This is a genomic window from Nonomuraea sp. NPDC049158 (assembly GCF_040648335.1).
GTDB lineage: Bacteria > Actinomycetota > Actinomycetes > Streptosporangiales > Streptosporangiaceae > Nonomuraea.
Window position 1 is genome coordinate 57,672 of sequence record NZ_JBEZDM010000004.1, and the last position, 53,976, is coordinate 111,647.

The 53,976-nt window shown below is 67.7% G+C and carries 60 protein-coding genes, 1 tRNA gene and 3 pseudogenes (1 of these 64 cut by a window edge); 30 read left to right on the plus strand and 34 right to left on the minus strand.

Annotated elements, in window-relative coordinates:
• Positions 1–88: 88 nt before the first annotated feature.
• From AB0B61_RS10585 to AB0B61_RS10595, 3 genes are all read left to right on the plus strand, one after another.
• Complete coding sequence (locus AB0B61_RS10585) at positions 89–208, plus strand: DLW-39 family protein (protein WP_214635294.1); 120 nt, start codon at positions 89–91, stop codon at positions 206–208.
• Positions 209–224: 16 nt separating this feature from the next.
• Positions 225–953: an HAD-IA family hydrolase gene (locus AB0B61_RS10590; protein ID WP_358430550.1), complete on the plus strand. Its 729-nt coding sequence runs from the start codon at positions 225–227 to the stop codon at positions 951–953.
• A 14-nt stretch (positions 954–967) separates the two neighbouring features.
• Positions 968–1,040: transfer RNA gene (locus AB0B61_RS10595), tRNA-Ala, on the plus strand.
• 424 nt (positions 1,041–1,464) lie between these two features.
• Here AB0B61_RS10595 and AB0B61_RS10600 read toward each other — a convergent pair.
• The 10 genes and pseudogenes from AB0B61_RS10600 to AB0B61_RS10645 all read right to left on the minus strand — a co-directional run bounded on the left by AB0B61_RS10600 (position 1,465) and on the right by AB0B61_RS10645 (position 9,286).
• Positions 1,465–1,728: a hypothetical protein gene (locus AB0B61_RS10600; RefSeq protein WP_358430552.1), complete on the minus strand. Its 264-nt coding sequence runs from the start codon at positions 1,726–1,728 to the stop codon at positions 1,465–1,467.
• Positions 1,721–2,074: a DUF6247 family protein gene (locus tag AB0B61_RS10605; protein ID WP_358430554.1), complete on the minus strand. Its 354-nt coding sequence runs from the start codon at positions 2,072–2,074 to the stop codon at positions 1,721–1,723. Before AB0B61_RS10605 ends, AB0B61_RS10600 begins: the two co-directional genes overlap by 8 nt.
• Before the next feature lie 233 nt (positions 2,075–2,307).
• Positions 2,308–2,436, minus strand: a pseudogene (locus AB0B61_RS10610) (IS630 family transposase); the annotation flags it as partial.
• Positions 2,437–2,514: 78 nt separating this feature from the next.
• Positions 2,515–3,663: an FAD-dependent oxidoreductase gene (locus tag AB0B61_RS10615; protein WP_358430556.1), complete on the minus strand. Its 1,149-nt coding sequence runs from the start codon at positions 3,661–3,663 to the stop codon at positions 2,515–2,517.
• A gap of 228 nt (positions 3,664–3,891) precedes the next feature.
• Entirely contained in the window at positions 3,892–4,209 is a 318-nt protein-coding gene (locus AB0B61_RS10620; protein WP_358430558.1) for a hypothetical protein, read from the minus strand.
• A 2-nt stretch (positions 4,210–4,211) separates the two neighbouring features.
• Positions 4,212–4,436 (minus strand): SDR family NAD(P)-dependent oxidoreductase, encoded by a 225-nt coding sequence (locus AB0B61_RS10625; protein ID WP_358430560.1) that lies wholly within the window; start codon positions 4,434–4,436, stop codon positions 4,212–4,214.
• Entirely contained in the window at positions 4,420–5,274 is an 855-nt protein-coding gene (locus tag AB0B61_RS10630) for an NAD(P)H-binding protein (RefSeq protein ID WP_358430562.1), read from the minus strand. Before AB0B61_RS10630 ends, AB0B61_RS10625 begins: the two co-directional genes overlap by 17 nt.
• Positions 5,275–5,311: 37 nt before the next feature.
• Positions 5,312–6,151 carry an NAD(P)H-binding protein gene (locus tag AB0B61_RS10635; protein ID WP_358430564.1) on the minus strand — a complete coding sequence of 280 codons (840 nt, stop codon included), beginning with the start codon at positions 6,149–6,151 and terminating at the stop codon, positions 5,312–5,314.
• Between the two features lie 14 nt (positions 6,152–6,165).
• Positions 6,166–7,911 carry an FAD-dependent oxidoreductase gene (locus AB0B61_RS10640; protein ID WP_358430567.1) on the minus strand — a complete coding sequence of 582 codons (1,746 nt, stop codon included), beginning with the start codon at positions 7,909–7,911 and terminating at the stop codon, positions 6,166–6,168.
• Positions 7,895–9,286, minus strand: coding sequence for an FAD-dependent oxidoreductase (locus AB0B61_RS10645; RefSeq protein WP_358430569.1), 1,392 nt, complete (start codon positions 9,284–9,286; stop codon positions 7,895–7,897). Before AB0B61_RS10645 ends, AB0B61_RS10640 begins: the two co-directional genes overlap by 17 nt.
• Positions 9,287–9,405: 119 nt before the next feature.
• Between AB0B61_RS10645 and AB0B61_RS10650 the strand changes: the two genes are divergently transcribed.
• The 4 genes from AB0B61_RS10650 to AB0B61_RS10665 all read left to right on the plus strand — a co-directional run bounded on the left by AB0B61_RS10650 (position 9,406) and on the right by AB0B61_RS10665 (position 12,294).
• Positions 9,406–10,299: a LysR family transcriptional regulator gene (locus tag AB0B61_RS10650; protein WP_358430572.1), complete on the plus strand. Its 894-nt coding sequence runs from the start codon at positions 9,406–9,408 to the stop codon at positions 10,297–10,299.
• Between the two features lie 30 nt (positions 10,300–10,329).
• Positions 10,330–10,497 (plus strand): hypothetical protein, encoded by a 168-nt coding sequence (locus AB0B61_RS10655; protein WP_358430575.1) that lies wholly within the window; start codon positions 10,330–10,332, stop codon positions 10,495–10,497.
• Positions 10,498–10,601: 104 nt separating this feature from the next.
• Positions 10,602–10,880 (plus strand): hypothetical protein, encoded by a 279-nt coding sequence (locus tag AB0B61_RS10660; protein ID WP_358430578.1) that lies wholly within the window; start codon positions 10,602–10,604, stop codon positions 10,878–10,880.
• Between the two features lie 76 nt (positions 10,881–10,956).
• Positions 10,957–12,294 (plus strand): cytochrome b N-terminal domain-containing protein, encoded by a 1,338-nt coding sequence (locus tag AB0B61_RS10665; protein ID WP_358430580.1) that lies wholly within the window; start codon positions 10,957–10,959, stop codon positions 12,292–12,294.
• 206 nt (positions 12,295–12,500) lie between these two features.
• Here AB0B61_RS10665 and AB0B61_RS10670 read toward each other — a convergent pair whose 3' ends face one another.
• Positions 12,501–13,358, minus strand: a complete 858-nt coding sequence (locus AB0B61_RS10670; protein WP_358430582.1) for an aminoglycoside phosphotransferase family protein — start codon at positions 13,356–13,358, stop codon at positions 12,501–12,503.
• A 482-nt stretch (positions 13,359–13,840) separates the two neighbouring features.
• Here AB0B61_RS10670 and AB0B61_RS10675 point away from each other — a divergent pair.
• Positions 13,841–15,109: pseudogene (locus tag AB0B61_RS10675) on the plus strand (BTAD domain-containing putative transcriptional regulator); the annotation flags it as partial.
• Between the two features lie 1,689 nt (positions 15,110–16,798).
• On the opposite strand, the gene AB0B61_RS10680 reads toward AB0B61_RS10675, so the two are convergent.
• The 3 genes from AB0B61_RS10680 to AB0B61_RS10690 form a co-directional block, all read right to left on the minus strand.
• Entirely contained in the window at positions 16,799–17,635 is an 837-nt protein-coding gene (locus AB0B61_RS10680) for an ABC transporter permease (protein WP_358430585.1), read from the minus strand.
• Positions 17,632–18,687 carry an ATP-binding cassette domain-containing protein gene (locus AB0B61_RS10685; protein ID WP_358430587.1) on the minus strand — a complete coding sequence of 352 codons (1,056 nt, stop codon included), beginning with the start codon at positions 18,685–18,687 and terminating at the stop codon, positions 17,632–17,634. The genes AB0B61_RS10680 and AB0B61_RS10685 overlap by 4 nt, the downstream gene beginning before the upstream one ends.
• Positions 18,688–18,960: 273 nt before the next feature.
• A complete protein-coding gene (locus AB0B61_RS10690; protein WP_358430589.1) occupies positions 18,961–19,410 on the minus strand; it encodes a nitroreductase family deazaflavin-dependent oxidoreductase in 450 nt (149 codons plus the stop codon).
• A 754-nt stretch (positions 19,411–20,164) separates the two neighbouring features.
• Between AB0B61_RS10690 and AB0B61_RS10695 the strand changes: the two genes are divergently transcribed.
• On the plus strand, positions 20,165–20,503 hold the full coding sequence (locus tag AB0B61_RS10695; RefSeq protein WP_358430591.1) for a MiAMP1 family antimicrobial peptide: 339 nt from the start codon (positions 20,165–20,167) through the stop codon (positions 20,501–20,503).
• A gap of 148 nt (positions 20,504–20,651) precedes the next feature.
• On the opposite strand, the gene AB0B61_RS10700 is transcribed toward AB0B61_RS10695, so the two are convergent.
• Positions 20,652–21,185, minus strand: a complete 534-nt coding sequence (locus AB0B61_RS10700) for an RICIN domain-containing protein (RefSeq protein ID WP_358430593.1) — start codon at positions 21,183–21,185, stop codon at positions 20,652–20,654.
• A 534-nt stretch (positions 21,186–21,719) separates the two neighbouring features.
• On the opposite strand from AB0B61_RS10700, the gene AB0B61_RS10705 reads away from it, so the two are divergent.
• Positions 21,720–22,031 (plus strand): antibiotic biosynthesis monooxygenase, encoded by a 312-nt coding sequence (locus AB0B61_RS10705; protein WP_358430595.1) that lies wholly within the window; start codon positions 21,720–21,722, stop codon positions 22,029–22,031.
• A 33-nt stretch (positions 22,032–22,064) separates the two neighbouring features.
• Here the strand turns inward: AB0B61_RS10705 and AB0B61_RS10710 are convergent, their stop codons facing one another.
• Positions 22,065–22,529, minus strand: coding sequence for a hypothetical protein (locus AB0B61_RS10710; RefSeq protein ID WP_358430596.1), 465 nt, complete (start codon positions 22,527–22,529; stop codon positions 22,065–22,067).
• Between the two features lie 180 nt (positions 22,530–22,709).
• On the minus strand, positions 22,710–23,405 hold the full coding sequence (locus AB0B61_RS10715) for a WYL domain-containing protein (protein ID WP_358430598.1): 696 nt from the start codon (positions 23,403–23,405) through the stop codon (positions 22,710–22,712).
• A gap of 49 nt (positions 23,406–23,454) precedes the next feature.
• Between AB0B61_RS10715 and AB0B61_RS10720 the strand changes: the two genes are divergently transcribed.
• Positions 23,455–24,138 carry an alpha/beta hydrolase gene (locus AB0B61_RS10720; protein ID WP_358430600.1) on the plus strand — a complete coding sequence of 228 codons (684 nt, stop codon included), beginning with the start codon at positions 23,455–23,457 and terminating at the stop codon, positions 24,136–24,138.
• A 114-nt stretch (positions 24,139–24,252) separates the two neighbouring features.
• On the opposite strand, the gene AB0B61_RS10725 is transcribed toward AB0B61_RS10720, so the two are convergent.
• The 5 genes from AB0B61_RS10725 to AB0B61_RS10745 form a co-directional block, all read right to left on the minus strand.
• The gene (locus AB0B61_RS10725) at positions 24,253–25,080 is read right to left on the minus strand and encodes a hypothetical protein (RefSeq protein WP_358430603.1); all 828 of its coding nucleotides are present in this window, start codon (positions 25,078–25,080) and stop codon (positions 24,253–24,255) included.
• 635 nt (positions 25,081–25,715) lie between these two features.
• Positions 25,716–26,213, minus strand: coding sequence for a hypothetical protein (locus tag AB0B61_RS10730; protein WP_358430605.1), 498 nt, complete (start codon positions 26,211–26,213; stop codon positions 25,716–25,718).
• A gap of 259 nt (positions 26,214–26,472) precedes the next feature.
• Entirely contained in the window at positions 26,473–26,703 is a 231-nt protein-coding gene (locus AB0B61_RS10735) for a hypothetical protein (protein WP_358430608.1), read from the minus strand.
• A 198-nt stretch (positions 26,704–26,901) separates the two neighbouring features.
• Positions 26,902–27,849, minus strand: coding sequence for a prolipoprotein diacylglyceryl transferase (gene lgt / locus AB0B61_RS10740; RefSeq protein WP_358430611.1), 948 nt, complete (start codon positions 27,847–27,849; stop codon positions 26,902–26,904).
• A gap of 478 nt (positions 27,850–28,327) precedes the next feature.
• The gene (locus AB0B61_RS10745) at positions 28,328–29,086 is read right to left on the minus strand and encodes a class I SAM-dependent methyltransferase (RefSeq protein ID WP_358430613.1); all 759 of its coding nucleotides are present in this window, start codon (positions 29,084–29,086) and stop codon (positions 28,328–28,330) included.
• A gap of 280 nt (positions 29,087–29,366) precedes the next feature.
• On the opposite strand from AB0B61_RS10745, the gene AB0B61_RS10750 reads away from it, so the two are divergent.
• The 4 genes from AB0B61_RS10750 (at position 29,367) to AB0B61_RS10765 (ending at position 31,728) form a co-directional block, all read left to right on the plus strand.
• Complete coding sequence (locus AB0B61_RS10750; RefSeq protein WP_358430615.1) at positions 29,367–29,633, plus strand: hypothetical protein; 267 nt, start codon at positions 29,367–29,369, stop codon at positions 29,631–29,633.
• Between the two features lie 75 nt (positions 29,634–29,708).
• Positions 29,709–30,188, plus strand: a complete 480-nt coding sequence (locus AB0B61_RS10755) for a hypothetical protein (RefSeq protein ID WP_358430617.1) — start codon at positions 29,709–29,711, stop codon at positions 30,186–30,188.
• A gap of 291 nt (positions 30,189–30,479) precedes the next feature.
• Complete coding sequence (locus tag AB0B61_RS10760; RefSeq protein ID WP_358430620.1) at positions 30,480–30,788, plus strand: hypothetical protein; 309 nt, start codon at positions 30,480–30,482, stop codon at positions 30,786–30,788.
• A gap of 88 nt (positions 30,789–30,876) precedes the next feature.
• On the plus strand, positions 30,877–31,728 hold the full coding sequence (locus tag AB0B61_RS10765) for an oxidoreductase (protein ID WP_358431378.1): 852 nt from the start codon (positions 30,877–30,879) through the stop codon (positions 31,726–31,728).
• Positions 31,729–31,757: 29 nt separating this feature from the next.
• Here the strand turns inward: AB0B61_RS10765 and AB0B61_RS10770 are convergent, their stop codons facing one another.
• Complete coding sequence (locus tag AB0B61_RS10770; RefSeq protein WP_358430623.1) at positions 31,758–32,582, minus strand: integrase; 825 nt, start codon at positions 32,580–32,582, stop codon at positions 31,758–31,760.
• A 263-nt stretch (positions 32,583–32,845) separates the two neighbouring features.
• Positions 32,846–34,042: a beta-propeller fold lactonase family protein gene (locus AB0B61_RS10775; protein ID WP_358430625.1), complete on the minus strand. Its 1,197-nt coding sequence runs from the start codon at positions 34,040–34,042 to the stop codon at positions 32,846–32,848.
• A gap of 348 nt (positions 34,043–34,390) precedes the next feature.
• On the opposite strand from AB0B61_RS10775, the pseudogene AB0B61_RS10780 reads away from it, so the two are divergent.
• A pseudogene (locus AB0B61_RS10780) lies at positions 34,391–34,684 on the plus strand (dienelactone hydrolase family protein); the annotation flags it as partial.
• Positions 34,685–34,770: 86 nt separating this feature from the next.
• Here AB0B61_RS10780 and AB0B61_RS10785 read toward each other — a convergent pair.
• Positions 34,771–35,670 (minus strand): M23 family metallopeptidase, encoded by a 900-nt coding sequence (locus AB0B61_RS10785; RefSeq protein WP_358430628.1) that lies wholly within the window; start codon positions 35,668–35,670, stop codon positions 34,771–34,773.
• A 455-nt stretch (positions 35,671–36,125) separates the two neighbouring features.
• Between AB0B61_RS10785 and AB0B61_RS10790 the strand changes: the two genes are divergently transcribed.
• Positions 36,126–36,983, plus strand: a complete 858-nt coding sequence (locus AB0B61_RS10790; RefSeq protein WP_358430630.1) for a DUF72 domain-containing protein — start codon at positions 36,126–36,128, stop codon at positions 36,981–36,983.
• 310 nt (positions 36,984–37,293) lie between these two features.
• On the opposite strand, the gene AB0B61_RS10795 is transcribed toward AB0B61_RS10790, so the two are convergent.
• Entirely contained in the window at positions 37,294–37,548 is a 255-nt protein-coding gene (locus tag AB0B61_RS10795; RefSeq protein ID WP_358430632.1) for a hypothetical protein, read from the minus strand.
• Between the two features lie 281 nt (positions 37,549–37,829).
• On the opposite strand from AB0B61_RS10795, the gene AB0B61_RS10800 reads away from it, so the two are divergent.
• Positions 37,830–38,558, plus strand: a complete 729-nt coding sequence (locus AB0B61_RS10800; RefSeq protein WP_358430634.1) for a GNAT family N-acyltransferase — start codon at positions 37,830–37,832, stop codon at positions 38,556–38,558.
• Complete coding sequence (locus tag AB0B61_RS10805; protein ID WP_358430635.1) at positions 38,555–39,514, plus strand: lysophospholipid acyltransferase family protein; 960 nt, start codon at positions 38,555–38,557, stop codon at positions 39,512–39,514. The genes AB0B61_RS10800 and AB0B61_RS10805 overlap by 4 nt, the downstream gene beginning before the upstream one ends.
• Positions 39,515–39,573: 59 nt before the next feature.
• Here the strand turns inward: AB0B61_RS10805 and AB0B61_RS10810 are convergent, their stop codons facing one another.
• Positions 39,574–40,425, minus strand: a complete 852-nt coding sequence (locus AB0B61_RS10810) for a glycerophosphodiester phosphodiesterase family protein (protein WP_358430637.1) — start codon at positions 40,423–40,425, stop codon at positions 39,574–39,576.
• A gap of 357 nt (positions 40,426–40,782) precedes the next feature.
• Here AB0B61_RS10810 and AB0B61_RS10815 point away from each other — a divergent pair, with 357 nt between their 5' ends.
• The 5 genes from AB0B61_RS10815 to AB0B61_RS10835 all read left to right on the plus strand — a co-directional run bounded on the left by AB0B61_RS10815 (position 40,783) and on the right by AB0B61_RS10835 (position 44,133).
• Complete coding sequence (locus AB0B61_RS10815) at positions 40,783–41,589, plus strand: MBL fold metallo-hydrolase (protein WP_358430639.1); 807 nt, start codon at positions 40,783–40,785, stop codon at positions 41,587–41,589.
• A gap of 72 nt (positions 41,590–41,661) precedes the next feature.
• The gene (locus tag AB0B61_RS10820) at positions 41,662–42,261 is read left to right on the plus strand and encodes a PadR family transcriptional regulator (protein ID WP_358430641.1); all 600 of its coding nucleotides are present in this window, start codon (positions 41,662–41,664) and stop codon (positions 42,259–42,261) included.
• Between the two features lie 111 nt (positions 42,262–42,372).
• Positions 42,373–42,750: an SgcJ/EcaC family oxidoreductase gene (locus AB0B61_RS10825; protein WP_358430643.1), complete on the plus strand. Its 378-nt coding sequence runs from the start codon at positions 42,373–42,375 to the stop codon at positions 42,748–42,750.
• Entirely contained in the window at positions 42,747–43,157 is a 411-nt protein-coding gene (locus AB0B61_RS10830; RefSeq protein ID WP_358430645.1) for a hypothetical protein, read from the plus strand. Before AB0B61_RS10825 ends, AB0B61_RS10830 begins: the two co-directional genes overlap by 4 nt.
• A 10-nt stretch (positions 43,158–43,167) precedes the next feature.
• Positions 43,168–44,133 carry a GNAT family N-acetyltransferase gene (locus AB0B61_RS10835; RefSeq protein WP_358430647.1) on the plus strand — a complete coding sequence of 322 codons (966 nt, stop codon included), beginning with the start codon at positions 43,168–43,170 and terminating at the stop codon, positions 44,131–44,133.
• Here the strand turns inward: AB0B61_RS10835 and AB0B61_RS10840 are convergent.
• The 3 genes from AB0B61_RS10840 to AB0B61_RS10850 are packed head-to-tail and all read right to left on the minus strand — an operon-like array spanning position 44,120 to position 46,849.
• Positions 44,120–44,509 carry a Rieske (2Fe-2S) protein gene (locus AB0B61_RS10840; RefSeq protein WP_358430650.1) on the minus strand — a complete coding sequence of 130 codons (390 nt, stop codon included), beginning with the start codon at positions 44,507–44,509 and terminating at the stop codon, positions 44,120–44,122. The two genes, AB0B61_RS10835 and AB0B61_RS10840, sit on opposite strands and share 14 nt — an antisense overlap.
• A 37-nt stretch (positions 44,510–44,546) precedes the next feature.
• Positions 44,547–46,181, minus strand: coding sequence for an ATP-binding protein (locus AB0B61_RS10845; protein ID WP_358430652.1), 1,635 nt, complete (start codon positions 46,179–46,181; stop codon positions 44,547–44,549).
• A complete protein-coding gene (locus AB0B61_RS10850; protein WP_358430654.1) occupies positions 46,178–46,849 on the minus strand; it encodes a response regulator transcription factor in 672 nt (223 codons plus the stop codon). The genes AB0B61_RS10845 and AB0B61_RS10850 overlap by 4 nt, the downstream gene beginning before the upstream one ends.
• Before the next feature lie 122 nt (positions 46,850–46,971).
• Here AB0B61_RS10850 and AB0B61_RS10855 point away from each other — a divergent pair, with 122 nt between their 5' ends.
• Positions 46,972–47,412 carry a hypothetical protein gene (locus AB0B61_RS10855; protein WP_358430656.1) on the plus strand — a complete coding sequence of 147 codons (441 nt, stop codon included), beginning with the start codon at positions 46,972–46,974 and terminating at the stop codon, positions 47,410–47,412.
• A gap of 122 nt (positions 47,413–47,534) precedes the next feature.
• On the opposite strand, the gene AB0B61_RS10860 is transcribed toward AB0B61_RS10855, so the two are convergent.
• Both AB0B61_RS10860 and AB0B61_RS10865 read right to left on the minus strand, forming a co-directional pair.
• Positions 47,535–48,611 (minus strand): hypothetical protein, encoded by a 1,077-nt coding sequence (locus AB0B61_RS10860; protein ID WP_358430657.1) that lies wholly within the window; start codon positions 48,609–48,611, stop codon positions 47,535–47,537.
• A gap of 159 nt (positions 48,612–48,770) precedes the next feature.
• Complete coding sequence (locus AB0B61_RS10865; RefSeq protein WP_358430660.1) at positions 48,771–49,196, minus strand: YtxH domain-containing protein; 426 nt, start codon at positions 49,194–49,196, stop codon at positions 48,771–48,773.
• Positions 49,197–49,450: 254 nt separating this feature from the next.
• Here AB0B61_RS10865 and AB0B61_RS10870 point away from each other — a divergent pair, with 254 nt between their 5' ends.
• Positions 49,451–49,987, plus strand: coding sequence for a peptidylprolyl isomerase (locus AB0B61_RS10870; protein ID WP_358430663.1), 537 nt, complete (start codon positions 49,451–49,453; stop codon positions 49,985–49,987).
• Positions 49,988–50,147: 160 nt separating this feature from the next.
• The gene (locus AB0B61_RS10875) at positions 50,148–51,017 is read left to right on the plus strand and encodes a rhomboid family intramembrane serine protease (RefSeq protein WP_358430666.1); all 870 of its coding nucleotides are present in this window, start codon (positions 50,148–50,150) and stop codon (positions 51,015–51,017) included.
• A gap of 33 nt (positions 51,018–51,050) precedes the next feature.
• Here AB0B61_RS10875 and AB0B61_RS10880 read toward each other — a convergent pair whose 3' ends face one another.
• Entirely contained in the window at positions 51,051–51,296 is a 246-nt protein-coding gene (locus AB0B61_RS10880; protein WP_357938355.1) for a cell division protein CrgA, read from the minus strand.
• A gap of 160 nt (positions 51,297–51,456) precedes the next feature.
• Here AB0B61_RS10880 and AB0B61_RS10885 point away from each other — a divergent pair, with 160 nt between their 5' ends.
• Genes AB0B61_RS10885 through AB0B61_RS10895 form a run of 3 tightly spaced genes read left to right on the plus strand, consistent with a single transcriptional unit; the run spans position 51,457 to position 52,809 of the window.
• The gene (locus AB0B61_RS10885; RefSeq protein WP_358430668.1) at positions 51,457–52,080 is read left to right on the plus strand and encodes a class E sortase; all 624 of its coding nucleotides are present in this window, start codon (positions 51,457–51,459) and stop codon (positions 52,078–52,080) included.
• A gap of 1 nt (position 52,081) precedes the next feature.
• Positions 52,082–52,240 carry a hypothetical protein gene (locus tag AB0B61_RS10890; RefSeq protein WP_358176611.1) on the plus strand — a complete coding sequence of 53 codons (159 nt, stop codon included), beginning with the start codon at positions 52,082–52,084 and terminating at the stop codon, positions 52,238–52,240.
• Entirely contained in the window at positions 52,237–52,809 is a 573-nt protein-coding gene (locus AB0B61_RS10895; protein WP_358430670.1) for a gamma-glutamyl-gamma-aminobutyrate hydrolase family protein, read from the plus strand. Before AB0B61_RS10890 ends, AB0B61_RS10895 begins: the two co-directional genes overlap by 4 nt.
• Positions 52,810–53,011: 202 nt before the next feature.
• Here the strand turns inward: AB0B61_RS10895 and pknB are convergent, their stop codons facing one another.
• Positions 53,012–53,976: the 3' portion of a Stk1 family PASTA domain-containing Ser/Thr kinase gene (gene pknB / locus AB0B61_RS10900; protein ID WP_358430673.1), read on the minus strand. Its footprint extends 901 nt past the window's final position; the window shows 965 of its 1,866 coding nt (coding positions 902–1,866); its start codon lies beyond the right edge, outside the window; its stop codon occupies positions 53,012–53,014.

The following is a 53,976-nucleotide window of genomic DNA, read 5'->3' on the forward strand; positions in this document are numbered from 1 at the left end:
AGGACCGCAGCCATCCCTTGCTAGGCTGCATGTCAACCGTTGGGTCTCACCCCGGCAGGTGAGGCCGTCGAAGAAGTGGGGTCACACCGTGAAGAAGCTTGTCGTTCTGGCGCTGATCGCCCTTGGGGGGCTGCTGGTCTGGCGCAAGGTGCAGGCTGACCGCGCCGAGCTCGATCTCTGGACCGAGGCCACCGGCAGCGAGAACTAACCGACCTGGCGAGGCGATGAATGACGTCGTCCAGATAAAGCTGGCGTGCCTGGACCTGGCCGGCACAACAGTCGGAGACATCGCCATGGTCGAGCGGGCTTTCGCCGAGGCGATAGCCACTCAGGGCATCGTCCCCGGGACCGGCGCGTACGCGCGTGCCATGGTGCACGTGCACCGGTCCCGGGGCTGTCCCAAGATCGATGTCTTCCGAGGGATCTTCCCCGGCAACGAGGCCCAGGCTCAGGCGGCGAACCTGACGTTCGAGCGCTCATACGAGGGTGCGCTCGACCGAGCAGGTCTCGTCCCCATGCCCGGAGTCATCGAGGTCCTCGACAAGCTCCGCGGCTCCGGCCTGAAACTGGCCCTGATCACCGGCTTCAGCCGCGTCACCCTGAGCCGCGTCCTCAGCGTCCTCGGCTGGCACGACAAGATCGACCTCGCCATCTGCCCCGAAGACGCCGGCGGCCGCGGCCGCCCCTGGCCCGACATGGTCCTGCACGCCATACTCCGCCTCGGCATCGAGGACGTACGACAGGTGGCGGTCATCGGCGACTCGGAAAGCGACATGCTCTGCGGCCGCCGAGCCGGCGCCTCGGTCGTGGCCGGCGTGATGACCGGCGTCCACAGCCGGGAGCGACTCCTCAAGGGAGGCGCCACGCACATCCTGGACTCGATCGCCGACTTCCCTGGCTTGATCTTGAGCGAAGACCCGAGTAGGCAGCAGATGGGTGTCGAGGGCCGGTAAGCTATCTTCGTCGAGGGGCCTTAGCTCAGTTGGCAGAGCGCCTGCTTTGCAAGCAGGAAGTCAGGAGTTCGAATCTCCTAGGCTCCACTCTCTTCGTTGTAGGTGGGCTTGTTGCCACCCACCCCTTGCCCATCTGGGTGGTTAACCGTGGAAGCCCGCCCCGAGCGGTCCTCGCTGTCGCTCGGGCTGTTCTTCCTGGGGCGCCTTCGGCGCACAACGGTCTTCTCGATGGGGCGCTTCGCGCTGAGGGGCTCAGGCGCTTCTTCCAGTCGGGCCGAAGCCCCGACCCCTGGAGGACTTCGCTCCGCTCAGACACCTTATTTTCTTGACACGCAGGCTTCGCCTGCGCGTTCAACGTGGTCGTTTATATGGAGTGAACTGGAAGGTGCCTCCTGGCGCTGCGGTCCCAGTTCTAGGAAAGCCAAACTTGGTAGGTCAAGTGACTAGATGACAGTGGTCTAAGGCTGACTGACAGACGCTGCCACTCGTCATCATTTGCCACAATCACGCGTCAATCTATCCAGGTAACGCGAACGATCAGCGCAAGGCGCAGATGCTCCGCGACGATGAAGTGGAGGAACCCGCGGCCGCCGAACAGATCGAGCGTTCGAAGACCTCCCCCATGCAACGGGCCTCTACCGGCGCGGACCGCATCCCTCCCAAGAACTGCGAGTTGGTCAGCAAGCCGCTCAACCTCAAGGACGACTGTCGGCGGGAGCCCGGCAATGACATGCTCGGCGTCGGGGTTGTACTCCCAGGTCCAGGCGTCACTCACCGACGACCTCTCGGCGCGCGGATGCCGTGATCTCATTGATTTCGGCCAAGGCCGAGTCCAACTTGACTCTGTCGGTCGCGGTGGCGACCTCTGTCTCCAACGCGTGCAGGCGGGCCGCTCGGGCGGGATAGCGCTGAATCGCCACGAACTCACCCCATTGCTGCAAGAAGTTCTGCAGAGGTGCCACCGTGCTCTGTCGCGCCGCCTGCTCTGTCGCCTGGTCGAGGTGGTCGACAAACTGGCTGAGGTAGGCCGGAGCGATCTGGGCAACTGCTGCCCTGAGGGCGGCTGTGGTCAGTGGCGGCTGAGGGATCAGCGACTCGCTGTCTTGATGCGGGGTGGACATCGTTGGCCTCCAAGCTGTTACACCTCCACGCTACCGATACAACTGAACCCTTATCGACCTTGGAACCGCAGGTTAAAGGCCCTGTGTCGGGCGTCCGGCGTCCTCGTGTCGCTGGCGGCGTATTCCGGAGCGCGTAATCGTCAGGATAGACCTCTGCTGGATGTCGAGTCCGGTCTTCGGCTCAGGCGACACCACCGTGCCGCCGGACGATCGGCGCCCGGAAGTCATGACTTGTAGGTGACGCCGTGGGCGCGGTGGTAGGTGGCCGGCAGCCGGTCCGGCTCGCCCTGCGCTGCCCAGCCCGTCCCGGCGGTGGGACGAATGCCGAGCGGGCCGAACTCGTCGAAGGCGAAGGTGCGCTCGGGCGCACTGCCGAGGATGCGGTACGCCACGGAGAACTACAGGTTCTGGAGAATGTCCATCGATCCCCTTGGAGGCGATCATGCCATACGGGTCGCACGGCCGCCCTTGAGGGACAGCGGCAGCTGGGCCCAGCGCTTGAGGATCGCAAACTCCTTCCAGGGGCTGCTGCTGACCGTCTCCTTGTAGAAGACCGCCCACTTGCCCTTGAGGTAGAACCGGGCGGGCGTGTCGTCGGCGTGGGTGAACTGGATGACGGCGTCGCGGCGGCCCAGAGACACGGGCTGGTGCACGTAGCGGAAGCGGAACGGCCTGGGCTCCTTGCCCCGCACCTCACGCGCGAGCGAGGCGGCGGCGTGGGTGCCGGTCGGGATGCCGCTCTGGCACGTCCCATGGATCATGCCGTATTTCTGGCGGATCGCCGCGGCGTCGCCGATCGCGTAGATCTCGGGGTGGGAGACCGAACGCAACGCGGCGTCGACCACGATCCGGCCCCGCCCGTCGACCTCGAGCCCGGCCTCGGCGGGCAGCGGCGACACCTTCACACCGGTTGTCCACAGGACCGCGTCAGCGGCGACGAGTTCGCCGCCGTCCAGCTCCACCGCTTCCGGCATCACCTCGGTCACGGACACGCCGGTCCGCACCTCGACGCCGAGCCGGTCGAGCCCGGCCAGCAGGTAGGTACGCGCCTTCGCGCCCATCATCGCTCCGAGCTCGCCTCGGCTGAGCAGGACGACCCGCACGGACGGGTGCTGCTCGGCGATCTCGGCCGCGGCCTCGATCCCGGTCAGGCCGCCCCCGCCGACGACGACGGTCGCGCCCGCCACCAGGCGGGAGGTGAGACGGGCGGCCTGGTCCGCGCTGTTCAGCGTGACCGCGTGTTCGGCCACGCCCGGCACCATGCCGGTGTCGGCGAGGCTGCCGAGCGCGCAGACGAGCTTGTCGTACTCCAGCGAGCGGCCGTCGGCGAGAGTCACCCGGCGGGCGCCGGCGTCGATCGCGGTCACCCGGCCTTGGACGAACTCGACGCCCGTGCCTTTGAGCATCTCCGGGATTCGCAGATCGGCAAGCTCCTGCCCGGTGGCGACCTGGTGCAGCCGCAGCCGCTCGGTGAAGCGGGTGCTCGGGTTCACCAGGGTCACGCGGACGTTCTCGCCGCGGGTGCGGCGCGCGACGGCGGCCACGGCGGTCATTCCGGCGTATCCCGCTCCGAGAATCAGGATGTTCATGGCTGATGTCCTTGTCAGTTGTAGCGGGTCCGCCGGTGCGGCGGACCCGCTGGTTGGTAGCCGTCCGGCGGGTGAGCACTTGTGTGTCCTGGACTTCGAGTCCCGATGAAAGACAGTGCCCCTGCTGGTTGGCCGGGAGAGTTGATCGCTTCGGGGATGTCGTGGCCCGCCGACGGTGTTGGCGTGACCAGCACCCGGTCGACGAAGACCAGAGTCAGATCAGGCTTCTCAGCCGACCCGACCATGCGCCTCCACCGAAAGGTCCTGCCAGTCGTCCCAGGTCTTGAGCCGGTCGGCATAGGCCTGCTGGATCATCGGATAGAAGCCCTGACCGAAGAGCACCCGCAGGGGCGGCTTGTCGGCGTCGACAATCTTGAGGAGTGCTTGGGGTGCGGCGGCCGGGTCGCCGGCGGGCAGCTTGCCCGCGACCCCAGCGAGTGCCCGGAGCAGACCGTCGTAGAGCGGGTTGGGCTTGGTCTTGTAGCCGTTGTTGAGCGGATTCGGGTTCTTGCCGGACCTGGTGGCGAAGCCGCCGGGCTCGACCATGGTCACCTTGATGCCGAAGCCGGCAACAGCTCCTCGATCGCACCGAACTGGGCGTAGCCGGCGTTGTTCACGATGACGTCGAGCCGGCCGAAGTGCTCCTTGGCCCGCTTCATGCTCGCGAAGACGGCGACCTTGTCCGTGACGGCCATCTCGAGTGGGAGGACCGCGTCGCCGTAGGTGGCGACCAGGTCGTCGAAGCCTGCGGTGTACTCATGATGTCTTTCCATTGCTGAAGGCGTATGCGTTGTCGCGTGCCCAGTCGGCGAAGGTGAGTGCGGGTCGGCCCAACAGCTCTTCCACGGTGGCGGTGGTGGGGCCCGGCTGGACGGCGTAGTCGGCCAGGGAGCCGAGCAGGCGGGCCGGGACCTCTTCGGGCAACCCTTGCGCGAGCATGCCCTGCCGTACCTGATCGGGCGGGAGCTCCTGGAACGACAGCGACCGCCCGATGGCGGCGCCGATGAGGCGCACCTTCTCGAACTGGTCGAGTGACTGCGGCCCGGTCAGCGTGTAGACCTTTCCCGCGTGGGCGCTGGTACGGAGCGCTTGTACGGCGACGGCCGCGATGTCGATTTCGTGGATCGGTGAGCTGGCGGCTCGGCCGTACGCGCCTCGCGCCACATCACTGGCCTTCAGCTGGGGCGCCCAGGCCAGGGCGTTGGCGGCGAAGTCGGACAGGCGCAACACCGTCCAGTGCAGGCCAGAGCTCATGACGAGGTCCTCGGCGAGCTTGAACTGGGCGGCGAAGCGGGCTTCCCCGGCTGGATACTCCACGGTGGTGGCCGACAGCAGCACCGCACGCCGCACGCCCTGCTTGACGGCCAGCTTCAGCAGGTCGCCCAGGCCGGGGCCGGTGGCACGCGGGCTGATCTGGATGGCTTCCACTCCTTCCAGCGCCGGCTCGAGCCACTGGGGATGGAACAGGTCTCCGCTGACGGATCGCACGCCATCAGGAAGCTTGGCCTCGGCGGGACCGCGGGTGACCGCGGTGACGGTGGTGTCGTCGTGGAGCAGCTGGTTCATCACCTGGCGTCCCACGACGCCGTTGGCTCCGGTGATCAGGATCATGGCGGTTGTCTCTTTCAGTCGATAGGTGGACACAGCGTCAGGCCGGCGCCGGGCCGAAGTCCTGCGCGCGGGAGGCGACCCACTGGGCGTAGGTGAAGGCCGGCCGTCCGGTGATCTCCTCGATCGTCGCCAGGACCGGTGCGGTCTTGCCGTCCCAGGCGGCGAGTCCGGTGATCATGTCGTCGATCACGGGGGCGGGCATGCCGTGGTGGAGCATCTGTTCCCGGAACAGCAGGTGAGGCAGTTCCTCGAAGCGCAGCGGTCGCCCGATCGTCTCGGCGATGATCCGTACACGGTCGATCCCTGTCAGCGACTGTGGCCCGGTGAGCAGGAAGGACTCGCCCACGCGCTCATCGAGGAGTGCCCGCACGGACACGGCGGCGATGTCGCGCGGGTCGACCGGGGCCACGGCGGCGTTGCCGTACACGCCGCGGACGACGTCGCCGGCCTTGATCTGCGGTGCCCAGGCCAGGTCATTGGTCGTGAAGAAGCCAGGGCGGACGAATGTCCACGCCAGCCCGGAGGCGGCGACGGCCTGTTCCAGGCTCAGGTGCTGTTCGCCGATCCACGAAGGTGTGGTGTACGTGATCGCCGCGGAGGACAGCAGGACGACGTGCTGCAGGTCGGACAGCCGGGCCGCGTCGAGGAAGGCGTCGAGCCCGGTGAAGACGGGGAACAGGAATGCCCGCTCCACGCTGTCCAGCGCCTCCGACAGGGTGTCCGGCTGGGTGAGGTCGCCGGGCACGACCTCGACTTGCTCGGGGAAGGAATGGCCGCCGGGGTTGCGGGTGATGACGCGGACCTTCTCGCCGGCGTCGAGCAACTGGATGACGACGTGGGATCCGACGTTTCCGGTGGCGCCGGTTACCAGGATCATGGTTGCGATCTCCTCTATTCGGTGAGTCGACCCGTCGGGTCGAGGTCGGGGGTGAGCGCGGCCAGGCGGGCGAGCTCGGGGGCGGGTTCGGGCAAGGCGCGGCTGCCGACCAGGAGTTCGCGCTCGTCCATCGAGACTTCGAGGGTCTTGGTCAGCGTTTCGTCCAGCTCCGGGTAGTCGCTGCGGTTGTGGCAGCCCCTGGTCTCTCTGCGAGCGATGGCCCCCAGAACGGTCGCCTTGGCCACGAGCAGCGACGCCTGCAGGTCGAGCAGGTGGGCGAGGTCCTCGTGGCCTTCGGCGGTGGGGGACACGTCCACCTGCTGTGCCTGTTCGGTCAGCGCCTCGATGCCGGTGAGCGCCTGCTTGAGCCCGTCCTCGTCGCGGACCACGCCACAGCGCTCCCACATGAGGTCGCGCAGGTCGCGCTGGAGCGGACGGGCGAACTCGGCGCCGCGCCTGATCAGCGAGGCAAGCCGTTCGTCGGCGGCGGCCATGACGGTGGCGGGACGGCGGATGGTGGTCCTGTCCCTGGCCCAGGCGGCGGCTGCTTGGCCGGCGCGGCGGCCGAAGACGATGGTTTCGGCCAGGGAGTTGCCGCCGAGGCGGTTCGCGCCGTGGACTCCGGCGGTGACCTCGCCGGCGGCGTACAGGCCGGTCAGGTCGGTGGCGGTGGTCTCTGCGTCGACGACCACGCCGCCCATGGAGTAGTGGGCGGTGGGGGCGACTTCCATGGGGGTGGTGGAGATGTCGAGCAGCTGGTGGTCCAGGAACTGGCGGTACATGCGTGGCAGCCGTTCCAGGATCAGGGCCTTGTCCTGATGGGAGATGTCCAGGAAGATCCCGCCGTGCGGTCCGCCCCTGCCTTCGGTGATCTCGGTGTAGCAGGCCAGGGCGACCCGGTCGCGAGTGGAGAGTTCCAGGCGTTCGGGGTCGTAGGCGGCCATGAAGCGTTCGCCGTTGGCGTTGTAGAGCCGTCCGCCCTCGCCGCGCACCGCCTCGGTGACCAGGGTGCCGGCGATCTCTTCTGGATGGGTCATGCCGGAGGGGTGGAACTGCACCAGCTCCAGGTCGGCCAGTCGGCAGCCGGCGCGCAGGGCCAGGCTCATGCCGTCGCCGGTGTTCTCGTCGCGGCGTGAGGAACTGCGCCGCCACATCCGGGTGTGCCCGCCCGCGGCCAGCACCACGGCGTCGGCGTAGATCGCGGTCCTGGTCCCGGTGTCCAGGTCGAAGCCGAAGGCGCCGAAGCATTCGCCGTCGGCGTGCAGCAGCTCCGTGACGTAGAAGCGTTCCCGCATGGGGATGCCTTCGCTCTTGCGCGCGAGGGTCTGGAGTACGGCACGGCCGGTCCAGTCGCCGGCGAAGCAGGTGCGCCGATAGGTGTGCGCGCCGAAGAACCGCTGGTCCAGGCGGCCGTCGGGGAGCCGGGAGAAGGGGGCGCCCCAGTCGGTGAGCTCGCCAACCGCATCCGGTGCCTCGCGGACCAGGATCTCGATCATCGCGGGGTCGCCGAGGCCGTAGCCTTCCTTGAAGGTGTCGGCGAAGTGCTGTTGCCAGCTGTCCTGCGGATCCCTGGTGCCCAGCACGGCGTTGATGCCCCCGGCGGCGAGCACGGTGTGGGCGTCCGTTCGGGCGCGCTTGCCCACGACGAGCACCTCGCAACCGGCGTCGGCAGCGGCGATCGCCGCCCGTAATCCGGCCGCGCCGGAGCCGATGACCAGGACGTTCACGGCGTGGATCTGGATGTCAGTGGTGATGGGCATAGAAGTCTCCAGCGATGGAAAGGGGGGTGGCCGCTTCGGCGTGCTCACCCTGTGACGAGCGGGTCGGGTACAGCCGCCGGGGGAGCTCAGGGTCGGGGTTGTCCAGCGGTACGGCGTCCCCTCTGACCAGGCCCAGTTGCACGACCTGGCGCGGCAGCACCGCGTCCAGCAGCCAGTCGGCGGCGACCCTGATCCGGTTGCCCGGCATGACGTACAGGTGGTAGCCCCGGGTGACCAGCTTCGCGGCCACTCCGGAAAGCGGCACGCCCAGCGGGTCCGCCGCGGCTTGCCAGCCGCCGAGGTCGACGAGGAAGCCCAGTAGCCGATGCCGGTACGGCTTGGCGCCCCGGCCCAGTCCGAGCGAGGCAGCGACGTTGCGGGCCACGGCCGCGCCGTGCCGTTCGGCGTGCTGCCCTGTCATCGGGGTGACCTCGCCCGGACCGGCCAGGTCGGGCACTGCGGCCGCGTCGCCGGCCGCGTAGATCTCCGGGTGGCCGCTCACCGCCATGAACTCGTCTGTCTGGATCCTGCCGTCCACCGTGGGCAGGCCGAACGAGTCGATGACCGGATCGGGACGGACGCCCGTCGTCCAGACGATGGTCCTGGCCGAGACGAACTCGCCATCGCTGAGCAGCACTCCGTCCGGCGCGGCCTTGCGCACTGTGGTGCCCAGCCGCACCTCGGCTCCGCGCCTGCGCAGGACCCGCTCGGCGGTTCTGCCCAGGGAAGGGCGCAGTTCGGGCAGGACGCGGTCGTCGTACTGCACGACGATCCAGCGCACCGGCACGCCGGCCAAGCTCCGGTACTTGCGCTGCAGAGACCGGGTGAACAACTGCCCGACAGCGGCCGTCTCGGTGCCTGTATAGCCCGCTCCGACCACGACGAAGGTCAGCCGGGCCCGCCGCTCCTCCGGGTCTTCGGCGACGGCGGCCAGCTCGACCTGCCGGATGATGTGGTCGCGCAGGTAGAGGGCTTCGGGCAGACCCTTCAGGCCGTGGCTGTAGGTCTGGCTGCCCTGGATCGGCAGGACCTTGTTCACCGCGCCCACGCTGACGATCAGCCGGTCGTAGCCGACCTGCCCCGATCGGCCCTCGGAGTCGACGTAGCGGACCTCTCGCTGATCGGCGTCCAGGCCGGTGACGGTGCCGGGCAGCAACCGGGTGTGCGGCAGCGCAGCGGCGAGGGACACCGCGACATGGCGCGGGTGCACGATCCCGGCCACCACATCCGGCAGCAAGGGCTGGTAGAGCATGAAACCGGTCGGGTTCACCAGGGTGACGTCGATCTCTCGCCGGTGCTTGCGGTTCAGAACCCGTGCGGCGTTGTAACCGGCGAACCCGCCGCCGATGATCACGACTCGTGATCGGTGCGTCATGGAGTCTCTCCTCAGTCCGCTTGATGACGGCTCTCCAAATGGTGGATTTTTGGGCGATCCGGATCAACGACGCAGTTCGCTATGCTCCGGTAAGCGCGACTTACCAATAGAGGGCGGACGTGGAACTTCGTGACATTGAGATCTTCCTGACGCTCGCCGAAGAGCTGCACTTCGGGCGAACCGCCGAGCGCTTACGCATCACCCACGCGCGGGTCAGTCAGGTGATCAAGCAACAGGAGCGGAAGATCGGCGCCGAGCTGTTCTACCGGACCAGCCGCAGCGTACGACTGACGCCGATCGGCGAGCAGCTCAGAGATGATCTCCGGCCGGTCTACCGGGAGCTGCACGAGAGCGTCAGACGAGCCAGCCTGGCCGCCGAGGGCAAGACCGGCGTGCTGCGCATCGGCATGATCCCCAGCTTCGCCTACGACCTGCGACCGTTCTGGGACGCTTTCCGCGCCCTGCATCCCCAGTGGGGCCTGCAGATCCGGCACAACCTCTTCATCGAGCCGTTCAAACCACTCCGCAGCGGCTCGATCGACGCCCTGATCAGCTGGTTTCCCGTCGAGGAGCCGGACCTCGTTGCCGGCCCCGTCATCTGGACCGAACCCCGGGCCCTGATGGTGGCCGCCGACCACGAACTGGTCGAGCGTGGATCGGCCAGCCTCGAAGCACTTGCCCATTACGGAGTCTGCGGGCCCTCGATCACCCTGCCCGACTACTGGGAAGACGTCGCGGTGCCCTTCAGCACCCCCAAGGGCCGCACCGTCACGCGCACCGCGCCGATCACCACCTGGGACGAAATGGCCACGCTGATCGCCGACGGCCAAGTCGTTCAGCCCGTTCACTGGCACGCCATCCGCTACAACGCCCGCCCCGACATCGCCTACCTGCCCCTCCGGGACGCCCGCCCCATCAGCTGGGGCCTGGTCTGGCGGTCGGACGCGGAGACCCCTGCCATCCGCGCTCTCGCCCAGGTTTTCCGAGACCTGGGCGCGCTCACTTACGACTGAGCTGGGCACCCAAGGGTGTGATCCCTTTGGGTGCATCCCTGCAGCGAACCCCAAGTGCCGATGGTGGCGCTCTGGCCGGGCGCGGGCGGTCTCTCTCGATGGCTCGCTGACCACGGCGTGTTCGGGTTGTCGAGCACGTTGCCCGATTACTGGGAGGAGTCAGCGGTCCCCTACCTCGCCATGCACACCTTCACGTAGCAGGATCCTGTTCCGGCGGTAAGCCAGGCTTACCAGTGCATGGCGTGATCCGTCGTTGATCCTCATGGCCCCCAAAACCCACGATGGGCGGTATGCGATCAACGATGGAAACCCTTCGCCGTGACTTCGGCGGTGACCCGATCCGCCGGCTGGGCACAGTGATCGACGACGACCTCGCGCTGCGCCCCTACGCCAACACGCTCGTGGAGGGCCTGGCACCGCCACCCGGCATCCGGTTGGTCACGCGGAGCGCCTTGGTCGACAGGGAATCGTCCAGCGCGGTCTTTCGGATCCTTGCCGAAGTGGGCGCATTGGAGCGGTCGCCGTACATCGCCGTGCGCAGCGCCGGCGGCGCGGTGTCGCGCATCGCCGGGCCGAGGTGATGGTCGTGACGACCGTCGCGGGTCCGCAGCCGATCGTCGAAGCCGCCTTCCCTGCCCCGCAACCGCCGGTCCACGCATGAAGGGCCCGCGGGCCCGGCCGGTGCGGCCGGGCGGCCGGACGGACCACTGGTCGTTCCTGTTCGGCCAGATCGCGATCCACAGCCTGATCGTGCTCATCATCACCGGAGTCTTCCTGGCCTTCCTGTACGACCCCGACACAACCCAAGTGATCTACCGGGGCGCCTACATCCCGCTGCGCGGAGTGCCGGTCAGCCGCGCCTTCGACTCCACGATGGAGACCAGCCTGGAGGTACGCGGAGGCCTGCTGCTGCGGCAGATCCACCACTGGGCCACGCTGATCCTCGTCGCCGCCATCTGCCTGCACCTGCTGCGGCTGTTCTTCACCGGCGCCTTCCGCCGCCCCCGCGGCCTGAACTGGCTGATCTGGGTCGGCCTGTTCCTCCTGGCGATCGCCGCGGGCGTGACCGGTGGCATCCTGCCCGACGACATGCTCTCCGGCGGCAGCCTCGCGCTGATCCAGGGCGTGACCCAGTCCATCCCCCTCATCGGCACCTACCTGACCGGTCTGCTGTTCGGCGGCGCCGTCCCCGGCGATCAGGTCATCGGACTGTTCTACTGGCTGCACGTGCTGATCATCCCGGTGCTCATGTACGAGCTGCTGGTGGTCAGACGCTGGCTGCTGCACAGACACGGTCGTACCCACTATCCGGCCGCCACCGCGCTGCCGCAGCTCAGCTCGCTGGCGTTGTTCTTCGTCACCTGCGCCATGCTCACACTGCTGGGCACCGTCGTGCAGATCAACCCCATATGGCTATACGGCCCGGCCAACCCGGGCATCACCAGCGCGGGCGCCGTACCCGACTGGTACATGGGCTTCCTGGACGGCGCCCTGCGCATCATGCCCGCCTGGGAACCCGTCGCCTTCGGCCACCCACTCTCCCTGTCGATCCTCATCCCCGCTCTCATGGTGCCGGGCACCTTTTTCACCGTCCTGGCGGCTTATCCGCTCATCGAACGCAGGCTCACCGGTGACCGTACGCTCCACCACGTCCTGGACCGGCCCCGCGAGGCGGCTGTCCGGACCGCGCTCGGCGCGGCGGGCATGACCTTCTTCGGCCTGCTGTGGGCGGCGGCGGCCAACGACCAGATTGCCCGCGAGTTCGACTTGTCACTTTTCGCCGTGACCTGGTTCTTCCGCATCGCGGTCCTCGCCGGTCCCGTCGTGGCCTTCGAGGTCACCCGGCGTCTGTGCCTGGCCCTGCAGGCACAGGAGCGGGAAGAACGCGCGCACGGCATCGAGACCGGCATCATCCGCCGCTCGCCCCGTGGCGGATACACCGAGACGATCACCGCGCCCCCTGCGCAGGGACGAATCCCTGCAAGCCAACCCTGAGGAGACGACTGAGTGTCACCAAAGATGGGCTTGATCCGGTTCGACGGACATCTGAGGTCAGGGGTTCGTCCCGTAGCTGAGCTTTTATCGACAATGGATCAGTGCGAGGACCGTGGGTGCACGCTGGCCGACTCTGGACGACTGGCCCGCGAGCTGACCAAGATCGCCGACAAGCCCCTCACCGAGCTGCCGGAGACGCCGTCCGCTCACATGGTGACGAGCCAGGCACCGTGTCGGTCGCTGAGTTCTTGACCCGTGAGGTCGATGCGTCCGAGGTCGCGGTAGTTCGGCACCCAGTCCACCACGTTGCCGTGGGAGCGCTGGAGGGCGAACAGGTCCCAAAGCTCCCGATGCGGTACGCGTACCCCGGCGGCGTCCTCGTAGGCGAGGAGGAAAGCGTCGGCGACGTGCGCGCCGTAGAGCAACACCAGGTCCAGGCGGCACCAGCCGACATCGAATCCGCGGGGTGCGAGCGAGGCCCCCGACCAGTCGACGACCCCCGTGAGTTCGCCGTCCTCCCACAGCACGTTGCCCGACCAATAGTCGAAATGCGTGAGCACCCTCGGCTCGACGGCGAGGTCGGCCCATCGCTCCCGCACAGGACCGTCGGCCCGGCTCGCGATGCGGGGGATGTCGTCGATGACATCGCGGAATCCCGCCATTCTCGCAAGAGGTGCGGCGTGGATGCGGGCGAGCGCGCGTCCCAGCCGCTCGGCCCACGGGAGCGAATCGGCAGGCATGATGTCCGCTCGCCCCGGCAGCCGCGAGATCAGGACGGCAGGCTCGCCGAACCGCTCGCCCGACGGATCGGCGTCGAGCAGACGTGGCGCGAGGCCGCCCAGTCCGTCGAGCGCGGTCAGCACGTGTGCCTCGCGGTTCGCCGCGTCATCCCCGTCGGCGTACCGTCTCATGACCAGCTCGAAGTCGGGGTCAGCCATCCGGATCAGATGCGTGCCGGCATGAGTACCGCCGGCGAGTGCGCGTACCTCTCGCACGGTCGCGTTGGTTCCGGCTATGCGCGCGGCCCAGGCGAGCGCGGCTGCGGATGGCTGAATGTCGGGCATCGCGCCAGCCTGACCGATTCGGAGAGGGGCAGCAAGGCATTTCGGTCGTACGGGGTTGAGCCACCGCCCATCCGAAACCCGACTTCTTCGAGTTCGTTGCCGAGGAGGGCGTGGAGCCGTGGTGGGAGGGCTCATGAAAGACATCCCAGGAGTTTGACGGTGAAGCCGTAGCACGCGGCCTTGAGTACAGGACGTGGAGATACTCGCGGTCACGCCGCTCACGTCTGACTCGTCCGTAAGCTGAGGGTGTGTCCCCCGCTCTGGTCCTGCTCGACGGCGTCCGCTGGCAGGGTGTGCCGGTAATCGGCGATCGTGCGCAGACCCTGCTGTCCATGCTCGCCATGCACGGGCGTGCAGGGGTCAGTGACGAGCGCCTGGTCGAGGAGCTGTGGCCCGACGAGGTGCCGGCAAATCCGACGAAGGCGCTGCAGGTGGTCGTCTCGCGGACCAGGGCGGCGACCCGTGCCGATGTCGTGGTGCGGATGTCGCGTGGTTACCGGCTTGGGCTGGCCGCCGATCAGGTGGACGCGCTGTTGGTCGGCGCGCTGGTGAAGGAGGCGCGGGCCGCACTGGGCGAGGACGACGTGGCGCTCGCGCGTCGCCGCGCCGAAGAGGCCATGGCTCTCGTGGCCGGCGGCTCGGATGGTGCCACGGGCGCGCTCGCTGAGCTGAGGGGCTCGGATGGTGACACGGGCGCGCTTGCTGAGCTGAGGGGCGTGGCAGCGAAGTGGGTGGCCGAGGCCCGGCGCGTGGCGGCGATCGCGCGGGGCCGGAGCGGCGCTCACGAGGCCGCGCTGCCGCTGCTGGAGGAGGCCGCGGCCGATTGGCCGCACGACGAGGAGTTGCTGGTCCGCCTGCTACGGAGCGAGGCCGCCGTACGAGGTGCCGCCGCCGCTCTGGAGCGTTACGAGCGGTATCGCGCGGGCCTGGCGGCGCGGCTCGGCACCGGACCAGGGCCTGAGCTCGCCCGCGTGTACGCCGAACTCCTCGTCGCCGATCGGCCGGTACGTGAGGGCATCTTGTTCGACGGTTCCTCGTTGCTCGGCCGCGACGGCGACATCCGTGCGGTGCACGCCCTGTTACCGACCAACCGGGTGGTATCCATCATCGGCCCTGGTGGGCTGGGCAAGACGCGGCTGGCTCATGTCGTCGGCAGAGACGTCGCGCAGCCCGTCGCTCACTTCGTCGAGCTCGTCGGCGTCTCCTCGCCGGAGGGCGTGGTGGCCGAGGTGGGCTCGGCGCTCGGAGTTCGGGACTCGGTCAGCGGGCGTCGTGTCCTGACCGCCGAGCAGCGCTCCGACGTTCGCGCCCGGATCGCCCAACATCTCGACCAGGCCCCGGCGCTGCTGATCCTGGACAACTGCGAGCACGTGATCGAGGCCGTCGCCGATCTGGTGGCTTTCCTGACCGTGACGACCCGCGACCTGCGGGTGCTCATCACCTCGCGCGCCCCCTTGTCGATCCCCGCCGAACGCGTCTACCTGCTCGGCGAGCTGCCCACGGGCGACGCGGTGGAGTTGTTCCGCCAGCGCGCCACGGCCGCCCGACCGGGTGTGCGGATCGACGAGGGAGCGGTCGAGGAGGTCGTCGCCCGCCTCGACGGGCTGCCGCTCGCGATCGAGCTGGCCGCGGCCAAAGTGCGGGTGATGTCGGTGGAGGAGATCGCGCGGCGCCTGGCGGACCGGTTCGCTCTGCTGCGCGGGGGGAACCGTACGGCCCCCGACCGGCACCAGACGCTGCTCGCGGTCATCGACTGGTCGTGGAATCTGCTGGAGGAGCCAGAACGACGGGCGTTGCGGTGGCTGTCGCTGTTCGGCGATGGTTTCACGCTGGCGACGGCCGAGCACGTACTCGGCCCGGACGCCCTGCGCGCCGTGGACGCGCTGACCGAGCAGTCGATGCTGAGCGTCCGCGAGACGACGTACGGCCTCCGTTACCGGATGCTGGAGACCGTCAGGGAGTTCGGGCGGATGCGGCTGAAGGAGACCGGCGAGGAGGCGCCCGCCCGGGCGGCGCAGCGGGCCTGGGCGACGGCGTACGCCCTCGAACATGCCTTCGCGCTGTTCAGCCCGGCGCAGTTCGCGGCGGCCGACGCGTTGCACGCCGAGGAGGGCAACCTCGCCGAACTGCTCCGGCAGGCTCTCAGCGAGCCCGATCCCGTCACGATGGTCCAGCTGCTGGTCGGCGTCGGCGGGCTGTGGTCGCTCCGTGGTGACCACTCCCGGGTGTTCGTTCACCGGGACGCGATCGCCCAGGTGATCACCGGCTGGGTGCCGCCGCCGTACCTCGTCGAGGTGGCCAGGGGCGCCATACTGATCACGCTCGCGAACATCATGATCGTCACCGACCGTAGCGGCGATCCGCTGCGCGATCTCCTCCGTACGCTGCCCACCAGTGACACGACGGATCCGCGTCTGGCGGCGATGGCCACGGTGGTGCTCGCGTGCGACGCGCCCGATGGCGCCGACGTACGCCGCCGGCTGGCGGAGTTGTGCCGGAGCGTCGACCGTGACGTGGCCTTGGCGGCGATGCAGACGAACGTCCACGTCTTGGAGAACGCGGGAGACGTGACCGGGGCGATCGAGGCCGCCGAGCGAACCCTGACGATGCTCCGCGAGGACGAGGGGCCGTGGTACGCCGCGATCATGCACGCCCTGCTGGCCCACCTGGTCATGCAGCTCGGCGATCGCCGGCGGGCGGTCGGACACGCGCGGATGGCCATCCCGGTGCTGAGCCGGCTCGGCGCCACGGACGATGAAAGCCAGCTCCGCTCGCTGCTGCTGATCTCCGCGCTCGCCGAGGGCGACCTCGACACCGCGGCGGCCGAGCTCGCCGAGCTCACCCGGATCAACGACAACGAGGCAGTGCTCGGCGGGGCGGAGATCGTCTCGTTGTGCGCGGCCGAGCTCGCCCTCGCCCGCGGCGAGACGACCGCCGCGCTCGCGGAATACCGCCTGGCCGTCCAGCGGGCGCGCGCCCTGCGCCTGCCCGGTGTGCCGCACAGCGAATTCATGCCGTGGACGATGATGGCGGAGTCGGTCACCCTGACGGCGTACGCGTACCACGCCTCGCCGGAGGACGTTCAGTACGGCGAGGACCTGTTCTCCACCGCCCGGGGCTACGACCTGCTGACCGCGGAAAACCCCATCCTCGACTACCCGATGTGCGGCTCGATGCTCTTCGGGCTCGGCGCCTGGGGGCTGCTGCGGGGAGCCATGGCCCCCCGCGACGCGATCAGGTTGCTGGTGCTGGCCGAGCGGTTCGCGTACAGCGGCAACATGCCCAGCATGACCTTTGAGCGGATCGAACCGTACGCGGAGCGGGCCGAGCCCGGACTGCTCGCAGCCGTGCGGGCCGAGTACGGCGATCGACGCGGCCCCGACCTGCTCGAAGAGGCGCGCGGTCTCTTGGAGCAGGTCTCCGGCCGTGACGGGCGCAGGTCACATGTGCCGCTTGTAGCTGCGTACCGACAGCGGCGCGAAGATCGCGATGACGATCAGGCACGCCAGGAGCGTCCAAGCCACCTCCGCGCTGACGATGGCGCTGTTGGCGAGGTCGCGGGCGGCCGTGACCAGATGTGAGACCGGGTTGATCCGTACGAACGCGGCCAGCCAGCCGGGCAGGGTCTCGACGGGGACGAACGCGTTCGACAGGAAGGTCAGCGGGAACAAGATCATCATAGAGATGCTCTGGACGGCCTGGGCGCTCCGGGCGATCGTGCCGACCCAGGTGAAGACCCAGGCCAGAGACCAGCCCGTGATGATCGCCAGCAGGATCGCGGCGAGCACGCCGCCCGCTCCGCCGCCCGGGCGGTAGCCCATCACCAGGCCCATGCCGAAGGTCAGAGTGGCCGCGATCATGTAGCGCAGCAGGTCGGCCACCATGGGGCCGGCGAGCGGCGCGATCCGGGCGATCGGCAGCGACTTGAACCGGTCGAACACGCCCTTCTCCATGTCCTCGCGGAGCTGCGTGCCCGTGGCCATGCACGTCGTCAGTACGGTCTGGGCGAGGATGCCGGGGATCATCAGGGGGAGGTAGCTCTCCACGTCGCCGGCGATGGCGCCACCGAAGATGAAGGCGAACATCGCGGTGAACAGGATGGGCTGCAGCGCCACGTCGAAGAACTGCTCCGGGTTGCGGCGCATCTTCTTGAGCGCCCGCCACGCCATCGTCAGGGTCTGGACGATCGTCTCCCCCATGGAGACGCGCCGCCGGGCGGCCGCCACGCGGTCGGCGGCCCGGACCGCCTCGCGGGTGGGTGCGGTCATGGTGCTCATCGGTTCTCCTTTGTGCCGGTCTCGTCCGTTCCTGTCTGGTCCGTCCCTGTCCGGTCGTCCCTGTCCGTCTCGTGGCCGGTGAGGGCGAGGAACACCTCGTCCAGGCTGGGCTTGGCCACGCTCACCGAGGAGATCGACACCCCGGCGGTACGCAGTGCGATCAGTACGTCCGCGGCCAGGTCGGCCTGGTCCAGGGCGACGTTGAGGTGGCCCCGCTCCGGGCTGAGTACCGGATCGGAGCCGAGGACGCGCCGTACGACCTCCACAGCGGCGGGTACCTCGCCCGGCTCGGCCAGCAGCAACTGGAGTGTGGAGTTGCCGACCGCGGTCTTCAGCTCGTCGGGCGTGCCCTCGGCGACTTTGCGGCCATGGTCGATGACGGCGACACGATCGGCGAGCTGATCGGCCTCGTCCAGATATTGCGTGGTCAGCAGTACTGTGCAGCCCTCAGCGACCAGACCGCGGATGGTGTCCCACATCTGACCACGAGTGCGCGGATCGAGACCGGTGGTCGGCTCGTCGAGGAAGATCAGCGGCGGCCTGGTGATCAGGCTGGCCGCCAGGTCGAGGCGCCGGCGCATGCCACCGGAGAACTGCGCGATCGGTCGGTCAGCGGCCTCCTCCAGGCCGAACTGGCCCAGCAATTCGACGGCGATGCGCCGGGCGCGCGACGCGGCGATGCCCTGCAGACGGCTGAAGAGCCAGAGGTTCTCGCGGGCGGTCAGGTTCTCGTCGACCGACGCGTACTGTCCGGTGACGCCGACCAGCTGGCGGATCATGTGCGGGTTGCCGGCCACGTCGACCCCGAAGATCTCGGCACGGCCCGCGTCGATCTTCAACAGGGTGGCCAGCATCCGCAGCATGGTGGTCTTGCCGGCGCCGTTCGGGCCGAGGACGCCGAAGATCTCACCGGGGCGTACGTCCAGGTCGATCCCGTCGACGGCACGGTGCCCGCCGAACGTCTTGGCAAGCCCTTCCGCACGTACGGCCAGATCGATTCCTCCGCCGGAGGCCGGACCGCCCCCGGTACGTCCGAGTTCTGTGATGCTCATGGCTTCACTCTCGGCGGCGCCGGTTTCACGGCGCCCTCGGCCGGTTTCACCGGTTGCCGTACAGCAGCCCGGTAAATGGGGCGCTTAGCGCTGAGCGGCTCAGGCGCCTTCTTCCAGTCGGGCCGCAGCCCCGCCCCTGGAGGCATTCGCTTCGCTCAGCCGCCTTATCTTCTTAGCCGCAGGCTTCGCCTGCGCCTTCTATCTGATGACGGTTAGCTGGAAAGTGCCTCCCAGGCCGGTCACATGCTCATGCGTTCCGGTCTCTATGGCCGATCAGTTCCCGGCCGCCGTCTCCAGCACGAAGACGGGGATCAGCCGATCGGTCTTCTCCTGGTATTCGGCGTACGGCGGATACGCGGCGACCCCGCGCTCCCACCACTCGGCCTTCTCATCCCCGGTGATCTCACGAGCCGTCATGGCCTGGCGTACGGACCCGTCCTGGAGTTCCACGTGCGGGTCGGCCTTCATGTTGAAGTACCAGACCGGGTGACTCGGGAAACCGCCCTTCGAGGCCACGGCCGCGTACCGTCCCTCGTGCTCCACACGCATCAGCGGGATCTTGCGGATGTTGCCGCTCTTCGCGCCGCGCATCGTGAGAATGACGACGGGCAGTCCCGTGTCCCGGAGCGTCGTTCCCTGCGTGCCGTCCGAGCTCTCATACAGCTCGACCTGTTCGCGCACCCACTGCGCCGGGTTCGGCTCGTACTCGCCCTCGAGAGGCATTGTGTCCACCCCATCATCGGCTACGGATGAGTTTCAACGTCACGGTCGGCCCAGCCGTCTGACTCATGCCGATCTTCCCAGCTCAGTCGATCATGGGCAAGGTCCGCTGCCGCCTGACCTGCAGAGATCAAGAGTTTCTGGTCGGAGAGGTATACCGCGGTGCGTGGTTGACGAGTGGGACGTCTACATCGTCGACGAGGTGCGCGAATGGATCGAGCAACGCGACGACGCGACACGTAAGCGTGTCGTGCAAGCGATCGACCTGCTTGTCGACGGAGGGCCAGGTCTGAGGCGACCGTCTTACGCGATCACACGCCATCAGTCGTCAGCTGCTGTGCGAGCAGAGCAACCACAGGCGGTGACTGTCCTCGGGTTCCGAGCGGGAAGCCGGGAGTTCGAACCTCCTAGGCCCCACTACACGCCAAAGGCGTCTCGTGCGGCAGGCATCCCCTCCTCATCACCGCCATTGTCGCCGAGCTGTCCCACATGGTGGCTTTACGGCCAGTTGTTACGTGTGGTGTAGGTGGGATGCAAGTGACGATCAAGAGCCGGTCCATATGTTCCTCTCGTTAGGAAATGAAAAGGAAGGTCCCATGCCCCGCTCCTACGGCGAGTCCAAGCTCGTCGTCCGCTACCGAGCCGGTCTACGGCTGCGGCGTTCGGGCTCTCTGCCCGCGCGAGTGGTGAGTGTCATCGGACTTCTCTCCTCAAAGTGACATTTGGCAATCAGTTGCGACGCATTCGGAGGATCGCTGTGAAGAGCATCAAGAGAATCGCCCTCGTCTCCGCTATCTCCGCCTCCCTGGTCGCAGTCATGGGCGGTGCCGCCAACGCCTCGATGTCCGCGGACACCGGCTCGACGTACGTGGCCTACGAAGGGCCGGGCTTCACCGGCCAGACACAGGTCATCGACAAGTGCGGCACGACCAACCTCCGCTACCGCGGGTCGTACAAGTGGTACGGCTCCGGCCAGTCCGGCCGAATGCACAACCAGATCAACAACAGAGGGCCGGTGCACTTCGTGCTGCCCAGCAACGGCAACGCGAAGCAGGGGACGGGCGTCGGCTGGAAGAGCATCTTCGTGGTGTGCTGACGCCCACTTCTTGACGCGGCGGCCTCCGTTGATGCCCTGCGGTACATGGGAACGTGCCGGGTGTGACCAGAGATCAGGACGTTCAGGATCAGGACGTTCGGGATCAGGACGTTCGGGATCAGGACGTTCGGGATCAGGACGTTCAGGATCAGGACAAGGTGTCCTTGACCGCGATCTGGCCATCCTCGACGACGAACTTCTGGTTGGTGTTGTTGGGGTCGCACTGCCACAGGTACACCTGGATGCCGTTGCCGCGTCCGTTGGTGGCGTCCAGGCATAGGCGGTTGCCTGAGTTGAGGGTGGACTTGAGGATGATCTGGCCGCCCTGGATGACCCAGAGCTGGTTAGCGTTACTTAGGCACTGCCACTGGTAGACCCGGGTGCCGTTGGTTCGGCCGTTGGAGGAGTCCAGGCACATCATCTGGCTCGTGCCGACGGTGTCTTCCACCTTGATGAGGCCGTCCTCGACGACGAACTTCTGGTTGGTGTTGTTGGAGTCGCACTGCCACTGGTACATCAAGGTGCCGTTGCCACGGTAGTTGCTGACGTCGACGCACATGGCGGTCCCGACCGGGATGGTGCGGCTGGCGGACTCTTGACCAGCGGCCACCGCGGGCAGAGCGGTGACCGCGCTCATGGTGGCGGAGATGACGGCGGCGGTCAGCAGATGGCGAGCAAGCATGGGTGCCTCCAGAAGAGTTGATCAAGACTCGAGCACCATGTCACAACTGAAAGTAGTTGATCAATCACCGTCCGCACAAAGCTCCGTGCGTCGCGATGTGATGCCCGCCAGAGGCTCGACGGTTTCCACGGACGCGCCCTCTACGAGCTGAACTGGTCTTCCCGAGCAGGTCCGCGGCTGGAGCGTCTTCTTGAACTCCTCCGCTATCCGTGGGATGCGGTCGCGGAACGTCCCGGCCAGTCCGCGGTGAGGCACGCCTTCTTCGGAGACGACGGCCAAGGGATGGCGGATGCCGTTCGGGTCGGAACAGTCAGAGCTCAAGCATCATCAGGATTTCGTCGCGATCGTCGCCGCGCGCGAGCCGCAGCGGCCTAGGCCCGCTGGCGCGCGGTCAAGGCACCCCACCTCGTCGCCCTCGTCCGCACCCGGGGCGCGGTTCCAAACTGATCGAGCGGGAACCCATCGAGGGGCGTCAAGGTGGCCTGAGGCAAGGCCCAGCCGCCGCGGCAGACAAGAAAAGGTCAGGTGGAGCGCATGATCGCGCGGATGTGGCGGGGATGGGCCTCAACAGCGACAGCCGACGACTACCAGCACCACTACGAATCCGAGGTAGCCGAGCACCTTCAGCACATCGCCGGCTTCTGCGGTGCCCGCCTGCTACGTCGCCACGACGGCGACGAAGTGATGTTCACCTCGATCACCTTCTTCACCAGCATGGACGACGTGCGCGTCTTCGCCGGACAGGACCCTGAGCAGGCCGTCGTCGAAGACACGGCCCGCCGCGCTCTGACCCGGTGGGACGAACGCGTTACTCACCACGAGGTCACAGTGGATCTCCGACCGTGAGCGACGCAATCTGACCCAATCTTGCGTAAGTACTTAGGCCCAAAACTGGATCTTGTATAGCTCGATCCGGGCGATTGCGTGGGGGAAGCCGGGCTCCTGTTCGGTCCGAAGGACCTTGGTGGATAACCGTGTGGACCAGGTGGTATCGCCTCGCCCCAGATCGAACTCCATATGGTGTGAATGGCCATCCGTCCAAGCTCCGACACCGATCAGTTCGGATTTCAGCGAGAGCTGGCCAGTCCACAGCTCTTCCCAATCATCCACAGGTGGCGGTCCGTCCCACCGCTCGAACCGGTTGTGGACCGTATGTAAGTCGTCATCGAAATAAGCCGTTTGGATGATGAGCCCGTCGTGCCCCGCTGCGATCCTGCCGTCCGGTGGTTCCATCTCCCCGTCGACCGCCGAGCCGACTAATTGGCCGTCGATAACGCTGGCGATGGCGAAGAGACGGTATTCGGGTTTCACCTCGTCCGTGAGTGAGCGAAGAAGGCTGCTCATAGTCACTCTCTTTCCCAGTCCATGCCATCAGAGCCAAGCCGATCCCACCGCCCAAGGCCGCTACCCATGATCGGGAAGCGGCCTTTTCAATCTTGTACAGCTGCAAAGTCCATGTCCGCATCACATGACAACTCAACCGTTGCGTGAATGGCTCAGTGACAGCGCCTTGCCGGGACCACGTCACACCCGGACGGAGGCCGCCGTCGAGGGAGGTGTCCCTAGCTCTTCGACGGGTACGTCGATGGCACGCTGAGCGGTGAGGCTCGCGCGTTCGATCCGATCGAGGCGGAACCATCGGATGGCCTCGCGGCGGTGGCAGTGCGCCACGAGGAACCAGTGCCCGGCCGTGAACGCGAGCAGTTGAGGGTCAACCCGGCGCGTTGTCGGCGTACCGTGACGATCGCGGTAGTGCAGCGAGAGGACCTTGCGCTCCCGAAGGGCCTGTTCGATCGCGTCGCGTTGGCGCGGATCAGCTGCCTCGGTAGTGCTGTGGTCGATCCAGATGCGCTCGGTCAAATCGTCCGCGTGCCGCCGCGCCTGTGGGTCCATCACTGCCAGCACTTTCACCAGGGCAGCCCGGGCCTGCTGGTCGAATGGTTGTCCACGGTGTGCTGCGATCGCCGCGGCGAGCGCGCAGGCTTCGGTGGCGGTGAAGTTCACCGGCGGCAGGGTGGCGGCACGATCGACGACGTATCCGCCAATCCTGCCCGTACGTGCCCAGACGGGGAACCCGCCCTGCTGCAGAGCGGAGATGTCGCGCTTGACGGTGCGGACACTGATCTCGAATGCGGTGGCGAGCTGTTCGGCGGTGCGGCCTCGGGGACCCGCACGGCGGAGCTCTTCGCGGATCGCATAGAGCCGGTCAGTGCGGTTCATGCATAAATGGTGCCATAACGGTGACATCATGCGCCTCCAGAATCGGAGCATGACACTGTCGCGAGAACCCATCCTGTTGTTGAGCGGTGCCGGTCTTCCCGTCTGGATCTGGGATCAGGTGCGCGAAGAACTGGCCGCATCGCACCAGACGGTGGTCGCTGAGCGACCGCGTCATGATCGCGCTTCGCTCACGGAGTACGCCGCCGCGGCCCTGGATTCGGCACCGTGGGAGCGGTTCGCGGTCGTCGCGCACTCCAGTGGCGGGACTGTCGCAGCGGAAATCGCCACCCTCGCGCCTGACCGGGTGGGCGCGTTCCTGGCGGTCACGGCCGTCGTGCCGAAGCCGGGACGCAGCTTCGTCGCGTCGATGCCGATGCCGAACCGGCTCGTGCTGAGCCTGGCGATGCGGCTGGCCGGCACCCGACCGCCCGATGCCGCTATCCGGCGGGGCGTGGCCAGCCGCGTGGACACGAAGACGGCCGATCGCATCGTGGCGGAGTTCCACCCCGAGTCCGCGCGTCTCTACCGGGACACGCCGCAAAGCGGCGGCTTTCCCGAACGTCGCGGCTACCTCTCCACCAGCCAGGACGCTGAGCTCCCGATCGGACTGCAACAGCGATTCGCGCGCAATCTCGACACGAGCTGGAATGAATCCCTCGACAGCGGACACCTGCCCATGCTCGAAGCGCCCGACGCACTCGCTCGGCGAATCACGAACTTCCTCGCCAACTGACCCAGCTGACCGAGAGCCCGGACGACGCTAGGCCGCTGGTTCTGGACCGGCGCCGCTCGGGCGGGAACGATGTACGCGGGTCGCCCGCCGACGTCGGTTCCGTCTTGGCGCAGGTTAGAAGGGGCCCCTCTCCGGATAGCCGGCCTTGATGACGGCCTGGCGGGTCTTCGTGTTGAGTCTCTTCTCGCTGATGACCTTGCTGGCCGCCGGTGCGGCGATCTTCACCTTGGCGCCCCAGCCCGAATACTTGGTATCGGTGTGGAAGACCATCTGGTCATAGGCCGTGCTGTCGCTGTCCGGGTAGACCGTCGTGTCGACGACCGTTCGGGTGAGCAGGTTGCGTGTGTCGAAGTACAGGTGGAACTCGACGTCGCCTTCCCCAGCGGACTTGTCGTGCCGGAAGTCAGCGAGTTTGGCGGTGCCCTGATATTCGCCGGTCGTGACTTCTGACGCGTTCTTCACCATGAACTGCAGTTCCGCTGAAGTGACGCCCGCGCCGAGGATGGTGTTTCCGTTCCCACTGGCCTTCGACTGGATCCAGGAACGACCGGAAGGCAGCGCCTTGGCGATGCCGGCGTTGGTCACGTAGGCGTTTCTGCCTTCAGCGATGACCCGGTAGGGAGGGTTGGCTCCTTTCTGGCGTGAGGACATGCGGACATGGAGGTCGGCAGCCGCTACATTGCCTTTGCCGAAAGCCAGGGTGCCGGCCGTGCGGGTGTTCACCCGTACCTGCATAGCTTGGTCGTCGGTGGTGAAATCCACGGTAATGCCGCTTGATTCGGTGATTTTTACGCCTTTGCCCGAGACCAGCTGGGCCTTCAGGGCTTTCACGGGGTCCACTGGAGCGGCCTGCACAGATGCGGCGGATTCCGCCTGAGCGGGTACGGCCACCGTACACGCGACCGCGGCCGTTGCCACGAGGCCTGCGAAGAAGAGCTTCATCAGCGTCCTTGCTTGGGGGGATATAGCAGGAAAAGAGTAAGAGGGTGGAGTTGGCGAGATAAGGGATATTCCGTAACGATCCTGTGTAGACCAGTGATCCGCAAGTTGCGGTGATAGCCCCTAGATAAAGGCGGGTAGTCCTTGCGTCCGCTCTCGCATTTGGGAGTCAGGGCTGTAAGAGGTGGCCATCTCCAGGAAGGAAAACCCTGTCCGGCACGCTGTGGCGAGACACCCAGGGCACTGGTGAGGCCCCACGATGGTCGGCGAGACAGATAGGAGCGCATCAGCGCTCGGCAGCGGCCGGATCCTACGTCGCTGGAGCTTCCCTGCGGATCAGAAGACCTGCGGGTGATCGCTGAGGTAGTGACGACCGCTTACTTCGCCGCCCGCCGTACGCGCGTCTGTGTGGCTGCCCGTTGGGACCTGGGCCCGAGCGGGTCCTCGCCCCGCTCGGGCCTGTCTCCGGTGCGCGCCCTTCGGCGCGAAAAGGGTCTTCCCGTGGGCGCTTCGCGGCACGGTGGCTCAGCCGTTCTTCCAGTCGAACCCGGCCTTGACCTCTGCGGGCCTTCGCTCCGCCGGTTATCACCCTGCGCGGACGGGGGCGTACGCGGTGTGCTCGCAGCTTTTCGGACGGCTCAGTTGTAGGGGTTGTCGTAGGTCACGGATTTGGTGCGACTGTTGTAAGTGTTGCCGGGATAGAACCAGCCGCCCGTCACATACAGAGTGACATTCGTGAGGGTAGTGGAGTGGGTGTATTCACCGTCGTAGAGGAATAGGGACACCTGGCATCCGGGGGGCGCGGCTGCCGTGCCCGTCTGACTCGGATAGAAGATGGTGCTGCCATTGACGGAGACGTAGAAGTTCGGCATGGGGTAGGACCCGCTCCCCCAGCACAGCCGGAGCGCGTACCTGAACTTCGTGTTCCCGTCGTCGAACGCCAATGTGCCGGTCAGCTGGGCGAGCATGATCGACGGGCCGGCGTTCGAGGTCACCGTGAGGGACACGGCCTGGTCGGGACCATAGGCGGCGTGCGCGGGAGTGACGGGCACCAGGATTGCCGCGAGTGTTGCGATGACGATGGCGACGGAGTTGGCCGCACGACGTACCTTGGAACGTGTCAATTCCAACCTCATCTCTTGCATGATGTCGGCGGAGTGCGCACGGAGACTATTTTCGAGGCCTCCAGGTGTCCAGAGAGACGATCGAGAGCCATTGATTCGGCCGGTATTAACTGGCGCCATAGCGGCTCTCGCGAGGGTGACCCAGGCGTGCCACCAGGTCGGGGATCAGCCTGCGGAGCCGTAATACCGACATGACGGGTGAAAGTTTCATTCCACCGGGGCGCGGGCCTGTGACGGCGGATTGGTCCGGCGAGGCCGATGGGTGCCGGCGTTACTGCTCGCTCGCCGGTCGGGCGAGCCAGTGGCGGGTGAGGTCGTGTACGACCGCCAACCAGCGTTGTGGCTGCTCTCCGGCGGCGATCGCGTCTGCGGCGCTGTGGAGGACGGTGAACAGGATCGTGGCCGCGATATGCGGGTCTATCGGGCGGAATGCGCCCTCGTCCATGCCTCGGTGCAACGCCTTGGCGATGGCGGCGATGGTGACCTGCTGCCCTTCGTCCATGAGTCCGGGCGCGGAGTTGGAGTGGAAGACAGTGCACCGGACCTCGCCTGCGGCTTCAATGGTTCGGGAAGCTACGAGACCGTTGTCACCGCGTACGACGCGGACTCGAATTATCTCGAGTCAAAAGTTTCGAACAGGATTTTCGCCTGTTAAGGTCCACGTATTGTCGGCGCACGCGATGAACCAGGCTCCGCGCCGTCAAGAACCTCCTGGAGCTCGGCGAGTGTCCGCCTCCGCGTCGGCCTGGTCGGTCGGGTGCGCCGACACGGCGGCCTCCCCGCCGTCCTGCTTGTACGAGCCATCCTGCTTGTACGAGGCCGGCACCACGATCTCTTCGGTGTCCTTGTTACGAGTCACCCAGAGATAGACCAGCGCGCCGAGGAACAGCACGATTGAGGTCCACTGGTTGATCCGCAGCCCCAGGAACGTCACCGCGTGGTCCACCCCGCCAACCGGGTCGATCCGCAGCCCTTCGATCCAGAACCGCCCCAACGTGTAACCGGCGACGTAGAGGGCGAACAGCCGACCGTGGCGGAGTGTGAACCGCCTGCCGACCAGGATCAGCCCGAAGCCGAGCGCCACGTCCCACAGGGATTCGTACAGGAACGTCGGATGGTAGAGCACGCCCGCCTGGCCGCCGTGCACCTGGTCGATCTCCAGGCCCCACGGCAACGTGGTCGGACTGCCGTACAGCTCCTGGTTGAACCAGTTGCCCCAGCGGGCGATCGCCTGCCCGAACGCGATGCCAGGCGCGATCGTGTCGCCCACGGCGCCGAGAGACAGCCCCCGGCGGCGGCAGGCCAGCCACACGCCCACGCCTCCCAGAGCGACCGCGCCCCAGATGCCCAGCCCGCCTTCCCAGATGAACAGCGCCTGGTAGGGCTCCTTGATAGCGCGCGGGCCGAAGTAGATCTGCCAGTCGACGATTACGTGGTAAAGGCGGCCGCCGATCAGACCGAAGATCACCGCAGGAACCGCGATGTCGTTGATCGTGCCCTTCTCACCGCCCCGGGCGCGCCAGCGGCGCTCGCTCAGCCAGACGCCGAAGCCGATTCCGAGAATGAAGCACAATGCGTAGGCCCGGATCGGAATGAATCCAAGATGCCAGACCCCTTGGGAAGGGCTGGGAATCAAGGCGAGAGGCATGTCGGTGACGCTAGCGGATTCGAGCGCACTTGGCCGCGCACGTGACCTGATTGTGCAATTTCCACGGCTTGCCGCGCCGTAGACGCCCGCCCTTGTTAAAAGGGCCTACCTTTAGCGGGGACGAGAGCGTTGCACGGCATCTTCCACACTCTGACCAAGGCTCCTCAGAATCGGCAGTGGAGGGCCGTCGCATCGTCGAAGGTCTTGCCCCGTGGCCAGCGGGCGCCATTTGGGTCGGGCTGCTCTGCCCTGCGAACCTCGCGGATGAGGTCAGCAGGTCCCCGCTGGTCGAGGACATCTACGGCTTGCCGCAAGGTGGCCGGATTGAAACGGTCGACAAGTCGGGTCGCGCCGTCATTGAGAAGAGCTGCCGCCCGGATGCGACTTGTGGGAGTGGTTCCGATCAGGGCCTGTTCAGCCGCTAGTGGATCGGTCGCCGCGACCCAGAACCCGCCGTCGCGAGGCGCCGTTGGCATTACTAGGACCGTTCGAGCGTGAGCAGCGGCTCAGAGAACACCGGCGCCGGCGCGTCGGGATCCGCGGCGACAGCCTCCTCCAGGCGGCGGAAACCGGCCTCCAGCTCATCGGGACTGAGCTGAGCGAAAAACGAAAGGGTACGCAGGCGCAGCCGTTGGAGCATGTCGCCGCGGGAGCCGACGGACGGCTCGGTAACCGTGCCGAACCCGGTAACGCGCCAGCCGTCCGACGTGAACATCGCGATGACCTCGTGCAGCGGCTGAAACAGCGCGGCGTCCGTCTCAAAGCCGCGGTGGAAGTGCTCCAGCCACCACGGCCTGGGATGGTGGTCGCTGAAATTCGCGCGCAGCAGCAGCCGCCCGGCGGGCCTGAGCACCCTGGCCAACTCCCGAACCGCCTGCGGCTTGTCCGGGACGTGGTGCCAGGACAAGAACATGAGAGCGTAGTCGGCGCTGGCGGACGGCACGGGCATGTCCTCGGCGGAGCCCGCCAGATACCGCACATCGGGATGCGGGGACTGCGCCTGCGCTATCTCGCGCATGCGGACCGACGGCTCGACGCCAGTGACCGGCCCGAACGCTCGCGCCAACGCGGGGGTGAACCGGCCGGTCCCTGAGCCGACGTCCAGCCCCACCAGCGGACGCCGCTCGGGCAGCACCGCTCCGAAGGCACTGATCCATACCTGCTGCTGCCGCTCGCTCAGCGCACGGCCACGCGCGTAGTCCTGGTACTGCTCCGTGTCGTAGTCGATCCGCCTCATCGCAGCTCCCGCGTCAGCCAGGCTGCGGCAAACCTTCAGCCCGATATATCGACTGGATACATCGGCACGATATGCCGTGTCACGTCGTGCCACAAGTGGGGCATGACGGTCAGGCATGCGGCCGCCAAGCTCGGGTGCCGGTGGTTGCCCTTACGCTGACCACCCGATACCGGTCATGTGCACACGTGGGTCAGCTCCGCAGGAGGGCCGCTGATCGCCGTCCCCACGTCCGAGCTGAACAACTGGGCGGGCGGTGCGGAAGGCTCTACACTCGCTCGCCATGACCCGATTAACTGATCGTCTCGGTCCTGTCTCCCTGCTCATCGCGCTGCTCGCCATCTTCCTCGGCATCCGGCTGACGCAGGGCTGGGTGCGGCCGGGGCTCGGGGTCATCGCGGCGGCGCTGGCGTGGCCTGGGCTGCGGAAGCAAGCCACGATCGCGACGGTGTACAACCGCAGTACATCAGTGGCGGGGATGTCGGTGGCGGCGGTGGCCATCGGTCTTGGCGCGGCGCAGTTGGCGTCCACCGCTCTCTTTGGCGCTTGATGCGCTCATCCCCAAGAGATTCGCCGCAGTGAATGAATCCGACTGGCGTTACGAGCTGCCTGGGAGAGCGTCGATATGCAGGACTGGTGGGGGAACCTGTTACAGGGCGCGCTCTCTGCCGTCATAGGCGGCATCGTTGCGGCGGTCACCGCCTGGGCTGTGGTGCTGGCTTCCAGACGGTACGAGCGGCGGGCCGCACTTGAGGTCGAAGCCCGAACATGCGCGATCGAGTTCTTTCTCCTCCTGGCCGACATAGATACGCAGCTGACTCACGCCATCGACGATGGAACGGTGCTGGCGTCCATAACAGGCAGCAAGCCGTGGATCAGCGGCGCGTTGAAGGCCGAGATCGCCATGTTCTCGGTGGACCGGAATCTAGGGAACTGCTTCTCTCAGCTGATCGGCGATCTGCGGCGTTCCCTGGAGCTGGCAGAGGGCGAGGATCCGCCCAAGGAGGAGCTGGTGGCGTCCGCGATGGCGGCGCTCCAACGGCTTAGCGACCACCTCGCCGACTGGCTTATGCAGGGCCGCCACCGGCCAGAAGCACCAAGGTAGCTAGCTCGCCCTCGCGTCGGAGAGACGGCGTGATCCCTCATTGGGCTCCGGGCGTGCGGTAGGCGGCGAGGAAGACCCGGACGGCGGCATCGGCGTAGTGATCGAGCTCGGATGGGGGGGAAGCGGACGTCGTCGCCGCAGAGCATGACCTTGTTGACCGGGATCGAGGAGACGAGCCAGGTGAAGTGGTTGGCCGCGAGGCGCCCAAGGTCGCTAGGAAACGCCGGCAATGTGTACGCCACGGCGAATAACATGTGGGCCGTCTCCGGATGCAGGTATCAGACTGGCCTCATGCCCTCAGCCGACCTCAGCGAGCTGGAGTACCTCCGTCACATCGCACTGCTCGCCCGCGATGTCGTGCACGCCGCAGATGACGAAGGGTGGCTGACGTACGGCCACGACGCGCAAAACGCCACACCGCTCCAGCGAGTCGTGAACGAACTGGCACGCCAAATCAGGAACACCTGGGCCAATAATCGACAACCCATCTCCGTCATTCTGACCGACACCGCGGGGACCGAGGGCATGCTTATGAATTGGGCGCGCGGCATCACACGGCCTTCATATTGGACACCCGATGCCTCCGGCGAGGGTGCGTGACTATCTGAGACCGCCAGGCGGGGCGAAGCATGGCCCCCGGAACTGCGGATGAAGCGCGCCCAGCCCTTTAAAGTGGTCGATCGTGACAATGAATCCATGGGCGTTGGGCGGCGACCTGAGCGTCGCGAGGATCGGCTACGGAGCGATGAAGCTGACCGGCTGGCCGCAAGGCGATCCGCCCAGCCGGGAGACGGCCCTGGCGATTCTGCGCCGGGCGGTAGAACTCGGGGTGAATCACATCGACACCTCGCACTACTACGCGCGTGACGGCGTGGCGGCCAATGAGCTGATCCGGGAGGCGCTGTCTCCCTACCCGGCGGACCTGGTGATCGTGACCAAGGTGGGCGCGCTGGTCGAGGGCTCCGATGTCGCCTTGCCGGCGGCGGACATGACCGGTCTGACGCCGGACGGCCTGCGCCGCGGCGTGGAGGCGAACCTGCGCTCGCTCGGGGTCGACCGCCTGGACGTGGTGAATCTGCGGATGGGTGACCGATCCCGCTCCCAGACGCCCCTGGCCGGGCCTCTGACGACACTGCTCGCGCTGCGGGAGGAGGGCTTGATCCGCCACCTGGGCGTATCGAACGTCACCGCTGACGAGTTCGCCCAGGCCCGCGCGATCGCCCCCATCGTCTGCGTCCAGAACCTCTACAACCTGGCCAAGCGCGATGACGACCCGCTGGTCGACGCCTGCGCGGACGCGGGCATCGCCTATGTCCCCTACTTCCCTGTCGGCGGCTTCCAGCCGATCAAGGCCGGGCACCTGGACGCCATCGCCGCCCGCCACGGTGCGACGGTGCCGCAGGTGGCCCTGGCCTGGCTGCTGGCCCGATCCCCCAACATCCTGGCGATCCCCGGCACCGGCTCGCTGGCGCACCTGGAGGAGAACATCGCCGCCGGCACGCTGAAGTTGAGCGAAGAAGACCTCGCTCATCTGGGGTAGGCGCACACGGTAGCTACCCCGTCTGGATGTCAGAGCCGCCAGTAGACGGCGGTGGCGTCGTCGTGTGCCTTGCCGCGTGGCCAGCGGGCGCCGTGGGGGTCGGTGTGCTCGGCCGTACGGACCTGGTTGATGAGTTCGGCGGGACCGTCGTCTTCCAGGATGTTCAGGAGGCGTCGCCAGCTGGCCAGCTCGAAGCAGTCGACCAGGCGCGATGCCCCGTCGCTGAGCAGCGCCGCAGCTCGTACCGTGTCAGGAGGAACGCTGCCGGTAAGGGAGTGTTCGGCGGCCAGGGGGTCAGTGGAGGCGACCCAGTAGCCTCCGTCCCGGTTGCGGTGCTGGAGCTGGGCTTCTACGGAACCGAGGCGTTCCCGCTCGTGCTCGCTGGAGCCGGTGGGCAGGGTGTCCAGGTACGTCCGCAGGCCCGCCGTGACATCGGCCAGACGATCGTCGCTGACCACCATGGGTTCTGCGGCGGCGTTCATGTCCAGGACGAGGATGGAGTCCGCAAGTACCAGCCAGTCCAGGGATTCCGTTGTCCGGCGGAGCAGGAGCACGGTCGCCGCGGGTGATCCGGGATGGGCGAGGTCGCAGGTCGAGGAGTGCAGAGAGGAGACGGTCTCGATGCCCTCGGCCAACACCTCGGCCAACGGGCGGTCGCCGTCCGTCAGCATGGCGGCGAGCAGGGACGAGCCGAGCATGCGCGCGTACCAGGCCACGGTGTGGACGCATCCGGTCGGCAGGCGTGCGGGATAGCCGGCGCCGTCGAGTACGACCACCGCGTCAGGGGCCGCGCCGACGAAGTCCTCGTTCTCCCGGTTGAGACCACCCACCTCAGTGGCGAAGGCCAGGCTCACGCTGGTCAGTTCTCCTCGCGTCGGTACAGCGGACTTACCAGCTCAGCCCGGAAGCCGAGCCGACTCCGACCCTCTCCGAAAGATCATCCTATGCGGCCGATGCTGAAATGACCGTGCGTGACGGGTTCTTCCCTGGGGGATAGCGAGGAGGGCGGGGGCGCATAACGGCATCGGACCTTCCGGTGCAGCAGGGCTTTGTTACCGGAAGGTCCGATGCGTTGTGGGGATTTCGAGCGAGCCGGGCACTGAGTCCAGGCTGCTCCTTACTGCGGGGTGATAGGTGCGGGGACCGGACGTACAGCGATGGACTGGCTGAGCGGCCGCTCTCCACCCGTGAGGAACGGCGACCCCGTGGCCTCCTTCAGCGTGCCGCCCGATCCGATCTCGAACGCGGCCAGCTGGCTCGTGTCCCGGATCGCGGCGAAGACGTCCCTGCCGTCCGGCGTGATCGCGACCGCCGCGACCTCGGCCTGGTCAGGGGTGTGGACGGGGGAGTCGGCGGTCGGCTTGAGCGAGCCGTCCGCGAGGATCGTGAAGCCGAGCAGGCCGCCGGCAACTGTGTCGACGTCGGGGTCGTTGCTGGCGACGTACAGGTGCCGACCGTCGGGTGTGACCTTGAGACCGACCGGGCCGGTGGGCGCGCGGAACGGCGATCCGGCCACGGGGGTCAGCGAGCCGTCCGCGCCGCGCCGGAACGCCCACACGTTCTGCCCGACCAGCGAGGTCACGTACACCAAGCCGCCGTCCTGGCTGATCGCGATCCCGAAGTTGGCCTGCCCTACCTTCGCCACGTCCTGCGCGGGTCCGAGGGTGCCGTCGAAGCGTACGGCGAATCGGGTGATGACCCGCGGCGGGCTGTCGGCGGTCTCGTCCACATCGGCGTATGAGAGGTAGAGGAAGCGCCCGTCGGGGGACAGCACCGTCTGCTTGGGGTTGTCGGAGGTGGTGGGGAAGTCGCCGAGTTTGCTGGGTCTGCCGTCGAGGCCGATCCGGTACGCCGAGATCGTCCTGTCGCCGGTGTTGGTCACGTACAGGGTGCGGCCGTTCGGGGAGACCGTCGCCCCCCACGGCTCGTCGCCGGTCTGGACGATCTGCGGGTCCGGCTGGAGCGCGCCCTGCGCCCCCACGCGGAACACCGAGAGTGTGTCGGAGTCGCTGTTGACGACGTACGCGGTGGAACCGTTGGGGGTGAGGGCGATGCCCCGGGGGAACTTGCCGAGGGTGGACACGGGCTTCCCAAGCGGCTTGAGGACCGCCCCTGGGCCGATCGCCAGGGAGGAAACATCGCCGGAGCGGGCGTTCGTGACATAGACCACGCCGCCCGACGGCGGCAGGACTGGCCCCTTGGAGGCCTGGGCCAGGGCGGGAGAGGAGACGGCGAGCAGCGCGGCCGCGGCCAGGACGGCACCGCCGGCTCGCGTGGACGACCAGATGGACAGGGATGCCTTCTTGTACTTCATGGATTTCCCCGTGGTTCGACAGATGGGCTTACACCTTTTAGGCGTGCCATCCCGTTCCATCTGTCCCCGTGCAGAAGCCGTCGTTGCCACCATGCCCAATCGGAATCCACAGAGCGTTCGTTGGCGGGGGATGAGGAGGGTCGGCGAACGTCAGCCAGAAGAGGGGGATCATGACGGAATACGTGCGGTGGTAGGACGTGCGTACTGAGCACCTCGAACGCACCGGTGGCGATGGAGTGCTCTACGTACGCACCAGCGACTCCATCGTGACGCTCTCCAAGGAGTACAGATGAGACAACAGGCACGCATTCCGTTGCCCGACGGCGATTCGCTGGCGGCGACGGTGGTCGGCTGGGTGTGATCGGGTTCTGCATGGGGGGCGGGTTCGCCCTGGCATATGCGGCAAGCGCGCCGCCCGGTGTGCGAGCCGCATCGGTGAATTATGGGGCGGTTCCCCGGGATCAAGAGGAGCTGCGGGCGACATGTCCGGTCGTGGGGTCCTACGGGGGCCGCGACCAAGGGTTTCGGTTCCACGCTCTTCTCGCTGTCCGCGTTCTTCGCCTCGCCTGCCTCGGCGACCGACGGGACGATCATCGTCGAAAATTGAAATGGCCTTCTCCCTGGTTTCGGTCATATCAGTAACGCCAGGGGATGGCGGCGAACAGGTCAAAGGCCACTGTCCATAATGGGGCAGTGGCCTTTGACATCGTGCTCTTAGTCGCACATGGCTAATCGCAGTGTTCGAAGCCGCTGGTGTACGAGCTGCTGCCGACCGAGCCGCCCCACTTGACGCACTTTCCGGGCGCGCTGCGCTTGACCGGTCCCGCGTAATAGTCGTAGCTGCCCGAGTCGGTCGTCCTGCTTTCCCCTTCCGGCTCCAGGAACGCCGACACCGCCGACGCCGTGCCGAGGCTCGTCGTCTTCAGCGTCGCGACGCAGTTGTAGCCGTTACCCGAGTTGTAGAGCAGGTAGGTGCGACCACCGGTGAGGGCGGCGGAGTCGATGACGGAGTAGCCGCTGCCGCAGACCTCCTCGGCGGTGTAGGGGTTGCCACCGCAGGCGTTGGTGCTCGTGACGGCCTTCTTCTGGCCCAAGGACACGGTCACGCCGTCCACGGTCGGGCTGGTGTCCATCGCGCCGGTGGAGGTTCGCTGTTCGTAGTGCAGGTGGGGAGCGTTGGCGCCGCCCGTCGAGCCGACGGTGCCGATCGTGGTGCCCTGGCCGACGCTCAGCGAGCCGCCGGCCGCCCTCACCATGGTCGCGAGGTGGGCGTACCGGGTTCTGGTGCCGTCGCTGTGCTGGATCTCTATCCACTTGCCATAACTCGTGCTTCCCGCGTCGTAGAAGTACGCGGTGCCCGCAGCGGTGGCGCGAACGGTTTCACCGTTGATGTCATCGCCACCGTAGTCCTGCCAGTCGATGGAGCCCGACGGGTTGTGGGTGGGGGTCCAGTTGTTGGCGTAGAAGGTCTTCCCGCAGTTGAACGGGCTCTTGTGGGACACAGCCATGATGCTGCTGTCCTGCGCTGAGGCGGCTTGGGGCACCAGCGCGGTCGCGAGAGTGAGCGTCAGGGCAGTGATCGTGGTTCTGAGGGTCTTGTGCCAGCTCGGCTTGCCAGTTGTGGGCATGCTTGCCTCTCTGAACGAGTCGTATGGGGGGATACGGTTAGGCGCCCAGATCCTGATGTCGGTGAGCCTCGTGGTGACAGAGCTGCGTCGGGAGGGTCGATCATGAACATAACTCTGAAAGTTCTCTTCATCAATCTCTGCGACATGAAATTTTGCGGCTGTTCCGCTCGCGGTTGCGCGTTCGACCAGGACGCGACCAGCGGTGGCGCGTCCGCGACCGCGTTCCGGCGCGTGGCCGTTGCCGCGCCGGCTCGGACTTTGAAGGACACCGCGAGCCTGGGCAACATCTGGTGGATCCAGGCGCGTGTCGCCGACCTGACCCCCGAGCAGATCGGCGAACGGGCCGGCGATCCGACGTTTCATCGAGGCCATGACCTACCTTCAGTCGACCCTCGGTCCCGCCCTCCCCGCGGCCCAATAGGCGCCGCAGCCGACCCCCGGGTAGCGTCGAGGCCATGCGGCTTCATGTGGGATGCGCGATGTGGACGCACGTGCCCTGGCAGGGACGCTTCCTGCCGCATCCACTTCCTCCCGGCGAACGCCTGCGGGCCTATGCCACCTGGTGCAACGCGGTGGAAGGCAACACGACGTTCTACGCGACACCGGCGCGGAACACCGTGGAGTCATGGGCCCGGCAGACCGACCCCGACTTCCGCTTCGTGGTCAAGCTGCCCAAGGCGATCACGCACGAGCGCCGCCTTACCGGCGCGGGCGCCGACGAGGAGCTGCGCGCGTTTCTGTCGGCGATCGAGCCGCTCGCATCGCGGGCCCACGCCCTCTGGGTCCAATTGCCGGGGTCGTTCGGGCCCACCGACCTCGGCACCCTGGCGGGCTTTCTCCGTGGATTGCCTCCTACCTACAGGTACGCCGTCGAAGTGCGTCACCGGGCGTTCTTCGATGACGCGCGGTCAGAACGGCTGCTCGCAGGGGTGCTCGCCCGCGCCGGTGCCGAATGGGTCCCGTTCGACACCACCACCCTTTTCCAGAGCCCCCCGACCAGCGACGCCGAACGAGACGCGTGGACGAAGAAGCCACGCGTGCCGCGCCGGTCGACGGCTCTCACCGACCGTCCGATCGTGCGCTACCTCGGCCGGGACGCCACGGAACGTACGGTCGAGGGCTGGCAGGAGTGGGTCGCCACGGTCGCGGAATGGCTGCGGGAAGGCCGCTCGCCGACGGTGTTCGTCCACACCCCCGACAACGCCGACGCGCTGACTCTCGCCCGCCGGTTTCACGACGAGGTGCGGGCCCGGGTGCCTGAGGTCGAGCCGCTCCCCGAGCCCATGCCGAGCGAGCCACTGACCCTGTTCTGAGGGCAACACCATCAGTCCCGATGGGCAAATTGCGCACCTTTGGGCAATCAACTCTGCAGTTGACCGCTCTCACACCAGCCTACGCGTCCCCCACGACCCCGACCACGACCTCCGGCACCAAGGGCGCGAACGCCGTACCGGTCATCAACGCCTGGAACAAGGGCACGATCACCGTGTACGACCCGTGGAAGCCGACTCCCACACCCTCAGCGCCTCCACCCTGGCCAAGGTCATCCAGCCGGGCGGCAACATGTACTACGTCTCCAAGCTCTGAGGTGACGCCGGGCAGGGGCTCACGTGTGCCCCTGCCCTAAATGGACTTCACCCACGAACGAGCCTTCGCCATGGGCATCGCGAGCTCGTCCTGCACGAGACGTACCGCTTCGTCCTCGTCGCCGCGCACCTTGAGCTGGCGCACCCGACCAGTGATGTCCATGGCCCTCATCGGGTCTGTGTACTTGTGTATGCGCCGTTGCCGCATGACCTTGACCAGCTGCACCACCCAATAGATGAGGAAGCTGAGAAAGAGTCCGGCGAAGATGAGAGAAATCACCGTTTCTAGCACGGATTGATCTTAAGATGCGGCCGCCGCCTCCCACGGAGTTCACACGGGGGATTCGCCCAGCTCGCACGTAAGCTTTGCCTTTTGACGGGGCAGCACACGAGGCAGCAGACGTCACTGACCTGCCGATTCCCCGCCCTCGACCGCCGGAGTCCTGACCCGCGGACCGTGGTCGTCTACGAGGTTCACCACGCGGACGCCTCGCTGCCCCCGATGGGAGACGTATCCGTCATTTCGGCATGTCGACATGGTCGCGAGACGCTTTCAGGGAAGGACGCCCGCCCATGACGATCTCTCTCACCGGCCGCCCCACAACCGGCCGCTACACAGTCGGCATGGCCACGAGCGCTGCCGACGTACAGGCCGCGCAACGGCTTCGCCACGAGGTCTTCGTCGAGGAGATGGGGGCGCGGCTCGACAGCCCGATCTCCGGTCTCGACGCGGACAGGTTCGACGCGTACTGCGATCACCTCCTGGTCCGCTACGACGACAAAGTGGTTGGTACCTACCGGTTGCTCCCTCCTGGGCGTATGGACCGGCTGTACTCCGACGCCGAATTCGAGCTCGGCAACCTGGCGGTCCTCAGGCGGGACCTGGTCGAGGCGGGCCGTACCTGCGTACATCCCGATCACCGAGCCGGCGCGGTCGTCGGCCTGATGTGGGCGGGCATCGCGCGCTACATGGTGAACGGCGGCCACAAGTGGCTGGCGGGTTGCTGCTCGGTACCCCTCGACGACGGAGGCGCGGTCGCGGCCGGTGTCGTCGAGCGGGTGCCGCTGGGTCCGGCGGAGTACCGGGTGACGCCGCGCAACCCGTGGCGGGCCCGGGGCGCCGCCCGTTCCGACCGGTTCGTACCGCCTGCACTCCTCCGCGGCTACCTGCGGCTGGGCTCCTGGGTGTGCGGGGCGCCCGCGCATGACCGTGACTTCGGCACCGCCGACTTCTTCGTCCTGCTCTCGATGGCCAACGTCAACGCCCGCTACTTGCGGCACTTCCTGGGAGAACCGCAGTGACCGTCACCGCGGCCCGCCCGGTGGAGATCAACCCCTGGCTCCGCATGGGCCCGTGCACTCCCGAGGCCTGTGTGGAGCCCCCCGCCGCTCTCGCCGGTCTCCTCCACCGCGTGGCGCGGCTCCTCGCGGCCGTCCTCGTGCTGCTCGCGGGCCTCTCGATCGCCCTGGCGACTCGTCAAGTCGGTACGGCCCGGCGGGCGGAGATCACGAAGACGTGGGCGCGGCTGCTGCTGCGCGCTCTCGGCATCAGAGTCAGAACCACGGTCGGCGTCGCCTTCTTCACCGAAACACAGCCCACGCTGACCGTCCCGGGTGAGGTAGGCGCGCTTCTCGTAGCGAACCATGTCTCCTGGCTCGATCCGCTGGTCATGGCGGCCACGGTGCCGTCGCGGCCGCTGGCGAAGCGGGAGATCGGCGAATGGCCGTTCATCCGTACCCTGGCCGCGGGCTCGGGCGCGCTGTTCATCGACAGGGAACGACTCTCCGCCCTGCCGTCGGCCGTCGCCACGGTCGCGAACGCCCTCAGAGCGGGCGACACCGTGATCGCGTTCCCCGAGGGCACGACGTGGTGCGGACGGGGGATGGGGGAGTTCCGGACGGCCGTGTTCCAGGCGGCGATCGACGCGGGTGCCGCCGTGCGCCCGGCCACACTGCGCTACCGCGAGGGAGACTCGACGTCGACCCGCTGCTGCTTTGTCGGGGACGACTCGCTTCTCACCTCCCTCCTGCGGGTGACCGCGACCCGCCACCTGGTGGTCGAGGTCACCCTCTCCGCTCCCGTACAGCTCGCGGCCACCGGACGGCGGCACGAGGCGCGTGCCGCGCTGGCCAGGATCGCCGAGGCACAGGTCCGCGCCGGCGTCGTAGAGCGGCACGAGAAAGTCATCGACCAGCATGAGGAACGTGCCGACGCGCGTGTCCCCGGGCGCCGTGACCTGGCGCCGATATCGCCGTGATGCGGGCACCGGCACCCGGGTTGCCCGCCGTCGCAGGACGACGGGCAACCCGGAGTGTCCTAGCGAGCCAGAGACGCGAGGGTGTCCGGCTTGTTGGTGATGATGCCGTCCACTTCATAGCCGATCAGGCGGCGCATGACGTCGGGGTCGTCCACCGTCCAGGCGAAGACCGCCATCCCCAGGCTGTGGACGCGCTGGACGTACTGCTCGGTGATGTTGCCGTACGGCGGGTTGATGTGGGTGGCGTAGGCCGCCGCCTTCGGCAGGTCCGCCATGGCCGGCGTGCCGAGCAGGCCGATGGGCACCTGGGGCATGGCGCGGTGGAACGTACGCATCGAGGCCCAGCTGAACGACTGCACGACCAGCCGGCCGGAGCTCAGCCATGAGGTGTTGCGCCGCAGCTCGTCGGCGACCCGCTTCTCGATGCCGGGGTAGAGCTCCGGCGCCTTGATCTCCAGGAGCAGGCTGAGGCCGCTGCCGTCCATCTCGCTCAGGGTCTCTTCGAGCGTCGGTACGGGCTCGCCGTCGTATTTACCGGCGAACCACGAGCCCGCGTCCAGCCGCCGGATCTCCGCGAGTGTGAAGTCGCCGACCCGCCAGGGCGCCCGGCCAGGGAAGACCCTCTCGACGTCCGTGGTACGGGACAGCGTCGTGTCGTGCATCAGAACGAGCTCGTGGTCCTTGGTCTCCTGCACGTCGAGCTCGAACGCGTCGGCGCCCAGCTTGTCGGCCAGCTGGAACGCGGTGATGGTGTTCTCGGGCGCGTCCGCGGAGGCTCCGCGATGCGCGACGACCGTGATCTGAGGGGCTTCGAAGTAGATCGCTGATGCCGGTGTGGCGGTCGCGGCGGGGGCTACGGTGGCGAGGGCGGCGAGGGACGTGACGATGATGGCTCCGAGTCGGGGGAACATGGGGCTCCTCGGGCTTGGGAAGGCAGCCGACAATCCGAACTTGACAACCACGTGTGACGCGGAGTTGAGGGGAGAGCAACCCGCTGATGCCAGGCAGATGAGCATTGAGGACACCGGTTGTCTGGTCAGCGGCCCCCGCCCACGACGCGTTCCTGACGCTCCACTGATTGCCCTATGTCATCGGTCGAGCACGTGTCGTAACGAAGCCTTCCCCGTTCGGCGGCCCGCCACTCGCGGCCGTCCGATCCCCGGGCCGGTGCGGATCTTCGGTGTAGATCACGACCTGAAACTCATATGGGCCGCAGCGATGGTAAGTAGAGTTCTCGCAGGGTCCCACGGGAGATTCAGGATCGAGCGATGAACGAGCAGTGGCGGGAAATCGGCGACCGGGTCTATGTCCGGCGCCATGAGTCCTTCGACATGAACGTCGGCCTGATCGTCGGTGATGACCACTGCCTGGTGCTCGACACCCGCGTGTCCCACCGCGAGGCCGCCGACCTGATCGAGGCGATCAGGCGGGTCACCACCAGCCCGTGGACGGTCGTCAACACCCATTCCCACTTCGACCACTACTTCGGCAACGCGCTGTTCCTGCCGGGCGAGATCTGGGGTCACTCCAGGTGCGCCGAGGAGATCGAGCTGTACGGCGAGCAGCAGCGGGCCAAGTGGATCGAGCGCCTGCCCGAAGAGCGGCGGGCGGAGCTGGAGGAGGTGGAGATCGTCGCGCCCGACCACACGTTCACCTCGACGGCCACGCTCGACATCGGCGGCCGGATCGTGCACCTGCGTCACTTCGGCCTCGGCCACAGCAGCAACGACATCGTGGCGCACGTACCCGATGCCGGGGTGGTGTTCGCCGGTGACCTGATCGAAGAGGGCGCCCCGCCGGCCTTCGGCGACTCCTATCCGCTCGACTGGCCCGCCACGGTGGCCGCGATGCTGGCCGAGTTGCCCGAGCGGGTGATCGTGCCGGGGCACGGCGCGGTGGTCGACCGCGCCTTCGCCCTCGCCCAGCAGGCCGAGCTGGTCACCGTGGCCGAGCTCGCCACGCGGGCGCACGTCGAGGGCCTGCGTGATCTGATCACCCGGTTCCCCTACCCCGAGGACGTCGCCAGGCAGGCCATCGAGCGGGCCTTCCTGCAGCTCGACAGCCAGCTGGCCTGACAGTCGCGCACCGGGCTGGACGGCCGTACTGTCGCCTTCTATAGTGCATATTGCACTATAGAAGGAGGCATCATGGCACGACGCCATGACCTGGTCGGGCTGACCGTGCTCGCCATGCTCTCGGTACGTGCCAGCCACCCCTACGAGCTGCACCGCTTCATCGTCGACACGCACAAGGACTACGTGACCGGGCTGCCGCGCAGCCTCTACCACGCGGTCGAACGGCTGGCGAAGGACGAGCTGATCGTGCCGACGAAGACCGACCGCGAAGGCCGCCGGCCCGAGCGTACGGTCTACGAGATCACCGAGGAAGGCCGCCAGGAATTGGCAACGAGGCTGCGCAGGCTGCTGGAGGAGCCGGATGCCGACCGGCGCACGCTGGTGGCCGCCGTCTCCCTGATCGGCGCGCTGCAGGTGCCCGACGCCAAGCGGGCGTTGCGCACGCGTACGGCCTCCATCGAGGGGACGATCAGCGGCATCGAGGCGCACCGGCGGGCGATGGCGGAGAGCGGTTTGCCGGAGATCCTCATGCTCGAGATGGAGTGCGAGCAGGCCCTCTACACGGCCGAGCTGGCCTGGTTGCGCAGTGTGCTCGACCGGCTGGACAAGGGCGAGCTCGACTGGTCGGGCACGGTCAAGCAGTCGCTGATGGAGCAAGTGCTGGAAAGTTGAGTGGCCGCCGGGGTGCGCCAACACCCCAGCGGCCGGAAATCCGAACAAGGCGCCTGCCCTGTCCAGGACTCGCAGTCTCAGGATAGGCGCCGCGACAACAGGAGCAGCGTCATGTCCACTGAGATCAGAGACCTCCTCACCAGGCTCACCGCAGCCTGGAACTCCGGCGACGCGGCGGCCTACGCCGCGCTGTTCACCGAGGACGCCGACTACATCACTTTCTTCGGCCTGCACCTCCAGGGCCGGGAGGCCATCGAGGTCGCCCACCGGCAGCTCTTCCAGAGCCCGATCAAGCTGACCGGAGGCGGCGGCGAGCCCGTCGTCAAGCCGCTGGGAGACGGCGTCGCGCTGGTGATCTCCGGTGGCGGCTCGACCGTCGACGGGCGGCCCGACCCGAGCCGCGACTCGATCGTCACCTTCACCGCCGTCAGTACGCCCGGCGGCTGGCGCTTCGCCTCGTTCCAGAACACCCGGGTGCGCACGCCATGAGGAAGTCGCTGCTCGTCGAGGTGTCCGGGGTGGTCGAGGCGCCGCTTGAGCGGGTACGCGAGGCGCTGATCAACCGCGACACGCTGATCGACCGCGAGGCGATGGTCGAACGCGAGGGCCGGTTCACCGTCGAATACCACCCGGGTCACACCATGACCGTCGAGGTCACCGACGGTTCGATCGCTTACCAGGGCGGCTGGTGGTACCGGGGCGAATGGTCGCTGACCGGGCACCCGCAGGGCACGCTCGTCGTCCACCGGGTCTACAACGTGGCCGAGCGGATGCGGTGGGCCGTACCGCTGGCGAACCGGCTCTTCATGGGCTTCGACAAAGCCACACGCGAGGGGTTCGCCGAGGGGCTTGCTCGGATAGGAGGGGACTTGGGGTGCTCCGTGCACCTCACTTAGGCTGCCGCTCATGAGCGTGCGATGGGGACCGCTGAACAAGGACGACGCCGGATCGCTCGCCGAGCTGGGCGCCGCCATCGGGGCGGCGGACGGTGCCGACGAGCACTTCAGCGTCGAAGACGTCGCGGAACACCTGGCGAACCCGCTGCTCGACCTGGCCGAGGGCACGCTCGCGGCCAGGGACGGGCAGCGGGTGATCGCCTACGGCTACCTTCCGGTCAAGCAGGTACGCGACGGCCTCCACGCGATGGTCCTGCACGGCGGTGTCCATCCCGACTTCCGCGGCCGGGGACATGGCGGACGACTGCTCGACTGGGCGATCGGGACGGCCCCGAAGCTGCATGAGCGGGCCTACCCCGGCAAGGGTCTGGAACTGCAGACCGGAATCCCGCAGGGCAACACCGCGGCGGCGGCGCTGCTCGAGGGCAAGGGTTTCGCCGCCGTGCGCTGGTTCTGCCAGATGCGCCGCGATCTGTCGAAGGAGCTGCCCCAGGTACGGGTGCCGGAGGGGGTCGACTTCGTCACGTACACGCCGGAGTTCGAGGAGGCCGCCCGGCGGGTGCGCAACGAGTCGTTCCGTGACCATTGGGGCAGCGCGCCGCACACCGCGGAGAGCTGGCGGCACAACATCACCGGCAGCCGCGGCTTCCGGCCGGAGTCGTCCTTCGTGGCCCGCGCGGGGGGCGAGGCGGTCTCCGTCGTGCTGACGCGCCACCTCGAGGGGGCCACGGCCGCGACCGGCGTGCGTACCGCCCGGATCGACATCGTCGGCACGCTGCGGGAGTGGCGCGGCAAGGGCGTGGCAGGCAACCTGATCGCGCACGCGCTCACCGCGTTCAAGGAGCAGGGGTACGAGAGGGCGAGCCTGAGCGTCGACGCCGACAACCCCACGAAAGCCGTCGGTGTCTACACCCGAGCTGGGTTCGAGATCTACTTGCGCACCGCGATGTACTCGCTGCCGATCACGCCAGCCTGATCTTGCCCTTCACCAGCTTGATCTTCTTCTTGGCGAGCGGACGCTTGGCCGGACCCTGCACCACCGCACCCGTCAGGGCGCTGAACTGGCTGCCGTGGCACGGGCAGTGGATCTTGCCACCGCTTACGCTCGCCACCGTGCAGCCCTGATGGGTGCAGATGGCGCTGAAGCACTTGAAGACGCCCTTCTTCGGGTGGGTGATCACGTACTTGCCACTAACGATCTTGCCTTTGCCGACCGGGATGCTCTTGGCGCTGGCCAGGACCGGACCGGCGGCCTCCTCTTCCGCCTCGGCGGGTCGCGCCCACAGGAAAACGGCTCCTGCTGCGCCCGCTGCGGCGCCACCTCGGGTGATCAGTGCACGGCGTGTGAGCATGATTGCCTCCTTCAACTAACCACACGATGAGAAGTGGCTAGTGGTTCAGGGGAAATCTCGCGATAAATCCGCCTTCTTCGGCGAGCAGCGTGCCGCCGTGCAGCAACGCGATATCCCGCGCGATCGGCAACCCGAGCCCGGCCCCGCCGACATCCCTGGCCCGCGCCTCGTCCAGCCTGGTGAACCGGTCGAACACCGCCTCACGCTGCCCCACCGGAATCCCCGGCCCGTCGTCGAGCACCTGGAGCACGGCCTGGCCGTCCTCCTGGCGTACCCGCACCTGTACGACCGCCGCGGCGTGCCGTACCGCGTTGTCGACCAGGTTGGTCACCAGGCGGGCCAGGTGCGCCCGTGAGCCCTGGAAGACGACGTCGGGCTCGACGTCCAGCTCCATCCGCAGCTCGGGCCGCCGCTTGATGCGCAGCGACTCCTCCGCCGCCACCTGGCCTAGGTCGAGGTCGCCCGTACGCAGCGGCTCACCCGCGTCGAGCTTGGCCAGCAGGAGCAGGTCGGCCGCCAGCGACTGGAGGCGCTCCACGTCGGCGAGCGCCTCGACGGTCAGCTCGCTCGGCTCGGCCAGCTCCAGCCGGGCCCGCAGCGTGGCGATGGGGCTGCGCAGCTCGTGCGCCGCGTCCGCGACGAACCGTTTGTGCGTCTCGACGGCCGTCTCCAGCCGGTCGAGCGTGCCGTTCACGGTGGTCGCCAGGGCGGCGATCTCGTCGCCCGAGCTGGGTACGGGCACCCGCTGGTGCAGGTCGCGGGCCGTGATGTCGGCCACCTTGGCCCTGATGGCCGCGACCGGGGCGAGCGTACGGCCGACCGAGAACCAGGTCATGCCCGCCACCACGAGCAGCAGCGCCGGCACGCCCGGCAGGAGAGCGCCGTTGAGCGTCGCCAGCGCCTGGTCGGCACCGACGAGCGAGGCCCTGGCCCAGATCTCCGCCGAGCCGCTGGAGGTCGACACGGGCATGCGCGCGACCGCGAACTCACTGCCCTGCGCCCAAGCCGCCGCCGGGGCCCCCGCTGTGGTGAGCATGACGTCCGAATCGGCGATCCGCAGCGCGAGCGCCGGCTGAACCGTCAACCCGGCCACTGCGTCATCGGAGAGGCGCGCCCGTCCACCTGCGGTCGGCCCCGCCGCCGGCGCGTCACTGGAGGTACGTGCCCATCCGGTTGCAGTCAGTTCTCCCGTCGGCGCCTCGCTGGAGGGTCGTGCCTGTCCGGTTGCGGCCGGTTCCGCGGAGGCGGGTGCCCGTCCGGTTGTGGCCGGTTCCCCGGAGTCGGGCGCCTGGACAGTTGGGAGCGGCTCCCCGGAAGCGGACGCCTGGACGGGCTCGGTCTGGCCGAGTGCGGCGGTCAGGTCGATGGTCTGCGCGTACGGCGCCGCGGCCACGGCCTTCCTGGCCGCCTCCGCGCCCGCGCTGCTCTGCAGGCTGCCCCGCAGCGCCAGCACCAGCACGACCGCCGCCAACCCGAGCGCCACGGCCACCACCAGCGTCGCCGCGGCCGTCGCGCGCAGCCGTACGGACGCCAGCCCCACGGGCAGTCGTACGGACGCCAGCCCCACGGGCAGCCGTCCCGGCAGCCCCGGCAGGCGTCCCGCGAACCGCGTGGCGACCCGTCCCGTGAGACGCTTCCGCCGCGAAGTCAGGTGATCGCGCCACCAGGTCATGCCGCCTCCAGTCGGTACCCGGCGCCACGCACCGTCACCAGGGTCGTCCTGCCGAACGGTTGGTCGATCTTGCGGCGCAGCGCGCTGATGTAGACCTCCACGATGTTCGGATCCCCGTCGTAGGAGAAGTCCCACGCCTGCGCCAGCAGCTCGCTCTTGGAGACCACCTCACCGGCCCGCCGCGCCAGCCCGTGGAGCACCGCGAACTCCTTCGGCGTCAGCGCGATCTGCGTCTCCCCCCGGCGGCAGCGCAGCCCGGCCGGATCCACGACCAGGTCCCCCACCGTGATCGTCACCGGCCGCTCGTGCCCACCCCTCCGTACGAGCGCGCGCAGCCTGGCCAGCAGCACCACGTACGAGAACGGCTTGGCCAGATAGTCGTCGGCCCCCGTGTCGAGCGCCTCGGCCTCGTCGTAGATGCCGTCCTTGGCGGTGAGCATCATGATCGGCGTCCAATTGCCGGCCTCGCGCAGCCGGGAGCACACGGTGTAGCCGTTCAGCCTGGGCAGCATCACGTCGAGCACGATCACGTCGTACGCGTTCTCCGAGGCCATCCAGAGCCCGTCGCGCCCGTCGTAGGCCACGTCGACGGCGAACCCCTCACCCGCCAGGCCGCCCTTGACCAGATCGGCCAGCCGCTGCTCGTCCTCCACCAGTAGCACTCGCACACCGACAGGGTCCCGCACCCTACCTAAAGCCAACCTGAAGATCATTTAGGCTGCCTTCAGGATCACTTCAGGTACGGCGGGCCAGGCTCGGGGCGTCCGATCGTTTCCAGCAAGGAGATTCCATGTTCAAGCGACGTCTCGCGGTCCTCGGCGCGGTGGGCGTGCTCGTGCTCACGGGCCTGGGCGGATCCGCGATGGCCGACGAGGCTCCGTCGACCGTCCCCGGTGTAAAGGTGACGTGCACGACGAGCGACGGCAAGACCATCGCGTTCGCCGAGCGGGCGCGCACCGATGGGGACCTCGCCACCAAGCCGGGGGAGAAGGCGCCCGAGGCCGGTGTGGCCGTGCGTCTCCGGGACGACCAGACGATCGAGATCGAGTCGCTTCCGGAGGGCGCGATCACGGAGGCGGTCCCGGCCAAGCCCGCCGTCAAGGGTGAGGGGTTCACCACCGAAGGCGGCGAGCCGGCCGACGAGGCCGGGAAGACGGGCATCGCCCTGGCGACGGAGGACGGCAGCGTGCCGACCAAGACGATCGCCGTCAAGTGCGAGCCGAGTAAGTGAGGCGGCGCCCGCCGTAGCACCGGGGGTGTACGGCGGGCGCGCTCACTCGGGCAACGACGGGTGCGACCCCACAGCGGGCGCTCACTCGGGCAGCGACGTGAGCGACCCCGGGGCGGGCGCGCTCACTCCGGGAGCGACGGGTGCGGTCCCAAGGCCCAGTACTCGAACAGGCCGTGACCCACGAGCCCGTCGTACTCGAAGCGGCCCACGGCGTCGACCATCCCCCACATCTTGGACGCGTCGTCGGGCAGCGTGTACGTCACACCTTGCACGACCGGCTCCGCACCCTGGTACATCCCGTGCTTCCAGTCCGGCTCCAGCCCGTAGCCGGTGCCGACCATGAGGTGGACCGGCAGCACGGGCGTGCACCGCACGTCGAACGCCTTGCCGCCAGGAGGTGAGAACGTGATCGTGGCCTCGACGACGTCCCGGGTCCCGGGCGCGTAGACGGGGTGGTACTCGGGCCGGCCCAGATACTCCTCCTCGCGCCCGTCGGACCAGACCCTGGTGGCCTCCTCCAGGACGCGGCGGCCCTTCTCGTCCTCCTGGATGATGCAGAGGATCGCGTGGTCGTCGAACCGCATGGGCGTGTACAGCCAGTAGAAGCTGCCCGCGTTCTTCGCCTGGATGCCCGGCGGCTCGGGCTCGCCGACGGGCCTGATGCCCCAGGACCGGTCGCGGGTGCCCTGCCATCGGTCCGGGGTGACGGATATCTCCTCGTCCCCGATGCGGATGTGGCCGGACCAGAGCCCGGTCTGCGCCAGCCGTACGGAGTCGAAGATGACCCGCTCCTGCCAGCGGACGAAGTGCCGTGGCTCGAGCGTCGCCGGGATCGTGCCCTCCCAGGTGAGGTCGAAGGACAGGCCATGCTCGTTGGGCTCCAGGATGATCTGGAGCCGTTTGAGCCCTTCGATGACCTTCACCTGGAACGGGCCGATCTCGGTGTTCATCCGGTCGGTGCCGAGTTCGCGCGAGGCGCGGACGACCCGGTGCAGGTTCCCGTAGCGGACGCAGGCGAAGGCGTCGGTGACGCCCAGGTTGGGGTACTGGCCGGCGCCGACGATCAGCATGAGCTCGTCGGTGCCGGCGTGGCAGTTGAAGTAGTAGCGGTCGTAGAAATTGCGGTCCGAGGTCGCCACGTGCCGCATGACCTGAGCCGCCTGGTGGATGGGGTAGTCGTCGAGCGGGGACAGCGCCATGTCGCCGGTTGTAGCAAGCGCTTGGTGTGGACGTCAACGCCTACAGGCGGAAACACACGCGAAGCCCTCGAATGCGAAGCGCGTCCTCCGAACGTGAAGGCCCCCGAACGCGAAGCGCGCCCCCCGCTCGATCGAGCAGGGGGCGCGCTTTCGCGCGGATCATGTCATCTTGCGCGATGCCTCATCTGCCTTGTCGGACATCTCGGACGCCATCCTCTCGGTGGTGTCCGCGGTCTGGTCCGCCTTGTCGCTGGCCCACTGCGACGCGTCCGAGGCCGAGTCCTTCATGTGCTCGGTCCACTGCCGGGCGTTACGCCGGTAGAACAGATAACCGATCGCGCCCACAGCGAGACCGGTCAGAAGGATCATCACCGGCATCCCCCGCGATCTGCGCGGGGTAGGGTCGATCCGCTCGGCCGCGTTGACCAGCATGGCGCTGACCTTGGGGGCGAGCTCATCCTCGACTCGGTGCGCGGCCTCTTCCAGCCTCGGGGCCGCCCAGTAGCGGGCGTCCTCGATGCGATGGGCGGCGACCACCTTGGCCTGATCCGCCATCACCTTGGCCTGGTCCGCCATCGGTGCCATTTGCCGACCAGTTCTCATGGCCCGGGCCTTCATCCGGCCCATCCACGTGGTTGGGACTACGATGACCACGCGGCGATTTTTCAGTGTCAGGGACACAACAACCTCCCCTGCTTGATGGGGCCCCGAGCCTGACCTTCCCGTAGCGAAGCGGCTCAATCATGGCCGTCCGTGGCAGGATGGCTTTTGCGGCCTAACGACCGTGGTCATCAAAATCCACAAAACCAACCTTGTACATAGAGGGGGGCAGCTGTCTCGTGGCCGAGAAGCTGATCGCAAACCTGCAGACAAATCGCGGAAATATCAAGATAGAACTCTTCCCCAACAAGGCTCCCAAGACGGTCCGCAACTTCGTCGAGCTCGCCGAAGGCGGCCGTGAGTGGACCCACCCGGGCACCGGAGAGACGAGCACCGGCCGTTACTACGACGGCACGATCTTCCACCGGGTGATCCCCGGCTTCATGATCCAGGGCGGTGACCCGCTGGGCGAGGGCATCGGCGGCCCGGGCTACGACTTCGACGACGAGATCCACCCGGAGCTCTACTTCAACCGCCCTTACCTCCTGGCCATGGCCAACGCCGGCATCCGGTTCGGCAAGGGCACCAACGGCTCGCAGTTCTTCGTCACGGTCGTGCCCACGCCGCATCTCAACGGCAAGCACACCATCTTCGGCGAGGTGATCGAGGGCCAGGACGTCGTCGACGCGATCGCCAAGACGCCGACCGGCCAGCGCGACAAGCCGGTCGACGCGGTGGTCCTGGAGTCGGTCACGATCGACCGCGTCCAGGGCTGACCAGACGCATCGTCCGGGGCTGACCCAGGCGAACCGTCCTGGGCTGACCAGACGTACCATCCAGGGCTGACCCAGGCGAACCGTCCGAGGCCGCCCAAGGCGCACGGGGCGGGCTGTACGCGCCAGCGCGGCGATGCCGCGCAGGCCATAGGCTGCGGTCATGACCAGCCAGCCGCCCAGCCCGCCCCCGCAGCCAGAGCAGCCCGCGGAGACCGTGCCGACGTGCTACCGGCACCCGAACAAAGAGACCTGGGTCCGCTGCCAGCGTTGCGAGCGCCCCATCTGCCCCGACTGCATGCGTGACGCCGCCGTGGGCTTCCAGTGCCCCGAGTGCGTGAGCGAGGGCAATCGAGGGATACGCCAGGCGCGGTCGGCGTTCGGCGGCGCCGTGGTCACCACGCCATACGTCACGTGGGTGACCCTGGCGCTCAACGTGCTCGTCTTCGGCGCCCAATATCTGACGGGCAACGCGGTCACCGAACAACTGGCCATGCGGCCGTACAACGTCGTGGCCCAGCATGAGTATTACCGGCTGCTCACGTCGGCGTTCGTGCACGACGGGCCGTTCCACATCCTGTTCAACTGCTGGGCGCTCTACGTCATCGGCCCCTACCTGGAGCGGGCCTTCGGGCACACCCGCTACCTGGCCGTCTACCTGGTCAGCGCGCTGGGCGGCTCGGTGCTCGGCTACTGGCTCGACCCGCTCGGCCAGTACACCGTGGGCGCGTCAGGGGCCATCTTCGGCCTGTTCGGCGCCGTGTTCGTGGTGGGGCGCAAGCTGAACATGGACGTACGCGGCATCGCCGTGCTGATCGCGATCAACCTGGCGATAACCTTCCTGGTCTCCGGCATCAGCTGGACCGGCCACATCGGCGGACTGATCACCGGATCGGCCCTCGCCGGGGCCCTGGCCTACGCTCCCAAGAGCAACAGGACCCTTTGGCAGGTGCTGACGGTCGTGGGAGCGCTGGCCATCCTGGTCGTGCTCGTGGCCGTCAGATCCTCTGCCCTCCTGGGCGGCGTGGGCTGACTTCCCCAGGGTGTGGAAAAACTGTGGAAAAAACTAACGCCAGCGGGTGGAGAGCACCACCCCGAAGATGATGAAGACGAACCCGATCAGCAGATTCCAGTTGTGGAGATCGCCGATGAAGGGTGCGCTGGGCGCCACGTAGTAGACGGCGATCCACAGGATGCCGAGGATCCACGACACCACCATCGTGGGAGCCAGCCAGCGCGGGCTGACCGTGACCTGCTGGGACTTCTGCGGCGGCGTGTAGACCGCCTTCTTGCGAGCCTTGGACTTGGGCACTGGAAACTCCTGCTGGGCGCCTGGGCATCCGGATCGTCCACAGGCTATTCGTTTTGAGCGTAACCGTTTTGAGCGTAGTGGAATCGTGCCCAAGGATAGTCGCCACGCGCACGAGATGGCGATCCCCGGCCTCCGGATAGGCCGCGCTTACGCTGAGTGAGTGAGGGCCGTGCTGCGGGCCGCGGGGGAATCGAGCATCACCGCGGGCCTGATCCTGTTGTTGTTCTGCGCCTACCTGCTCTGGGGGACGGGCGTTTATACCCAGCGCATGCAGCTGCAACTGCAACAGGAGCTGGTGGAGGAACACGCGCGCCCGGAGCCGGCCAAGCTCCGGAAGATCGAGCTGGGCCGGGCCGTGGCGATGCTGCGCATCCCGAGGCTCGGGCGCGACTACCACTACGCCGTGGTTGAGGGCGTGGACGCGGAGCACCTGAAGAAGGGCCCGGGCCACTACCCCGGCACCGCCCTCCCCGGACAGATCGGAAATTTCGTCATATCGGGCCACCGGACCACGTACCTGGCGCCGTTCAACCGGATCGACGAGCTCCAACGCGGCGACGAGATCATCGTCGACGCCCCCGAGGCCCGCTACACCTACCGGGTGACCTCGCAGGACGTCGTGTACCCCGACGAGGTGGACGTGATCGCCTCGGTGCCCGGCAAGCCCGACACCAAGCCCATCAGGGCCTACATCACGCTGTCGACCTGCCATCCCGAATACTCCGCCGCCCAGCGGCTCATCGTGTTCGGCGTGCTGAAGAAGACCGAGCTCAGGATGGAATGACATGTACGGATGGCTCTGGGACAGGCTGCCCGGCGGCACGGGCACCAAGCTGCTGGCGGCCACCGTGCTGGTCGCCGTGGCGGGCGTCGTACTCTGGTATGCCGTGTTCCCGCTTCTCGAACCCGCGGTGACGCTCGACGAGGTGACCGTACGGAAATGACCCGCGTGCTGGTCGTGGACAACCACGACAGCTTCGTCCACACCATCGTCCAATATCTGCGTGAGCTGGGCGCCACGTGTGAGGTGCGCCCGCGCGACGACGTCCACGTGGGCGACGCCGACGGCTTCGACGGTGTCCTGGTGAGCCCGGGGCCCGGCACGCCGGAAGCGGCGGGCGTGAGCGTCCCCCTGGTGCGCCACGCGGCCCTGCGCGGCCTGCCGCTGCTCGGCGTCTGCCTCGGGCACCAGGCGATCGGCCTGGCCTACGGTGCCACCGTGTCACGGGCGCCTGAGCTCGTACACGGGCGGACCAGCTCGGTGTCGCATGACGGGCTCGGGGTCTTCGCCGGGATCCCCTCGCCGGTGCGGATGACCCGCTACCACTCGCTGGCCGTACGGCCCGACACGGTGCCCGCCGCGCTCGACGTGACCGCCCGCACCGCGGACGGCGTCATCATGGGGCTGCGGCACCGCACGGCGCCCATCGAGGGCATCCAGTTCCATCCCGAGTCCGTGCTGTCGGAGCACGGGCACCGGCTGCTCGGCAACTGGCTGCGCGGGATCGTGTAACACTCGGCCGCCGCCGGACGACAGACAGATGAGCGTCCCCGCCGTCGCCCCCGAGCGGCGGGGACGCTCTTTTACGTGTTCGACGTGCCAGGGCCGCCCCCGGCGTGGGAGGCGGCCCTCTTTTACGTGCCTGATGTGCCGGAGCCGCCCCCCGGTGTGGGAGGGCGGCCCTGGCGCCGGGCTCTGCTCAACGCCTCGCGGGTCAGCCTCCGAGGCTGTCGTCGTCGATCGGTGAGTCGTCGGTCGGCGGCTGGTCGTCCGTCGGCTGATCGGTGGGCTGGCCGTCCGTCGGCTGATCGGTCGGCTGCGGCTGGTCCGTCGGCTGATCGGTCGGCTGCTGCTCGGGACCCGTGGAGACCACGATCGTTATGGTGGTGCCGGGGTTCTGCGGTGTGCCCGCCTCGGGGTTCTGCTGGATGACAGTGCCCTCAGGCTGCTCATTCGCCTGCTTGACCGCCCTGACCTTGAAGCCTGACGCCCTGAGCGTCTTGGTGGCGTCCTGCTGGGTCAGGCCGATCACGCTGGGGATGGCGGTCTGAGCCTTGGGCACGTAAAGGATGACCGTGCCGTCCTTCTCGACCTCCTCGCCGGCCTTGGGATCGGTCTCGATGACCTTGCCCTGCGGCTTGCTGGAGACCTTGGTCTTGATCGTGCCGGTCAGCCCGGCGTCCTCAAGGAGCTTGTTGGCGTCCTCGGTCGTGGCACCGACCAGCCCGTCGGGGACCTTCACCTTCGGCGGCCCCTTGGACACGATCAGCTTGACCGTGGAGTCCTTCGCGACCTCGGTGTCTTGAGGGGGATCGGTCTTGATCACCGTGCCCTTGTCGTACTCGGCGCTGGGCTCCTGCACCACCTCGGACTTCAGCCCCAGAGCGGTGAGCTGTGCCTGGGCGGCCTTCACCGTCTGCGTGGCGAGCGCGGGGACCTTGATCTGCCCGGTGGTCTTCTCGCCGCCGCTGCTGAACACCGCGTAACCGATGCCGATGAACGCCCCGATGATCAGGAGCGGGATGACGATCCAGGCCGCGGTCTTGAGCGCGGTGTTGCCACCGCCGTTGTTGGCGCGCCGCCGGCCGCCACGGCCGCCGTGCCCGCCGTCGTCGTACTCGTAAGGGGGCACCGCGCGGGTGCCCTGCGTGGCCGGGCCGGTGGCGGACTGGGTCGCCG

Bases quoted from the DNA above. Each gene is read 5' to 3' on its own strand.
- AB0B61_RS10605 (WP_358430554.1), bottom strand. From the start codon at position 2,074: ATGTCCACCCCGCATCAAGACAGCGAGTCGCTGATCCCTCAGCCGCCA.
- AB0B61_RS10865 (WP_358430660.1), bottom strand. From the start codon at position 49,196: ATGGCACCGATGGCGGACCAGGCCAAGGTGATGGCGGATCAGGCCAAG.
- AB0B61_RS10700 (WP_358430593.1), bottom strand. From the start codon at position 21,185: ATGCTTGCTCGCCATCTGCTGACCGCCGCCGTCATCTCCGCCACCATG.
- AB0B61_RS10670 (WP_358430582.1), bottom strand. From the start codon at position 13,358: ATGCCCGACATTCAGCCATCCGCAGCCGCGCTCGCCTGGGCCGCGCGC.
- AB0B61_RS10755 (WP_358430617.1), top strand. From the start codon at position 29,709: ATGCAGGACTGGTGGGGGAACCTGTTACAGGGCGCGCTCTCTGCCGTC.
- AB0B61_RS10705 (WP_358430595.1), top strand. From the start codon at position 21,720: ATGATCGCGCGGATGTGGCGGGGATGGGCCTCAACAGCGACAGCCGAC.
- AB0B61_RS10840 (WP_358430650.1), bottom strand. From the start codon at position 44,509: ATGCTCACACGCCGTGCACTGATCACCCGAGGTGGCGCCGCAGCGGGC.
- AB0B61_RS10710 (WP_358430596.1), bottom strand. From the start codon at position 22,529: ATGAGCAGCCTTCTTCGCTCACTCACGGACGAGGTGAAACCCGAATAC.
- AB0B61_RS10830 (WP_358430645.1), top strand. From the start codon at position 42,747: ATGAGGAAGTCGCTGCTCGTCGAGGTGTCCGGGGTGGTCGAGGCGCCG.
- AB0B61_RS10620 (WP_358430558.1), bottom strand. From the start codon at position 4,209: ATGGTCGAGCCCGGCGGCTTCGCCACCAGGTCCGGCAAGAACCCGAAT.
- AB0B61_RS10890 (WP_358176611.1), top strand. From the start codon at position 52,082: ATGTACGGATGGCTCTGGGACAGGCTGCCCGGCGGCACGGGCACCAAG.
- AB0B61_RS10800 (WP_358430634.1), top strand. From the start codon at position 37,830: ATGACGATCTCTCTCACCGGCCGCCCCACAACCGGCCGCTACACAGTC.
- AB0B61_RS10735 (WP_358430608.1), bottom strand. From the start codon at position 26,703: ATGGACGAAGGGCAGCAGGTCACCATCGCCGCCATCGCCAAGGCGTTG.
- AB0B61_RS10635 (WP_358430564.1), bottom strand. From the start codon at position 6,151: ATGATCCTGGTAACCGGCGCCACCGGAAACGTCGGATCCCACGTCGTC.
- AB0B61_RS10785 (WP_358430628.1), bottom strand. From the start codon at position 35,670: ATGCCCACAACTGGCAAGCCGAGCTGGCACAAGACCCTCAGAACCACG.
- AB0B61_RS10835 (WP_358430647.1), top strand. From the start codon at position 43,168: ATGAGCGTGCGATGGGGACCGCTGAACAAGGACGACGCCGGATCGCTC.
- AB0B61_RS10825 (WP_358430643.1), top strand. From the start codon at position 42,373: ATGTCCACTGAGATCAGAGACCTCCTCACCAGGCTCACCGCAGCCTGG.
- AB0B61_RS10630 (WP_358430562.1), bottom strand. From the start codon at position 5,274: ATGATCCTGATCACCGGAGCCAACGGCGTCGTGGGACGCCAGGTGATG.
- AB0B61_RS10860 (WP_358430657.1), bottom strand. From the start codon at position 48,611: ATGGCGCTGTCCCCGCTCGACGACTACCCCATCCACCAGGCGGCTCAG.
- AB0B61_RS10820 (WP_358430641.1), top strand. From the start codon at position 41,662: ATGGCACGACGCCATGACCTGGTCGGGCTGACCGTGCTCGCCATGCTC.
- AB0B61_RS10855 (WP_358430656.1), top strand. From the start codon at position 46,972: ATGTTCAAGCGACGTCTCGCGGTCCTCGGCGCGGTGGGCGTGCTCGTG.
- AB0B61_RS10725 (WP_358430603.1), bottom strand. From the start codon at position 25,080: ATGAAGCTCTTCTTCGCAGGCCTCGTGGCAACGGCCGCGGTCGCGTGT.
- AB0B61_RS10615 (WP_358430556.1), bottom strand. From the start codon at position 3,663: ATGAACATCCTGATTCTCGGAGCGGGATACGCCGGAATGACCGCCGTG.
- AB0B61_RS10640 (WP_358430567.1), bottom strand. From the start codon at position 7,911: ATGCCCATCACCACTGACATCCAGATCCACGCCGTGAACGTCCTGGTC.
- AB0B61_RS10750 (WP_358430615.1), top strand. From the start codon at position 29,367: ATGACCCGATTAACTGATCGTCTCGGTCCTGTCTCCCTGCTCATCGCG.
- AB0B61_RS10690 (WP_358430589.1), bottom strand. From the start codon at position 19,410: ATGCCTCTCGAGGGCGAGTACGAGCCGAACCCGGCGCAGTGGGTGCGC.
- AB0B61_RS10745 (WP_358430613.1), bottom strand. From the start codon at position 29,086: ATGAGGCGGATCGACTACGACACGGAGCAGTACCAGGACTACGCGCGT.
- AB0B61_RS10845 (WP_358430652.1), bottom strand. From the start codon at position 46,181: ATGACCTGGTGGCGCGATCACCTGACTTCGCGGCGGAAGCGTCTCACG.
- AB0B61_RS10895 (WP_358430670.1), top strand. From the start codon at position 52,237: ATGACCCGCGTGCTGGTCGTGGACAACCACGACAGCTTCGTCCACACC.
- AB0B61_RS10665 (WP_358430580.1), top strand. From the start codon at position 10,957: ATGAAGGGCCCGCGGGCCCGGCCGGTGCGGCCGGGCGGCCGGACGGAC.
- AB0B61_RS10810 (WP_358430637.1), bottom strand. From the start codon at position 40,425: ATGTTCCCCCGACTCGGAGCCATCATCGTCACGTCCCTCGCCGCCCTC.
- AB0B61_RS10720 (WP_358430600.1), top strand. From the start codon at position 23,455: ATGACACTGTCGCGAGAACCCATCCTGTTGTTGAGCGGTGCCGGTCTT.
- AB0B61_RS10760 (WP_358430620.1), top strand. From the start codon at position 30,480: ATGCCCTCAGCCGACCTCAGCGAGCTGGAGTACCTCCGTCACATCGCA.
- AB0B61_RS10875 (WP_358430666.1), top strand. From the start codon at position 50,148: ATGACCAGCCAGCCGCCCAGCCCGCCCCCGCAGCCAGAGCAGCCCGCG.
- AB0B61_RS10590 (WP_358430550.1), top strand. From the start codon at position 225: ATGAATGACGTCGTCCAGATAAAGCTGGCGTGCCTGGACCTGGCCGGC.
- AB0B61_RS10715 (WP_358430598.1), bottom strand. From the start codon at position 23,405: ATGAACCGCACTGACCGGCTCTATGCGATCCGCGAAGAGCTCCGCCGT.
- AB0B61_RS10730 (WP_358430605.1), bottom strand. From the start codon at position 26,213: ATGAGGTTGGAATTGACACGTTCCAAGGTACGTCGTGCGGCCAACTCC.
- AB0B61_RS10765 (WP_358431378.1), top strand. From the start codon at position 30,877: ATGAATCCATGGGCGTTGGGCGGCGACCTGAGCGTCGCGAGGATCGGC.
- AB0B61_RS10680 (WP_358430585.1), bottom strand. From the start codon at position 17,635: ATGAGCACCATGACCGCACCCACCCGCGAGGCGGTCCGGGCCGCCGAC.
- lgt (WP_358430611.1), bottom strand. From the start codon at position 27,849: ATGCCTCTCGCCTTGATTCCCAGCCCTTCCCAAGGGGTCTGGCATCTT.
- AB0B61_RS10685 (WP_358430587.1), bottom strand. From the start codon at position 18,687: ATGAGCATCACAGAACTCGGACGTACCGGGGGCGGTCCGGCCTCCGGC.
- AB0B61_RS10775 (WP_358430625.1), bottom strand. From the start codon at position 34,042: ATGAAGTACAAGAAGGCATCCCTGTCCATCTGGTCGTCCACGCGAGCC.
- AB0B61_RS10625 (WP_358430560.1), bottom strand. From the start codon at position 4,436: ATGGAAAGACATCATGAGTACACCGCAGGCTTCGACGACCTGGTCGCC.
- AB0B61_RS10660 (WP_358430578.1), top strand. From the start codon at position 10,602: ATGGAAACCCTTCGCCGTGACTTCGGCGGTGACCCGATCCGCCGGCTG.
- AB0B61_RS10790 (WP_358430630.1), top strand. From the start codon at position 36,126: ATGCGGCTTCATGTGGGATGCGCGATGTGGACGCACGTGCCCTGGCAG.
- AB0B61_RS10645 (WP_358430569.1), bottom strand. From the start codon at position 9,286: ATGACGCACCGATCACGAGTCGTGATCATCGGCGGCGGGTTCGCCGGT.
- AB0B61_RS10815 (WP_358430639.1), top strand. From the start codon at position 40,783: ATGAACGAGCAGTGGCGGGAAATCGGCGACCGGGTCTATGTCCGGCGC.